The following is a 52,541-nucleotide window of genomic DNA, read 5'->3' as shown; positions in this document are numbered from 1 at the left end:
GGCAGGCCGCAGGCATCCGTGGCGAGGCGGTAGGCGTCCCGGCCGGTGATCTGGATCAGGCCCCTGCCGCGATAGGACCATCCATCGCCGCTGCCCTCCACGCCGTTCCCCATCCGGCCGCCATAGGCGCGCTCGGCGATCGCGCGCTGGTCGGCCGAATGGTCCGACCCGCGTCCCATCCGCTCCGCATCAGCCGCGGAGAACCGCGCCGGCCAGGTCTGGCGCAGCCCGGCCGCGGAATAGTTCAAGTTCTCCACCAACCGCGCTCCGCCATCCGATTCATGCCCGATCGTCGCCGCGAAGGCAGCGGCGCGCCGGCCGGCCGTGATCTCCCACCGCCTGGCCGGGCCGGCGATGTGCTGCGCCCACATATCGGGCTGCGTAAAGCCGGCGGCGCGCAGGATGGCCAGCCAGTTCGGTTCGCCAGCCGCGAGCACGGGGATGTCCTGTCTTGCTGCATCCATGGATGCAGGGACTTGCGACATCGGCCCCTCCGCCACCACCGCACCAGGCGGCCGGGCGAACAGTTTGGCAAACCAGCTCGCGATGGCACTCATGGCGTCACGATCTCCCTGACGTGCGAAAGCCGCGACCGGCAGTCCTCGCCGGCCTCGACCGAATCCAGAATCCACCCCGCCAGCGTCGGATCATCGGTGGCCTCGGGCACCGGTGGCTGAGGCCGACAGACCAGCAGCGTCGGCGGCACCACCACCGGCGGCGCCCTGGACGCGCAGCCCGTCCAGAGCGGCGCGAATGGCAGGAGCATCAGCACAGGCGCGGCTCGACGGCGCGGCATCGACGGCCCTCCGAATGGGTTGGAATCGGGCGACGCGGGCGGCGGTCTCGGCGGCCGAGGCCTCGAGCGCCTGGATGGCCCTGTCGCGGCCGACGACGGCGGCTTCGGCCGCGACGGCGCGCAGCTCGGCCGCCTCGCGCCGCGCGGCCTCGACCCGCCAGGCGGCGCCCAGCACCAGCAGGGCGCCGCCGAGGGCGAGCCAGCGGGCGACGGGGGAGAGGAGGAAGGCGGGCATCAGCACTGCGTCGCCACGCCATCGCGCAGCCATCCATGCCAGATACCCACCGCGTTGACGGACGGGCTCAGCGTTGGCGCCGCATCCGTCCCGGAGAACGCCCACGTCGCGCCATTGGCCGGCCGCTGCGGCGCGATAGGTATGGAGATCGGGCAGCCGCAATCGAGCGGCCAAAACACCACCCACTTGATGCTGCCGTCGTCACGCCGGCGGTAGGCGAACTCACCGCGCTCAATTTCGTCAGGGTTGCCAGCGTGAAAGACTAGAGGGGACATCACCCCCTCCCCGCCATCACCCGCGCCAGGTGGCCGCCGCACATGGCTTCCAGCGTCGCCTCGGGGACATCGAGGCGCGCCAGCGCCTTCGGCAGGTTCCGACGGCAATAGTCGACCATGTCGGCGATCGCCTGGTCCTGCTGCGTGCCCGCCTCGATCGCCACCATCGCGGCCTCGGCGGCATTGCCGATGGCAAAGCGCAGGCGCGTGGCGTCGCTGCCGTCGATGTAGACGCGCGCCCAGGTCACCAGCAGCGGCAACCGGGCAATGAGCAGGCCGACCAGCGCGGTGAACACGCCAGCAGCCGCCGTCACCGCCGCATTGGCGATGGGCGAGATGTCCATGATGGATCTCCGGTGTTGAATGCCGACGCCGCCGGCGGGGTTCAGCGGGCCGTTACGGCCCCTTGCGTAGATGCCAGAGCACCCCGAAGCCGATCAGGGCCATCAGGCCGAGCACCATGGTGTTGGCGATGGAGGTGAACATCGTGCGCTTCACGGCGCGCCAATCAGCCATCACCTGACGCAGGTCGCGCACGTCATTCGCGGCTTCGGAATCATGCAGCCCGATTGCGGCAAGCGCGCGCTTTGCGCCGTCCTCCGCCGCCTGGTCCAGCATGGCGCGCAACTCCTGCGCCTCCATGACCAACTGCTTGCGATCATGCATTGCCCGCCCATCCTGCGCTGGCACTGCTACGACGCATGCCGCAGATCGAGACGCAGCGCCGCCGCCAAATGCTCGCAATCGTCCATCTCGCCCCCTCCGGCGCGCATGCGCGCGATTCTTGCGTGGTCATCAGGAAGTTCCAGCGGCAGCAGCAGCCCGGGCAGGTGGTCGTCACCGCTTCCGCTTCGGCGTTCGCGGATGACGGGCCCCACGCCTAGATCGAGATGGAATGCCGGCGAGCCATGTACGCCTTCACGGCGTCATAGACGGACGTCTGCTCTTCCCCGGACAGCGCGCGGCTGTAGATGGCCGCGAACGACAGATCGAGCGGGACGGCCGTGCCCAGGTAGCCGGCGCCGATGCGGAAGGTGCGCGACGGGTTCGGGTACACGGCTTCGGTCTGCGCCGTGGTGCCGGACGTGCCGTTGGTGATGTTGGAAACGGTCAGCCCAACGCCGCCCTTGTGCGTTGCCGTGAAGAAGCGCCACGTCGTGCCATCGGCGACACCTGGCGACAGGGCCTGCTTGAAAGTGGACACCCCCGCCACCGAATAGGCGCCGATCGCACCCATGCGCGCACCTGGCGACGCACCCGAAGCGCCGTAGAACAGCGCCGGTCCCGTCAGGCCACCGCCATACCCGCTGATGCACCAGGCGGAGGCACTGCCGAACGAAAAGTCCGCAGGCATTTTCACCGCCGCCAACAGCGTGCAGTCGCCATTGTCCGGCACGGAGGTCTGCAGGTAGCCCGAGAGATCGCAGGTGAGGAATGCCGCATTGACGACAGGAGCCCCGGAAACCAGCGCGTCGGCGCCGCCCGGCGCCAGGTTGCGCGCGCTCTGCGCAAGGCTTCCGCCCAGGTAGTGCCACGACTGCAAGGCATCGGAGACGGGCGGCATGAACCCCACCGGATTGGCAGCAAAGTCGGCACCGGAGACACGAATGATGGTGGCCATGTACGGCTCCTCAGCTGTCGATAACGGGGAGGTCGAAGGCGAGGCACCAGTTGGCGAGCGGGTATGGCTGGCCAACAAGCGCCGGAATGTCCGCGGCGGCGTACTGCCCGGTGCCCGCCGAATATTCGTAGGTGAAGAAGGATCGCGCCGGGTTGGAGTCGCGCAGACAGCCGTTACCGTTGAAGGTCGCCTTGCCCGCATAGCGAAGATGCGCCGTCCCGACCGGATCACGCGCGAGGGTGATCCTGACCATGGTGTCAGCGACGATTTCGACCGCCGTGATCGCGTTGTCGCCGCTGTTGTCACGAACAACAAAACCCTTGGTGGGATAGTCAGTCGCCGTCGTCGTCACGAACGGCATGCCCCACACCAGCGGCGGTTCGGGCACATGGAAGTCGATCAGCACTTCGCGGCCGCGCTTCGTCAGGCTGGTAGGGTGCAATGGACGCCAGCCTTGGCCCTGCACCAAGATCTTCCCAAGCGCCTGGCCGAAATACTCGCCGTCCCAGCGGTAACCGTTCGGGTCCAGGTGGCCGCCCTTGTCCGTGACCGCATAGACGGGCGCGGCGAGGAAGAAGTCAGGCTCCTCCAGCATCAGTTCGAATTGCGCCATGCCCACCGCCAGGTTGAGCGCATCGTTCGAATAGGACCCGCCGGTCTGATAGGTCATGAAGATGAAGGGCTTGTCCTGCCCGGCCACCCCCACCTGCATGTCGGCCCGCAGATCGGCGATGATCTGCTTGAGCCCAGCCTTGTACCCTTCCTTCGTGGTGCCGTCGGCATAGTCCTGCTCGCCTTGCAGCCAGATTACTGCCGGAATGCAATAGGTGCCGCCCAGCGCCAGAGCCTTGGCCCGGACCTTCGCCGCGCAGTCGACGATGCGGGAATGCCAGGCCGAAGGCTTGCTCAGCTCGGCGAGGGACTTGCCGCCGCTGCCGGTCGCTGAGGCGACGAACAGCCGGTCCGGGTCATCCTCGACCGCGCGGGCATTGTTCCAGGCTCGGCGCAGCGAGATCAGCGCTGCTTCCAGCGGTGTCTCGCCTGCCTCACCGGAACCCGGCGTCAACGCCGCCTGCTCGACAGGCGTCAATATCGCGCTGTTCAGCAGGTTGGTGACCGTTGCGACCAGCGGAGAGAAGGCATCCGATCCGTATGGGGTCCAGACAGAGGTCCCGGCCGAGCCGTTGGAGCGGATGCTGAGGCCATGTGAGAGCACGCCGGCAAAGGGTGCCGTGACGGTCAACGCAGGCCATCCCTCCTGGCCGATGCTGAGGCTTTGGCCATAGGAGATGAAATGGTTGTAGGTGGCGGTCGGGCGCTGGCCGGTGAAGTTCGTGTTGCGCGCCACCTGTGCGGCGCGAGCAAGGTTCGCGGCATTGCGGGCCTGAATTTCCGTGTCGCTGTACGCGCCGCCGGCCCCTGGGTCAGTACTGCCGCCACCCAAGCCCGTGCCGATCGCGGTGCCATCGGGCCGCAGAGCGAAGCCGATAAAGCCTTCGGCATCCACCCACGCCACAGCAACATCGTCGCGCGCCATGGTCGAGAAGGTCAGACCGCCGATACCGTCGCCGGCGTTGTAGAACAGGTCGCCCGCAGGCGTGCGCAGCTCGACGCCGCCGGCATCTGTCGGGCCAATCCGCAGTCCGGCGATCTGTGCTGTTCCGTCCGTCAGCAGCGCCATGCCTGCAAAGCCGTCGCCATCGGCAACGGCCCATTGGATACCCGGTGGTGCCGCGACGTGCTCCTGGTCAGCAACCTGCACGCCATCGCCCGTCAGCTTGACCGAGAAGCCCACGCCATCATGGCGGAGCAATTCGACGGAGGCGTCGTCATTCCTGCGCAGCGCCGCGCCGGCGACCCGAAATTCCTTCGCGTCGCCAGTGAGTTCCAGGGCCGTATTGCCCGTGTCATCGACGACGGCCAGCGCAATGGTCTGTTCGGTAGGGTCACCCCGGATGCTGTCCGCCGTGGCGATCGCGCGATCGGCGGCGGCGTTGGCATCCTGCGCCGCGGTCAGCGCCGTCGAAGCAGCCGGCACCGCCGCGGCTTCCGCCGCAGCAGCCGCCACCTCTGACGCCTGCGCCGCGCTCGCCGCCGCCTCAGCCGCGTCCTTGCCCTCGGTGATCTTCGCCGCCGGCAGCACGATAGTGACCCATTTGACGCCAGCCCCGAAGGAGATGCGGCCGCCCGTGCTGCTATCCTGCAGGTCGCCGCGGGCGACCTGGTCAACGCCGACACGCGTCGCCCGGGTCACCTCCCAGGCGCCGGTGAGCGGGTCCTCAATACTGATGTCCGTCGTGTCGCCTATGGCGATGCCGGCATCATCAAGGGTCTGATAGCCAGCCGGAGACTGGCCAAGCACAAGCTGCCCGGTGCCGACACTGAGCGTGGCGTGCCTCACCCGGTCCGCATAGCGAAGAACCATGATGCGATCCTTGGAACGGTATTGATGCGGATGGACGAGGCGCACAGGCACAGCGCAGCGCAGCCGCCTCACATAAGGCGGCCACGCGGCCAGAGCGGCGCGTCGCGAAGGAAGGAGAGAGGTTCGGCGGGCGGTCAGCCCGGGGCGTTTGGCCAGGTCACCTCGGCCGGGAAGCCAGGCTGTTCAGGCACGTCACGCAAGGCGGCGCGATAGGCGGCCCAGGCCGCGCGCGCCTCGGTCGTCAGCGGCGCATCGGCCCCCTGCGTCCAGTCACAGGCGGCGAGCCTGGCATTGCGGCGCGCCCGCTGCTGGTCGGCGGTCAGCGGCGGTGCGGCCGGCGGGTCGCACGCCACTAGCGCCGTCCCGTCCCAGCGCTGCCGCTCGGTGTCGGCGATCCAGGCGGACCAGGTCTCGACGGAGATCTCGATCGCCTCGGCAGGGATGGTGGCGTGCAGCTGCGGATCGTAGAAGCCGGTCGCCCGGCCTGCCGCATTGATCGTCGCGTACATGGTGGGTTCCTGCTGCTCAGACACCGAGGGCAATCCAGCGCCAGCCAAAGGTCCGGACCTCACTGCCCTCGGTGAGGGTCGATCCCGCGTAAAGATCGACGCCGCCCGCGCTCAGCGGCCCGGTCCCCGCCGCCATATCCAGCAGTCCCGCGCTGTCAAATCCTTCGATAGTCGGGATCACGGCGAAGCAGGCGGCCGGGAAGGTCAGGGGAAATACGACGCTGGCCGAGGCTGAGATTGACCGCGTGGCAGCCCCGACGAAGCCCCATTGAATGATCAGCCCGCCCGGGAAGATCTTGTAACCTACGCCCGTCAGGGCATTCGTACCGTCGACATAGGCCCAGGTGGCGCGCGTCGCGACCTGACCGTCGACATAGGTATAAGTGGCGCGCGTCGCGACCTGACCGTCGACATAGGACTTCTGTGCAGCATGGCCGAGGGCGGTCGGGTCGCCCACCAGCGTCAGCTGCCCGGTCATGGTGTCGCCGGCCTTGGCAACGCGGGCGTCGACATAACCCTTGCGCGCGGCGTGGTTTGCGGCGGTCGGGTCGCCCACCAGCGTCAGCTGCCCGGTCATGGTGTCGCCGGCGGCGGCGATGAACAGGGCGTTCAGCGCCTGCAGCATTTGGGTCAGGTCGGAAGCGCTCGGCGTGATGCCGGCCGCGGTCAGGATCGCCTTGATCTCCGCCCAGAGCCCGTTGAAGAACTCGTACCCCGGAATCGTCGGGAGGGTGCCCGTTTGCGGATCTCCGCCCGTGCACCAGCCAGCCGGCCCCGGCGTGGCCGGCGGCGCCGGCATGACCGCGACTGCGCTGGCGCGCGTGAATCCCTGCATCATGCCACCTTTGTCAGCCTGAAGGTTTGGACGTGCCGTTCCCCCGCCGTGACCGCAGCCGCGGGCCACACGAAGGTCAATCCGAAGCCACCGGCTGCGTAGGCAGTGGCTTCGTAGAACGTGCCGGCGACGTTGACGGTCCCGGCCCTGACGAGCATGTCGTAGGTGCCGTCAGGCATGGCGAAGGTCAGCTGTTCGGATTCGCCCGGCTCGACCAGCAGCCCGATCAGGCCATGTTGCGGAATGTTGTTGATCCGCTCGACCAGGTCGGCGATCGGCACCGTGGTCGTCAGCGGCGTCAGTGACCCGACGCGGAGCGTCGGGAAGCCGATGTCGATGTCGATGTCGAATACCCGTCCCGCGGCGTTCCCCGACATGATGCCGGCACGCGCAAAGACGATGTCAGCGGCGGCCATATTGCGGGCTTGCACGAACGGACCGCTCCCGAAGGTCCGCACCGCCGCGTCCGCGATGGTGGTGGAATAGTTGCCGGTGACTGTCCCGCCCGCATTGACCCCGGTGCAGCGATGCCGGAAATCGACCACGCTGTGGGTGCCGCCGAGGCGCGCGATCTCGAAGTGGATGGTGCCGCAAACGTCGGTACCGGTTGGTGCCGATGCGCTGTCGAATGGCTGGAAATGGATGATGGGGAAGCCACCGCCGCTCGACGTCCCCTGCAGGCGCCAACGCGTGTACGGGATACCGTCCCGCACCCCGCTGGACAGGTAAACCGGCGTGATGCCCGAACCAGCGGCGACCGACCAACCGTCAGGCGGCGTCGGCGCTCCGGTGCCATCCGCCCACGGATTCGGAATTATGTTGTAGGGCAGCGCCGGGTTGTAATCGAAGCGCGCGACATCGGCCGCGGCGGACTGCAACTGGCCCCGATAGTCGTGGTACGGCGCGCTGCCCGGCCGCCGCAGCGTGGCGCCAACCTGCAGGCCGTTGAAGAGGCTCCACAGCCACCGATACGGCGCGAAGATCGGCACCGTATGCGCCGGCGCGATGCGCTGCACCGCGCAGGCATAGGAAAGCCCCTGGCCGATGGGCGAGTAGATCGACCACGCGAAGGCCCACGGCTGGTCGTAGAGCGGGTATTCGCAATGGTCCTCGCAGGTGTGCGGGCGGTGCTCGGTGATCGAGGCCGTCACGCCATAGCCGGCGATGATCTGGGCGATGGTGGGCAGGGTTGGCGTACGGCCCTCGATGATCTTCGCCAGCAGTACGCTGCGGCGCGCGGCCTTGTCCGTGACCGCCGGGTTGCACAGGTCCGGCAGGCCGTAGGCGCGCTCCCAATCCTCGAGCATTTCATCGGTCAGCGCCGGGTCGCTCTCGACCTCGGAAAGATCGGCGGTGCGTTCGTGTTGGCGCGCCTGCCCGGCGGCGATGGCAGACAGCAGCTTCGTCAGCAGCGCTTCCGGGTCTCGCGGCCAGGCCGCGCCGCGCGGCAACAGCGCCTGCAACCCCGCCAGGAAGTCGTCCTCGCCCAGCCCCGCGATCGTCATGCGAAGGTCACCGTGCCGAGTGTGGCCAGCGCGCCGGCCGACTGCGTCACGTCAGCCGATGGCACGGTCATGGTGTGCCAGCTCTCCCCGGCGGCGCGGGCGATGGCCTCGATCAGGCGCGAGCGATGGATGATGCCGGCCGGCGCCGCATCCCGGCGGATCTGCGCGGCGAGTTCTGTGGCGATGGCGGCGCGCACCGCGGCGCTGTCGGGGTTCAGGCCGGTGATGGTGACGTTGATCGGCGCCGGTGTCGGCGAGAAGACCACGCAATTGGCGGTGACGGGCCGCACCGCGTCGATATGCGCCTGGACGATCGCGACGTCGCCGGGTTCCGGGAAGATGTCCTCACGGTCATCCATCACGAAAGCGACGTCCACCGTGCCGGGGCCGCGATTGAGCGGCAGGCACCAGGCGCGCGTGACGCCGGTGATCTCCAGCGCCCAGGCGACATAGTCGGTGGCCGACCCACCCGTCGGCGGCGCCGACAGCCGCGCGCGCAGGCGGTCTCGCAACGCCGTGTCCGATTCCTCCGGCCCGCCGCCGGTCAGGCCAGCCAAGCCGACCGTCGCGGTGCCGGTGACGCCCGGGATGGCGGTGACGAAGGTCAGGCTGGCGCCGGCCTCCAGGCCGCCATCGGCGCCCGGCGTGGCGGCCAGCACCGAAAGCTCCGCCGTGCCGCTGGCGATGGTCGCCAGGGCCGCGACGGCATAAACCACGCCATCGCTGCGCGTGAGCGTGACGCCAGCGGCGATGTCCGTGCCGTTGGTGCCGGTTGCCGTCACCAGCCCGCCGGCGGCCGTGGCCGGCTTGCGCGCCAGGCCGACGATGCGGCACCAGCGGTCGAGATACACGCCCTCGGCGGTGTCCGGAATGACCTGGCGGGCGATGTGGTCGAGGTAGCCATACTGGTGATGCGCCAGGGCCGCGAAGGCTTCAGCCAGCACCATGGCGAGCGCCCGCCGCAGTGCCGCGTCCGTGCCCGTCAGGCGCGCGGCCATGTCCGCACGCGCCTGCACGCGCAGGGCCGAAAGGGTCGGGCGTTCGAAGCTCACCGGGCGGCCTCCGCGTTCCACTGCACTGAAAATTCCTCGCGCGCCGTGCGGCCCCCGCTGCGACGATCGATGCCGACGAGCAGGTGCAGCTGGTCGTCCCGGTCCCCGGCCCAGCTGGCGGTGACGTCAACCGCCGCGGCGACGCCATCCGTCAGCATCCAGGCCAGTGCATCGCGGGCGTAGATCTCGGCGCGGCGACGCGTCTCCTCGGTGCGCTTCGCCCGAGCGAGCAGCCACAGGCGGGAGCCGACCGGGTCGGCCGCGACGCCTTCCACCGGCATGTCGCCCCACCAGCCGCGGCGGTCGTCGGTACCATCCGGGATCTCGTCATCCGCGCGGGCCAGCGCGTCGGAGAACAGGCTGATCAGCACGGCGGTGCGCAGCCCGGCATCGGCCACCAGGTCGCCCTTGGCGACGGCGACGTCGGCGCGCGCCAGCAGCGGGTTCCAGATGAGGGCGATGTCGGTCATGACGGGCCCGCCGTGTTGCTGCCGCCGGGATCGACGCCGCCATGGACGTGGGTGTTGAGGTTCACGCCCGGCCCGGTCAGGGTCAACGTGCCCGACACATCCATGTCGCCGGTCACGATGACCTTCGGCGCGGTGACCTCGACATCCCCGGCGCTGACGATGGTGACCTTCAGCGCGCCGGAGATGGTCACTCCCTCCCCGTTCATCACCACCATCTGGCCGCGCTTGTCGCGCTGGACGATGTCGCCGGGGACAAGGCCTTCGGCGCGCAGCCCAGCCGTGTCGCCCTGCAGGGCCACCAAATGGTCGGGCCCGCCGACCTGCAGCACCAGCACATCCGCCCCGGCTTCCGGCACCGCCGTCATGCCCATGGGCAGTAGCAGTTCGACCCGCGTGCGCGTCTCGCCATCGGCCATCTCGACCTCAGCGAGCACGCGCCCGCCCCGGACGCGTGCGGAGCGCACCCGGCCGCGCGAGATCATCTGCGTCATGAGGGCAGCCTTCCGGAATTGGCGATGATGTCGTTGTAGGAACCACGAGCGCCTCCGCGACCCGTGCGGGCCGGCTTCAGCGGTTCGGGCAGCAGCGCTTCCTTGGGCGTCAGCACCAGCTTCGTGCGGCGGCCGCCCTGCCCCAGGGTGAATTCCGTGCCGATCACCAGCAGGTCGTGATCCAGCCGCAGCCAATCCGCCTGGATTTTCACCAGTTCATTCAGCCGCCACAGCGCACCATCGGCCTTGCGCCAGCCCTGCACGGTCGCGTCCACCTGCAGGGACTTCGCCCGTGCCGTCGCCGCCGCCCACACCGCGCGCTGCTGCGCGAAGGCGGTGTCCCCGGCCCCTTCGGCGCGAAAGATCTTCGGGCGGTAGCGCGGCACGTCCGGGTCGGTCGCGACGCCGGTGACGGATACCTGCACGCCGGCGTTCGGCTGTTCGGCTTCCTCCGAATCCTCCGCGTCGCCGTCGCCATCACGGGAGACGGCGGCGCCGGTCTGCCGCTGCGTCATCGAGACATAGCGGCTGAAGCGCTTCGAGACATCGATGCGGGCCGAAGCGGCGAGCAGGTTGCGCCCGAGCTCGAGGCTGCCGGCCGCGCGCCGCTCCCCCGCGCGCGTCAGCACGAGGCGACCCTGTTCATCATCATGGCAGATCACGCCGCGCAGCCGGCCTAGCCGCTCGATGGTGGCCCAGGCGGTGTCGGTCTTTTCCTTCGCCTCCACGCCGAAGGGCGCGCCGTCCGGCGCTTCGGTCACCACATCGATGCCGAAGGGCTGCGCGAGGGCGCGGGCGATGGCGGGCAGCGTGCTGCCGCGAAATTCGGTGCCGCGCAGTTCGGGCGTGCAGTCCACCAGGTCACAGGTCCTGCTGCGGCCACGGATGCGCACGCGGTGCGTCTTGGCATCGGTCTCGGGCTCGACGACATCGACATAGCCCTTCAGCACCGGGTCCCCGCCGAGGCGGATTTCGGTCTCGGCGAAGGGCAGGATGCGCCATGCCTCGGTGCGGCCGGGCCAGCGTTCCGAGACGGTGAGGTCGAAGTCGCCCGCCGCGCGGTCCATGGAACGGGTGACGCGGAATTCGGTCCAGCCGGCATAGATGCTGCCGCCGATGAGGAGTTCGACGGCGTCGGTCACGGCCGCAACATCCTCCCCTGCCCCGGCATGAACAGCGGGTGCGGCACCGCATTCAGCGTCACCAGTGCATCGGCCTGCCCGGCCTCCGCATACAGCCGCTGCGAAAGCGCCAGTGCCGGCAGCACGCCCGGCAGGGCATACGCGGCGATGCGCGGCAGTTGCGCGGCGCGGTCGGTCAGGTCCGCATGGACCGCCGCGGCCAGCGCCCGCCAGCCGACATACAGCGCGTCCTGCCCCGCATCGGCCGCCGCATCCCCGCGCGCCTGGATCAGATCGAGCAGGTCATCCCGCGCGGTCAGCGCCGCATCGGCGCTCGGCCAGGCCGAGAGCGAGGCCGCCTGCGCCGCCGCCAGCGTCGCCGCGTCCATCGCCACGCCATGGGCCGAGGCCAGCGCCGCCTGTTCCGTCGCATCGGCGCTGGCGGGCTGCGCCAGGCCGGCGGCGGTCACCAACACGCGGAAGGGTTCGGCGGCCGGTTCGGCGTCGCTGCGGCTGGCGATGGCCACGCCATCATCCAGCACCGCGACCGGCAGCAGGTCCGCATCGACCACGGCGAGATAGGGCGCGGTCAGCGCATCGGCCGCGCTCACCGGGTCGGTGAAGGGGTCGGCGGCGAGGTCGCCGATGGCATCGATGATGCCGGTCACCTCGTACAGCGGCAGGGCCAGCAGCCCGTCCGTCAGGTCCGAGACCAGATCCCCGGCGAAGCCCAGCACCACGCCCTGCGCGAAGCCCAGCAGGTCCCCGCGCGCGGCGGTGACGATGGCATAGGCGGTCTTGGCCAGGGTCAGCACGCGCTTGGCGGTTGAAACCACCTGGCCCAGCGTGTCGTTGCGCTCGGTCGGGCTCGCTTCCTCGCCGGCGTCGACGAAGACGAGGTCGAAGGTGCAGACGCGGCCTTCCTTCATGCTCTCGCGGTACGAGATGGTTAGGCACCGCGCCTGTTTCTCCCCGAGGTAGGGATGGACCAGCGTGCCCTTGTCGCCGCTGTCCTGGCAGGCAGCGACCAGCGCGTCCCGCGCCGTGAAGTAATCATCGCCGATGACGAATCCGGTGATGCGCCAGCGCGCCGTGGCCCGGCCGAGATCCTCGGTGAAGCCGGTGTCGCGCAGCGGGAATTCATGTTCCGCGACGCGCCGACCGCCATCGGCGTTGTGGTCGGCCACCAGGAAGCCGGCGCCACGGAAGGAGGCCGGGCGCAGGCCGGCGCGCCAGCCGCCGCCGGAGGTGCCGGCGGCCAGCACGCCGCTGGCGAGGCTCTGGGCGCGGCCGAGCAGGTCCGACATCAGATGGCGCCCATGGTGGCATAGCCGACGTCGAGTTCCGGCGACTGCACGCCGGTGCCGCGCGTTTCAGCCTGGACGCGCGCACCCTGCGGCACGTTGTCGAAGGTCATGTGCAGCCGCACCTCGCCTTGTGGCGGGGATGCCGCGGCGCCGCCACTCGATTGCTGGCGATACAGCGGCTGGAGCGGCGCCCGGCTGCCCTGGCGCTGGAAGGCCGGCTCGCCGGTGTCGGGGTCGAGCGCCGGACCGTCATAGAAGCCGCCGAGGGCGCCCCGCCCGCCGAAGTTCTGCGCGCGTTCCGCCTGCGCCTCCGGGCTGAAGGCCGGGTTGGTGCCGCCGCCCGGCAGGAGGGAGGCCAGCGCCTCCGCCCCCGCGATCACCGCCCGCACGATGGGGCCGATCAGCGCCCAGCCGGCGGTGAACGCCGAGGCGATGCCCGACCATAGGCCGCTGAAGAAGCCCTCGAGCGGTTCCCACACCGCCATGATGCCGCGGGCGATGGCCGCGAAGACGCGCTGCGTTTCCTGCATCTGCTCGGAATTGACGAAGCGGTCCCAGCCGGCGGTGATTCCCTCCCAGATGCCCTGGAAGAAGCCGACGATGCCGTCCCAGTGCAGGTAGATCAGCGCCGCCGCGGCGGCGATGGCGGCGACCGCCGCGCCGATGGGGTTGGTCAGCAGTGCCGCGGTCAGGGTGGTGATGGCGAGCAGCAGCGGGCCGGTGATGACGGCGACGACGCCAATGATCACCCCGCGCCAGCCGTCGATGGCGTTGAAGACGCGCTCGGCGACGGTGAGGAACTGCGCCAGGCCCTCGCGCACCTGGCCGAAGTCGATCTGCCGGAGCCAGCCGACGACGCCCTCGATCCAGCCCGTCACGTTGGTGGCAATCAGGTCGCGGTTGGAGGCGACCCAGGTGGCAAGCTGCGAGAATAGCGGCGCCAGCACGGGGGCGAGTTGCACGGCGATGGCGTCGCGCACGCCGAGCAGGCTGTGATGCACCTCATTCATGCCATCCCCGACGGCGTCGAGCGCCTCGACGCTACTGCCAGTGATCTGCCCGTTGAGTTCCCGCCAGCGCTGCTGCTGCTCGCCCAGTGCCGCCGTGCCTTGCGCCAGCACCGCGATCAACGGGCCGCCGGCGCGACCGAAGGCGGTCATGGCGATGCGGGTGCGCACCGCGCCGTTCTCGTTGCGCTGCATCGCCTGCGCGAGCTGCGGCAGGATGGCCGCCGCCGAGCGGACATGCCCGTTGCTGTCCCGCACGCTGATCCCGAGGCGGCTGAACAGTCCGGCGAGTTCCCGGTTCTTGCCGGCCGCGACATCGGCGATGCCGCGGTTGAGCCGTTCCATGGCGCCGGTGAACTGCTCGCCGCTCACCCCGCCCTGCTCGAAGGCGAATCCGAGGGACTGGATATCCTCGACCGACATGCCGAGCCGGCCCGACAGGTCCGCCAGGGCACCGCCGGCCTCGACCGCCGCATTCATGCTGGAGACGAGGCCAATGCCGACCGCCGTTGCCGCGCCGGCCGTGATCGCCCCCCAGCGCGCCGCCGAACCGGCCAGCGCCGCGAAACTGCGCTGCACGCCGAGCGCCGAAGCGCTGATCCGCTGCATGCCGGACATGCCGGCGATAGCACGCAGGCGCGTGGCGATGACGGCGAGCGGGCCGCCGGTGCGGTCGAGCACCGAGATGACCGCTTCGAACCGCCGGCTGGTGGTGCCGCTCATGCGTGGGTTCCTTGCGGTTGGGCGCGCGGGTGCGGCTCACGCCTGGCGGAAGGCCAGGGAGTGCCATGCGGGCTGTGGTGTCGGTGAAGGAGCGCCGCTACGGGCGACAGCAGCAGGCCAACGGCGAGGCGCCTACGGCTTCCGCGCCTTCATGATCCGCCGTGCATGTTCGTGGTGCCGCCGCATGTCTTCGAGGTCGAGCGCCATCACATAGGCGATGTCGCCCCAGAAATGGGCGAGGTCGAAATAGGCGTCGATCACGCCGTCGGGGTCGCCGAATCCCCCGCCTGCACCCCGAAAAAACCCAGAACGACACCCATCGCGGCGAAGAAGTCGACCGGCGAAAGCTTGTCCACCGCCGAGGGCGGGATGCCGGCGAGGTTCGCGATGTAGCGATGCACCACCGCCGCGTCGGTGATGATGCTTTCGTCGCTGGAGCTCATGCGGAACGGCATGCCGGTGACCCGGATGTCCTTGCCGTTCGGCGCGCGCAGCGACAATTCGGTCAGGGTGTCGCCATGTGCCTCGATCGGCGTCGTCAGATGAACCGTCCCGGTCATCGGTCAAAGCTCCCTGCACGTCAGGCCGAAGAAGGTGATGGAGACATCGCCCTCATCCCCATTCAGCTTCAGGTCGCCGGCCTGGAAGGCGTCGGCCAGCACATAGACTGTCCCGCTGGCGAGTTCCGCCGTCACGGTCTTGCCGGTCCAGCCCGCGATCCTCTTCAGGCTCAGGCCCTTCGTCTTCGTCACCTTCACGGTGATGGAGGGCGCCTTCGGCGTTTCCTTCCAGCCGTGAACGCCGTCGAGCCCGACGATCGGCTCGCGCGTCGACTCCGTGGGGTCGATCTCAATCTCCCCCTTGAGCGCGAGTTGCTCGTCATCCACCTTGATGTAGGCCGCCCCGGCCTGCCGTTCCAACGCCATGGTTCAGGCCCTTCTCAGCTGCGGAATTGTGCGAGAACGGCCAGCACGCGCAGGCCGTTGACCAGGTTCGGCGCGTAGAGCACGTCGAGCCGGCTGACATCGTTGATGTTGCGCTGGACGATGGTCGCCGCGGCGAAGCCGTCGACATCCTCGACCAGCCCTTCGCGCTCCATGATCGCGTAATGCGCGACCAGTTCGGCCTTGAAGCTGGACGGCGTGACGATCGACTGCCCAGGCCCGAAGCGCGTGCCGTCATTCGCCAGCTTCGATCGCCCGAATTTCTGCGTCACCGTCGCCTTCAGGCGTCGGATGACTGCCATCAGGGTGAACAGCGTCTCGACATCCAGATACGACTGGTCCGCCGCGCCCCATGCGTTGGTGCGATAGGTGGTGACCATGCGCAGGATGGAGGCCGACCCATCCGACCCGAAGGTGGCGAGCGCGATGCCGGACGACAGCAGGGATTGCTGTTCCGTCAAGGTGAAGCGCTTGCCCGTGGGCGGCGCCTTCACGCCATAGATGGACAGCGTCTGCAACGGCCGCGCCGGGTCCGCCTTCAGCGCCACGGCCGAGGCCGCCGCTGCCGCCGCCGCCCACACCGCCGGGCAGGACGGGCTTTCGTTGGTGCCGAGCACGGACACATGCTGCCCGTTGCGCGTGCCGCCCAGCGTCAGCAGCGTGGCGGAGGTACCGCGCGCCGAGGTCCACACATGCCCGTAGATCTGCTTGGCATAGGACCAGCGGCCGGAGGTGTCGTTCATCACTGTGTCGAAGGCGGTCAGCGCCGTGGCAGTCGCCCAGGGCATCACGATGAAGTCGAAAGGCTCGTCGGCGAGCAGGGTGGCCAGCGTCGTCAGGTCCGGGTCACCGCTGCCGGTCACGCCTGTCGCGAAGGTCAGGCCGACGCCGGCGGGCAGCGCCTCCCCGCTCGCGCGGCCGTAGTAGGAATGCCGCACGTCGATATCGTTGCCGCAGGTGCCGGCGTTCTTCGCGGTCAGGGTGACGACCGCCGAGGCCGCCGCCGCCGTGACCGGCAGGGAGGTATCGGCGGTGACCGCCGCGGCGATGGCCGTGGCAATGGCTGTGGCGGCATCGGCCGAGGCCACGCCCACCTGCACCAGCTTGCCGGCGACATACAGCGCAATGGTGCCCGCCGCGGTCGCCGGGCCGGTGACGGTGACAGTCTTCGTCGCCTTCACCCCCGCGCCGGCGTCGGCGAGCGGCAGGATCCACACCTCGCCCACCGTGTCATTGGCGCGCCAGCCCGCCATCATGCGCGCGATCTGCGACCCGGCGCCGCACAGGTCGGCCACCTGGTCGGCCGAGGGCAGGTAGGTGAGTTCGACCGGCGTGCCCGCGACGGTCTTCTGCCCGATCAGCAGCGCGCGCTGCGTGACGGTGCTCGGCCCGGCGCGGGAATTGTCGAATTCCGCCCAGAACAGTGGCACCCGCAGATCCTGCGGGATCGTGCTGAAGCCAATGGAGCCGGTGTTCCCGCTCATGCGTGGGTCCCTTTCTCAGGATTCGGGGAAGGTGATGGTCAGCGGGGCGGCCTCGGGCCGGCCGTCCGGGCCTTGCTGGCGCGGCGGCGCGGCGGGCGCTGGGAATGGGTCGATGGCCGGATAGGCGCCGGCCTGGTCGGCCGGGTCGATCGCGTCGATCACGACGTTCGCCGTGGTCAGCGGCGGCAGGCCCTTCGGTTCGAAGGTCTCGGTGAACTGCATGTCGATCGACAGCGCTTCCTCACCGATGGTGCGCTCGCTGTCCTTGGTCGTGCGCCGCTCGCTGTCCAGTCCGGCGATCTCCTCGGCCAGCGCGACGAAGGATGGGTCGGTCATCAGCACGTCCTCAGCCGCCTCGCCCAAGTCATCGAGCAAGAGATCGACTGCGACGTCGTTGGTGCCCTCGGCGCGCAGCATGACGACGAAGGTCACGATGGCGCGGAAAGTCGGCGCTGCAGTGCCAATGCTGAGCGAGGTGCGCCGTGTGCGGAGCGCGTAGACCAGCGCCGCCGGCATGGCGCCGGCATCAACCAGCCCCGCGGCCGGCAGCGGCCAGACGCGGGATGTGTAGACACGACCGCCGAGCCTCGGGAGGCCGGCCACCAGGCGGGCCGCGATCGCGTCACGGATCTCCGCACGCGTGGTGGTCATGACCCCAGCACCTGGCCGCTCGGCGTGAAGGGCAGGCCGCCTATGGCCGCGCCTTCCGTCGAGAGGGCGCGGGCGCCGAGGATCAGCAGGGCGCCGCCGGCACCGTCATGCTCCACGTCCTGGATCAGGTAGTGCAGCACGACATCGCCGACCGCCACCGCCTCATCCACATGCACCGCGCGGCCCCGCCGGATGCGGACATCGATGGCGTCGCCCTGCTTCGGGTCGCCCCATTCGCCGATGCTGACGCCGATCTGCGACCGGCTCGCCGAGATCGGTGCGCCATCGGCCCCGAACCCAACCTCGATGTGCAGCCGGTCGAACACGCCGCGCCGGATGGCGGACGTGCCACCAACCGGCGCGACGGCGACCCGTACGGCGAACATCTCCATTGCCGGGGCAAGGAGGTCGTCGCCGAACGGGTCTTCGAACGGCTCGGTGAGGTCTGACATGCCGCGCCGTCAGCCGGTCAGGTGCGCTTGCCGCGCAGCAGCACGTCCGGCCGCGAGCACAGCATCAGCGGATAGGAATAGACCTCCTGCCGCCACCAGGCGTTACGGTCCCTGTCGCGGATCGGGATGACGTAGATCGGCTTGCCCGGCGTATTCACCCAGTCGAAGGTCTCCGCCGGCGCCAGCACGCGCTGGAACACGCCAGGCGCACCAGCGGGGAAGAAGGCGACCTTGTCGGTGCCGACCTTGATCGTGGTGTTGTCGTCGGACCCGCGATAGTTGAACCATTCGATGTCGCCGAAGCGCATCGCCCGGAAGGCCGTACCCTTGCGCAGATCCTCCGCCGCCGCCCAGTTCAGGAAGGTCTGCGTGACCTCGGGGTGAGCGACCAGATTGTCCCAGAACGCATCGCCGCACATCGCCATGACGCGCGTCTGGGTGGTGAAGGCGCCCTTGGCGGCCCGCGCCATGGTGCGCACCACGCCAGCGCACGCCGTGCGCAGCGCACCGGCGGCCGGGGTAGCGTTGTCGAGGTCGAAGTCGATCTCGGCGGGCTGCGAGATACCGAATTCGGTGAACCAGTTGTAGATGGTGCTGCCATCCGCATCGAGCACGATGCCTTGCACCGCACCCAGGCGCATGCGCTCCCAGGTATATTCGACGCTGGAGGTCAGCCCGGTCGGGCCGTTCAGGCGCCGCGCCACCTCCGCCTGCACCTGCATCAGCTCGCTTTCCTGGCCGAAGGCGCGCACCGACTGGATTTCATCGGCCTGCAGCGTGTCGGCCATCGAGATGCGTGGGACCTCGAAATAGCGCATGCGGCGCTTTTCGCCCTGGCGCTCCGTCGGCGGCGCGCCGCGCGGCGAGGTCGGGATGACGACCAGCGTGCCGTCCCGCTCCTCGACCGCCGCCGCCTTGTCGCGGATCGGCACATCGGTGAACAGGTTGAGCTCACCGAGCCCGGTCGGATTGAAGGGGTTGCGCTCGACGGCCGACGTCAGGGACATCGTCGTGAACGGATCCTGGTTGAAGACGTCGAGCGTCGCCATGGTTGATAGTCTCCGTGATGGTGGGGTGCGGCCCGGGTCCGGCGCCGCTCGGGGGCGCGCCGGGTGCGGCGCGCGGATCAGCGGCCGATGATGCCGACCGCGGCGAGGTCCACGAGGCCGGCGGTCTTGTCCGCATCCGCCGCGGCAGCGAACCAGGACAGCTCGGCCTTGTTGACCTCGGCATCGCGGGCAATGACGACGGCCTTGAGGTCTCCGGTCGCGGGCACGGTGACGTTGTCGTACAGGATCACCTTCGCGGCCTCGGTCCCGTCCGTCCCGACATTGTCGTATTCGACATACTTGCTGGTGGCGGTGACCAGGGCGAGCACATGACCCGCAGGATAGGTCAGAGCGGTCGAGCCGTTGGACGCGAGGGTGACGACCTCGCGCGAGCGGAAGCCGTTGGCCTCCGACACGATGAATTCGCCGGCGCGCCGGCCTTCCGTCAGGACAGGCATGGTGGATTCTCCTTGGAGGTTCGGGTCAGCGAGCCGCGCGCTTCATCGCCGCGTCCCAGGAAGCGGCGACCTGCGCCGCCGCCGGCTTCTCCCCGCCGCCCGGCGGCAGGCGCGGGTTGTCCGCCCCTTCCATCCGTTCATCGAGGCTGCGACCCCGCCCGCGCCCGGCGCCCGCCCCGGTGCCCGCCAGGGCTGCGAGGGAGGCGACGGCCGCGCTGCGCGGCATGGTGGTGTGGAAGGCGAGCTGCGCGGCGACATCCGCCCGGCCTGCGGCGTGCGGGGAGGCGAAGATGGCGGCGCAGCGGGCGCGTTCCCGCCGGCGGGCCTGCGCGGCGGCGGAATTGCCGCGCATTTCCTCATCCGGGTCCTCTTCCTCGGGGTCGCCCTCATCTTCCGCCGCACCCTCGCCCGCCTTGTCGTCCTCGCCGTTGGGCTCGGGCGGCGGGTCCTTCGGGTCGGTCGCCTTGTCCTCAGCTTCCTCTTCCTCGCCTTCGGCGTCGGGCGCGTCCTTCGGCGGCTCGCCCTCAGCCTTGGGGGCACGGCGCGGGCCGAAGCCTGCGAGATGGGCGAACGGCGACAGCGCCGCCGCCGCCCGGGTGCGGAGGGTCATGGTCGGTTCCTTTCGGGGCAGATGAGCCGGGGTCAGCCCAGCGTGGTCAGCAGCGCGGCGAAGGCTGCATCGGGCGCCAGCACCGCATCGGCGAGGCCGGCCTTCACCGCCTCCCCGGTCAGGGCTGGCAGGCAGGCGGCTTCAAGGGCGCGGATTGCCTTGGGCGAGACGCCGCGGTTGCGCGCCACCGTCTCGATGAACAGCTCGCCCACCGCGTCGATTTCCACCTGCAGGCGCGCCAGAAGGTCGGGCTTCACGCCCTGCATCTCCGCCCGGCCGACTTCGGCCTTGCGCTTGCCGTGATGGATGAAGTGAACGGCGATGCCGCCCTCGGCGAGGGCCTGCGAGAAGTCCACCACCATCGAGATGACGCCGATCGACCCGACGCCGCCGGTGCGCGGCACGGTGATGTGGTCGCAGGCGGAAGCGATGGCGTAGGCGGCGGAATAGGCTTCCTCGGCACAGATGGCCCAGATCGGCTTTTCGCCGCGCGCGGCGAAGATGGTGTCGGCCAGGTCGAAGCAGGCAGCGACTTCCCCACCTGGCGAGGAGATGATGAAGGCGACGGCCTTCACCGCCGGGTCGGCGACCGCGCTCAGCAGGTTGGTGCGCAGCCCGTCATAGCCGGTCATACCGCAATAGGGGCGCAGCGTGCCGAGCCGCTGCACCAGCATGCCCTCGACCTCGATCACAGCGACGCCGCCGATGATGTCGTAGCCCTCGCGCCAGCCGGCGCCGCCCTCTTCCTCGAAGCCGGCGGCCGAGGCGTGGATCTCGACCACGCTGCCATCGGCGCGGAACAGATGCGCGATGCCGAGCCGGTCGGCGAGCACCGCCATCGCCAGTTCCGCCTTGCCCGGCAGAATGGCGAGCGGCCGGTTGAACAGGCGCTGCGACAGGTGGGCGAAGCGCTCGTTCATGCATCGCTCCTCATGGCGTCGAGACGGGCTGCCGCCGCTGCGCCGTAAACATGTTCATTCCGCTTGCCTCACAAGGAGAACTCACCGCATGGTGTTCTACTGTCGAGAGAAGCTGACCGATGCAAAGACAAGCCTTTTGTTCAGCATTACTATTGCTTTCGGCGTGCGGCACCGAAATCGAAGCAATTGCCCCAAGCTCCATCGGTCGCGTCCAAACAGAAATACGTCGGCAGATTGATACGTACACAATTCTCGCTCAGTACCGACCGTTCTTTGTGAAGAACACGGAGCTGGTGCGTTTGATCGACCACAGTTCGACATTTCAATGTGGCCGCGGAAATCTCGCTTACCGAATCTCTAAAGTGCGTGCGGAATTGACCGTCGACACAACAGTCAGCGGATCCGCAGCTGTAAGCGCCGGCATACCTATTCCACCTGTGAGCAGCGTTGCACTTTCGGGTGGCTTCGGCGGATCGCAATCGACGGTGCAGACCCTGCGCTACCATGTCTGGCCGATCCACTCACCGAATGGACCACCATCCGCCGCACCAGGTGAGCCCGTCGACGAACGGCTCGCGCCCTTGCCCACAGATCCAGTGATCGTCCGCCAAATCATCGAGGCACTCGACGGCGCCCCGATAGCCGCAAATCTGCTCAATCTGCGGAATCAGCAGATTGTTAGTGGCATGTATCGAAACCCCATCACCGGCCAAGACAATCCGATCGTTCGCACCTGCTTCACCAACTTCGATCCGGGCAACCCTTCCGAGGCGCCCGGGAACTACGTTGATATCGGCTTGACCATCACCGATGACAGGCAGGGGGGCATCACTCTCGGTATCGGCCCCGCATCAGTCGGCTTGGCAGGCAAATGGAGCCGCACGGTCGGCAATTCGCTAGTGGTCTACTTTGCACAACCTGGTCTCGATACGGTGCAAGCGGCGTCCGACCATGCTCGAGCGGCATGCCGGGATGGTCAACAAACTTCCACGGCATGCGACCGTGCACGCTGGTCGCTCTTTCAGATCGTCAACGGATCCATCCCCTCGGTCGGCAACGGCACAGGCGTCATGAGGGGCAGGTTTCGCACCACCACACCCGCCAGTGCCCCAGTGCCTCCGCAAAACACGCCTCCGGCTGGCCGACCCCCGACCCCTGGCGCGTCAAACGGATGCGATGACGGAGAGGGGGACAACCGTGCAGTTGGAGTTCACCGCCGGAACCTACCGCGGTGTTAGGTCGCATCGCCCGCCTGCGGTGAGTCGTTCGCCGGCGCCTGCACCGCCGCCGCCGCCACGGCCCCCGCCCATGACGGCAGCGGCAGGCCGCGGCTCTTGAACGCCGCGACTTCGATGGCCCGCTGGTCCAGCACGTCCTCGTAATCCATGCCGGCATTCTCCGAGGCTTCGTGCTCCAGCGTCGACACGCCCATTTCCATGCGCAGCTGGCTGCCGGTCGGTTCCTTCACCGGGTCCACCCAACCACGGCCAGGCCCGCGCCAGTCGCAGCGAGCATAAGCGCCGCGCATCTCCGCGAAGTCCGGCGCGCCATTCGGCATCGGCGGGCCGTCGCGCTCCATCGCCTCCTCGAGGAAGGCGACCCACACCGGCTGCGCGAAGCCGCGGGCGAACCCGCTGCGGCGCCGCGTGATGGTCTTCCACGTCTCCAGCAGGGCCGCGCGGGCGCTGCTGTAATTCGTCCGCGACCAATCCTGCGAGACCTGCATCTCCGACTGCCCGGTCGCCGCCGCGATGTTGCGCAGAATGGCAGCCTGGAAGGCCGGATAATTGCCCGAAGGCCGGTTCGCCGCGACGGTGTTGATCTTCTCGCCGGGGAACAGCGTCGGTAGGCGCACACCGTTGAAGGACAGGCGCCGGTCCTCATGGAACTTGGACCGTTCCGCCTGATAGCCGGAGAGCTCGGCCTCGGTGCTCAGGCTGTCGCGCACCAGATCCGAATCAAAGGGGCTTTCGATGTAGGCGGCGAGGATGGCGTTGACCACCGCAGCCTGCAGCTCGACCGAATCATAGCGCGACAGCATGCGCATGCGCGACAGCACCGGCGCCAGCACGCCGACGCCGCGATGCTGCCCGATGCGGTCCTGTTCGAAGTAATGCACCACGACCGGGCGGCCCCAGGCGGTCTCGCGCGCATAGCTTGACCAAGTGAAGCCGCTGGCGCCGGCATACCAGTCGCCGGGGTGACCATCGCGGAAGTGGTACCGCACCGCGGCGCCGTCCGCATCGATCTCGACGCCACCACGATGCGTCGCATCGTCTTCCATGTCGTTCGGGTTGCACAGCCGGTCGGGCTCCACCAGCGCCACCGTTGTCGCATAGTGCCCGCGGCCATAGGCCATGCGCTCCGGGCGCCAGGGCAGCGTCGCCACCGCGTCGCCTTCCGTCAGCATCGTGCGGAAGGACAGCTGGAACTGCTCGCCCGTGGTCGATTGCCGCGCCGCGTCACACCAGCAGGCCGGGTCCTGCGCCCAATCGCGCCAGCACCCCTTGGCCCAGGAGGTGAATTCCGCCGCCCAGGTCGCGTCGAATGCCGGCGAATACCAGGCGAGCGAGCGGAAATCCGGCTTCGGCGCCGGGCGAAGGTCCGCGCCCACCGCGCTGTCGACGATGCGGGTGATGGAACCCGAGGCCCAGCCGTCATTGCGCGCAAGGTCCCGGATGCGCGAGACCATGTCGCGGCGAGACGGATTCACGTCCGCATCCGCGCTGCGGTAGGACGGCATCCAGCCCGTCATTTCCTGGCTGGTCTGGGATGCCGCGTCATAGCTGCCGCCATTGCCGATGCTCGCCATGGAGCGGCGACGCGCCGGCAGCGGCAGGCCGTTGGGCCCGAGCAGGACGGGGGCGTTCATCAGAATCGCACCCCAATCGCGCGGCGGCGCGACGGCAGGCACAGTTCCCGCCGCAGATCCGCGATGTAGCCGCGCAGAGCATCGATATTGGCCTGCGTGTACTTCATCGACCGGCTGACCTGCCCGGCCGCATAGGTCACCTGTTCGGCCTTCGACCCGGTCAGCAGGCGATGATACGCAGTCTCCGCCTCCGACAGGCGGGCCTGCAGCGTCGCGGCGTCGGCCATGGATGCTCCGTTCAGGCCAGCATGCTGGCGATGCTGCGCGCCCCGCCCGTCGCGGAACGCCGCGCGGCGGCGGCGATGGCGGTGAGCGACGGCGTGGTCTCGGCTTCCGGCTCGCGCGGCATTTCCACCACCATGCTGTTGCTGTCCCACTCCGCCTGCCATGCCCGCGGGCGCGCCCAGTCGATCAGGTGAAGACCATGCAGGCGGGCCACCACTTCGCAGCCCACCATCATGTCCAACACCTCATTGCGCAGATGCGGTTCGCGCTTCGTCCACACGCCGGTGACCGAGTGCCGAACCTCCGCCGCGATCTGCTCGAAGAAGTCGTGCGGCGCCGCCTCGCTCAGCAGCGCCGCCGGAAAATTCACCGAGGCCCCGGCCGGCGGTATCACCGAGAGCTGCGCGGAAAGCGCATCCTTCGCGTAGCTCGGGTTGAACCGCAGCACCGGCACCTGACCGCGTGCCGCTGCCTTGCGGTCCTTCCGCTGGCTGTTCGGATACACAATCTGGATGCGCGGCGCTTCGCGGGTCGAGGCACCGCGCGTCGGCACCAGCGTCCACACATCGCGGAATTCGATCAGGCCCAGCTTCCGCGCCCGCCCCGCCTTCTTGCGGCGCAGCCATGCGGCATAGGCCTGTTCCGTCACACCAGGCTGGCCCTGCGAATCAAATCCGACAGCCCAAACACGCATGCCGCGCCCCGACCCATCCGCCAGCGGGTAGATGGCGTCCTGCATCCGGTCGAGCAGGTCGTCCCAGTCTTCCGGGTTGCTACCCGGTTCGGCCGGCATCACCTGCCGATCGATCACCCAGGACTGCCCGCCCTCGCCCCAGCCGCGCACCAGCCATTCGAAGCGGCTGCCCTGCGCGTCGGCCCAGGCCGTCAGGAAGCGGACGCCTTCCGGCACTACGCCCAGCGCCAGCCCCTTGTCGGCCCGCTTCGCCAGCACCGCAGCATCGATGCTGCCCATCTGCGCCGACACCGCGAAGGGCTCGCCGAAGGTCTTCACCACCACCTGGCGCAGGCCCTCGATATCGCCGAGCTCGGCGGCGCGTTCCGCCTGCGCCCTCACCCGCGCCAGCCCGCCGATGCCGTCCTTCGTGAAGGGCGACATCACGCCGAGGATCCACGCGCCGGCGGTCTTCACCTGCCGGCGCTGCCCGGTCACGCGGCCCTCATCGTCGATCGTCTCGCCGTCACCGACCCATCGGCCGGCAAGGTTCATCGCGTACCGCTCGCCATCCTCGATCAGGCAGCCATTCACGGGGCAGACGAGCCGCGCCCGTTCCTGGATCTCATCGAGCGACGCATCCTTCGGCCAGTCCAACACCATGCGCCGCGACGCGTTCGGGTGCGGCGACGAATACGCCCCGCAATGCGGGCACGGCCACCACCAGGTGCAGCGCGTGCTGTCGGCGTACACGGCCATGATGCCGCGCTGCTTGGATCGCGGCGCATCGAGCGGCGCCCCGCGATCGGGATGGCTCATCAACAGCATCTTCGAATCGGCACCGGCCGCCTGGCGCCGAGGGTTCAGCAGCGCCAGCGGGTCGCCGAGCGAGATGTCGTAATTGTCGAACTCATCACCGACGATGCGGGCGACATGCTTGTTCACCAGCGAATTCGCGGTGAATGTCAGGAACTCCGCCCGCCCGCCACGGAACCGCTTGAAGGCGACCGAATCCCGCCCGTGCCGCAGATGCCCTATCAACGGATCGTGCTGGTCCAGCATCGTGTCGATGCGCGCCTTCACATAGGCGTCGAGCGCGGCATCGGTGTTCAGATACCAGAGCAGTTCGGCCGGATCGCTCTCGATCGTATAGAGCAGCCAGTTCTCCGCGATCATGGTCTTGCCGCAGGCGCCGGGCCCGACGATGACTTCGGTGTCGTACTGGTCGTCACTGAGCCAATGCATCGGCTCGGTCAGGTACGGCGCCGTGTCATGCGACCAGCGCTCGAGGTGCGAACCGACCGGCGACTTCACCCACCGACGCTGCGCGGCATGGTCGGCCACCGACATGCGGTTCGGCGGCAGGAAGGCGTCGAATGTCTCGCGCAGCACGCGCGCGGCATCGGCATAGGCGAAGCGCGCTGCGTCAGGCTGCGGGGGCATGCTCCTCTTCCTCGGGTGGCGGCTCCGCGTCTTCGCTCAGCAATGTCTTGAGCTTGCGGTGCAGTTCCCGCTGCTGCGCCTCGATCGCGCGGCGCATGTCGCGCACCACGGCATCGGGCAGGTTGTGTCGGCGGCCAATCTGGCCCGGCAGGCTGGACAGGAACTGCGACAGCGGCGTCCACGCAGCCGTCAGGCGCATGCGCATGTCGCTGGTCAGCACCAGGAAGCCGCGTTGCTTGGCGACGTCATCCTCGACGCGCATCGCCTGCGCGACCTTGAGGCGCTCCGTCGCTGACAGGACGCGCTCGCCCTCTGGCTGCAGTTCCTCGATCGGCAGGCTGACCTGGGCGAGCAAGTCGTCGCGCTGGTCCCTCGCCGCCGCTTCCTCATCCCGCTTGGCCTGGACGAAGGCGATGACCGCCTCAGGGTCCAACTGCCACGGAACACCGTTGCGGCCCTCGGCGACCACCGGAAAGTCAGGATGCTTGCGCATCATCGCGCGCAAGGTCGGCAGGGAGATGCGGAGTTTATCCGCCATCTCTTCCAGGTTCACGGTGACCATGGGACCCCGCTGCCGCGCCGCGCGCGGACAGAAACAGGAAAAACAACAGAACCCGTTGTTTTGGTTGGAAAATTCAGCGACCAACCGCGGCGCGAAATACCCGCGGTAGCCAACGGGCTGGGAAGGACCCGCATACTACATCTAGGGCGACTACACCGAGCACCCTACATCTAGGGGCGTGCCGTCCGCATGGCCCACGCGATCGCCTCGCCCATCAGGCGGTCGAAGTCGCGGCGCATCACCGCCTCGACGCGCGGGAAGAAGAACGGATGCGGCGTGACCCGCTTCGGCCCGTCAAAGCGGGCGAGAAGCTTCACCGTCCCCGCCTCTTCATCGCGCTCCCAGAAGCCACCGATGCCCTTCACCGTGCCGACGAAGGTGGACTTCTTCCGCTTCGCACTGGCCAGGCCGCGCCGCGTGATGTTGCCGTACTGATTCAGCGCAATGGCCGCTGGCGTGATCAGGGCGCGCTTCTTTGGTTGGCGCATCCCGCTGAGTTCCTGCAAGCGCAGGTACTCCGCCTGGACATCCTTCACGAATATCCGCGCCTCCAGGCGCGTCTTGCGCGCCGGGACAATGCTGATGCCATTCACGCTGAATGGTGTCGGTCGGTCGAATGTATGCGGCATGCCGCTCTTGACGTGATCTCGGCCAAGTTCAGCCGTGCGGGTCAGCGCCGTCGCGGCGGCGATGGGAAGCTGGGTGCGGCCGAAGTTGCCGAGCGTCATCTCAAGACGACGGAACTCCGCTGCGAAGGACATGGTCAGCACATTGCCACCTCCGCCGAAACGCAAAGCGCCCGGCGGAGGGCTCCGGCCGGGCGCGATTCTCAATGCTAGGGAGAGATGGCCACGAAACGTGGCAATCGGTCAAGGCGTTTCGATCGTTGGTGGATTGGCCCCGTCCTGCCAACCCGCATGAACGCAATACCGATGCAGCGACCGACGCAGCAGCGCCAGTACACGGCGCTGATCCATGCGCAGTTCATCCGCAGCCTGGCGCAGCCCTCGTCCCATGACCGCAATCAGTATCGTCAGGTGCTCGAGCGTGCATTCCGGCTTCACAGCGAAGGCACGCGCCCAATCCTTCCACGGCGCAAAGCGCGTGTGCTCCGCCTCGACCAACGACAGCCACAGCGTGCCATCGCCGGAATAGGCACTGTCGGCCAAGCGCTCGCGGAACTGCGTGCGCGTCACGGGCTCATGCTCACCAGACTGCCAACCGAGAACGGCTTCGATCTCATGCCCGGCCCGCAGCTCGGCAGCGGTGATACGGCGACGCTCGCGCAGCGCGGCGAGGCTGTCACGCGTCAGGTTGCGGCGCTTCTCCCATGCCTCGAAGGCAGCAAGCTGCTTCTCCGGTTCCGGCGCTGCTTCGCCAAAGACCTGCACCACCATCGACTGCGTCGTGACGAATGGCCGTGGCCCGACATCAGTTCGCACATGCCCCACGATCTTCGTCAGCATCCCGTCCATCGCCTTGCCCTTCCCTGCCATTTGTCCCGCCTGTCCCGCCAACTGTCCCTCTACCAACCCTCTAACCCTTTGAAATTATTAGAAGCGGGACAGAGGGACATGCGGGACAGTCGTATTCCCCATGCACCTGCGCCCGCTGGCGCACACACACATGAGACCCCCTGTGTCCCGCTTGTCCCGGTGTCCCGCATCCAACGATCTCAACGACTTAGGCCGTGAAATGCGGGACACTCAGCGGGACAGAGCGGGACAGTTCGACCCCTAGAACGCGTCTCCCTCCCCGCCATGGCCATGGCCAGGCAGCAGCTCCGGCGCCAGCCAGACGGCCTGCGCCCTGTCGTTCTCGCCAGAGAAGCGGATGCGCGTTCGCACCACGGCCGCCCGGAATTCCGCACCGTCGGGCAATCGTCGTCGCAGCTGCGCCAACACGGTGCCCCATCGCCCCGACTGCCATTCCGTACCGGCGAACAGCTTGCCCAGCGCGGGCCGGCGACCTGTCGCCACGTACAACCCTCGACTCAGCCCGCTATCGACGGGGTACGGGGCCAGCCGCAGGCCGAGCTCGTGCAGGTGCCGCTCCGCCGGCGAACCCGCCTCCCGCAGCGCCCTGGCAACCAGCGTCGCCACCGTCTCGCTATGGGCCGTCGCAATCAGCACCGGGGACGCCATCAGGTGCTGGAGGCAGCGGGCGGCGGTGCTGTCCTCGGCCTGCTCATCCTCCGTCACCAACCATGGCGTGACCCAGACCAGCGCTTCCTCCGCGCCATCCGCCGTCAATGGTTCGTCGGAGACCATCGCCTCGCGCGCCGCGATCAGCCAACCGAGCCGGTCCATGTGGCGGGGCGAGCAGCCTGCCCTGTCGAGCGCCTGGCGGGCGACGACGGCATTGGCCTTGATGCGGGGCCAGGCGGCGATCGCCCTGCCCCACAGCGCCGGCGCCATGGCCCTGCAGCGCGCGAGCAGCGTCGCTTCCTCGAGCGGCGGCGCGCCCTGCGGCCGCGGCCACAGCATGACGTTGAGGATGCGCGTCGCCTCCGCCGCATTCGCCACCGGCGCGCCGATCGCACCCACCATGGCGGTGCCGACAACCTCGGTGACCAGCCCCTGCTGCGAGGCCTGGCCGCGGAAGCTGCGCGAGCCCTCATTGGTCACGATCCGGCGCAACAGGCCGAGCACGCGCACCTGTTCCTCGCCCTCGAATTCATCGAGCACGACGGGGGCCGCGCGCCCGTTCATGCGCTGCCGCAGGCCGCTTTCCGTCGTGTCGTCGGTCCATTCACCGGCAGGGCACAGCGCGGCGACACATTTGAGCAGCGTCGTCTTGCCTCCGCCTTCCTGGCCATCGACGATGGTGAGCGGGCGCATGGGCGGCGCGGCACCGAGATTGGCCAGCGCAACCCAGCCGAGCAGCACCTTCTCCGTCGAATGCGCGTTCCAGTTCCACTTGCCGAACAGCGCTTCGGCTTCCAGCGCCAGCGCGGGGGCTGGGGGTGGAAACCTGCCTTGCCGCCCATCATGCGGCAGGGGCATCGGCGGGCCGCCGATATAGGCCACGCCATCGCGCAGGAAGGAGGGCCGGCGCGCGTCCTGCCCAGGGAACAGCACCGCATTCCCGCAATGCACGACGAGTTCGCCATTGTGCAGCCAGACGCCAGGCCCGCGGCGCGGCATGGTCGGGTCGAACAGCCCGACATCAAGCATGCGCGCTGCGATCGCCTTGTGGACCTTGCGCGGCGCATAGTCGTTCGTGCGCAGCCCCTCCCGGTCGTATTCGGGCCAATGGCGTGCCGCCCAGCCATCGGCGTCGCCGGCGAGCAGCACCGTGAGCGGCCCGCGCTGCGACAGGCGTGAGGCGTTCATGCCGATGACCTGGTGGTAGCTGTCACGGAACCACCAGGTCTCGCCCTGCACACCGAGACATTCGAAGGGCGCATCGGCCCAGTCGAGATCCTCGGGTGGCGATTCCGGCGGCGCGCCACCACCCCCACCGCGCTTCTTGCCCTTGCCGCCTTCGACCACGCGGAGATGGCGGTCGGCATCGGCTAGGGCTTCGTCAAAACCATCATCGCTACCGAAGATCGCCGACACGCGGGACGCTCCTATACCCACAGATGCGGACGATGCGGCGCGCCGCCTCGCCGCGTCCGACTTCCCAGATGAAGGCGCCGAGTTCCGTCAGGCTGAGGCCGCGCGCGCCACGCGACACCGTCATCCAGTGGCCCGTTGCCGAGGCAACCCAGGCGACGTGTGCGCCATCCTTCCCGGCCATCAGGAAGACCGGCTCGTCGCCGCATGCGTCGCGCAGCGCAGGGGACCGCAGACGGTTCTCGTACCAGAGCGGCGTGCCGAAGCGCGGCGCGTGGAATATGCGCGACACCAACCCCATGCCGGCGAGGACACGCGCCAGATTGCCGACGCCATGCGTCGCGACGATGTCGGCGAAGATCCACGCCGGAGCCTCGCCCTCTTTCGATCCCCGGCGCGGCGGATCGAGACGCGACATGAAGACGGATGCCGCCTCGTGCCAGAAATCGACGAAGGGCGCTGCCGACACCTCACTCACCGCAGCGCGTCCCTGAGCACCGCGATCGCTTCCTCGGCGAGCGGCTTGCCGTCGAAGACTTGGCCGGCGAGGTCGATCGCGGTGCGGATCGCCGCCTCGAGCCGTTCGGCGCGCGGCAGCACGACCACGCAATCCGGCACCGGGATCGCGTCGATCTTCTGAATGGCTGCGGCGATCACCGCGCGCCCGGCGGGCTTGTCGTATTCGCCCTCAAGCGAACGCACCGCGAAGCGCGCGGCGAGGCGGGCAAGGCGCCAACCTTCGGCCTGCCGGTCGGCCTCGGTCGCCGTTCGCGGCGGTGCGAGGGCGGCGCTCATAGCTGTCGAGCCCCATCGATGGGGACGGGCCAGGCCGCGACCTGCTGTTCCGCCAGGCGCTTTGCCTCATCAAGGCTGGCATGGGCGCGGCCTGCGGTGATCACCGCCTCATCCGTCCCCGGCAGCATGTCGACGATCCAGGCCCAGCCGTTGCTGTACCCCAAGACGCGAGCCTCGCCCTGGCCTTCCTCGCCACAAGGGGCGATCCAGCCATGGGCATCACGGGTCCAGTACAGCGGAGGCGAGGCGGATCCATCCGGCATGCCTATTCCTCCGCGTCGTTCAACAGCACCGCAGTGGCTTGTTCGCAGGCAGCCAGCAGCTCCAGAACTTCGGTCGCGATGCGCTGACGCTCTGCGCGGCTCAGCTTCCCGTCGGCCGTGGCGGTGACATAGGCGGCGCCGACCTCGCTACTGCTGGTCAGGACCTCGGCGATCGACCGGCCGACGCGACCCCGCGCAGGGACGATTGGCACCAGGCGGCGACCAGCCATGCTCGCAAGGATGGCGGTGACGCGCGGCGTGCCACCCACGGCTTCCAGATCCGCGACGACATCGACCGCAGGCATGCGGTTCGCCCGATGCGGATCATAGCTCTCGGCAATCGAGGAGGCGGCGAGGCGCGACACGCTGGCGGCCGCGTCGATCCCGCCGACATCCTCGACCAGCAGCCGCATGGCGGTTTTCAGCGCGGCGACGTCGACGGGGGAAAGGCGCGTGGTCATAACGCCACCACGGCGGAACGGTTCCGGATGCGGGGGCGTCTGGCGAGCGGCACGGTGCGGGCCATGCCGAGACCTGAGCCAGCAAGGACCGTCATGCCGCTTCCCCGGTCATGCGCGCATGCGCGATGCTGCTTGCCCAGGAAGGGAGAACGGCATGCGCAACACGGTGTTCGCCGGCCAGCTTGTCGGTTGGCTGGCGATTGTCGGCGGCGCGATCGTCGTGTTGATCGGCCTGACGGCGGACCAGACGGATATCGACTGGCGAATGCGGGCGGCGATGCGGGCTGGCCTTGTCGCGCAGGGCCTGTCCGGCGCGGCAGCTGGTGTGGTGTTCTTGCTGCTGGCCGGCATCTTGGGGACACTGCTGGACCTGCGCGACGATGCACGAGCCGCACAAGCGCGGAGGGAGGCCGGCGCGCGAGCCACTGCCCGAGACGTCCGCCAGGCCGTGACCGCTCCCACCGCAAGACAGCAGCCCATCACCCGGTCGCCGGCATCGTGGCCCGCCAGCGCTCCATCCAACACCGGCGGCCATATTGGCGACCCACCGAAGGTCGCAGTACCCTCGCGCTACGACATGATGACCAGGCACGGGGAAGCGCTCGGCGCGGCAGCGTGGGAATTGCTGAGCACGGCCGCGAAGGCCGGAATTGCCCTGCCCGAGGCGGACGCCGTCCGAAAGGTTCGCGAGGGGCCGCGGCACGACTAGGCGACCTTCGCCGTCGAGGCGACACTTTCCGCTACGGGCAGATCGTAGAAGTCGGCCGGCCCAACCGCGCCCTTCGTCACCTCGACGATGCGCCGCATGACTTCAGGCCGCGGGATTCGCTCGCCACGAACGTACCGATTGACCGTGGCCTGACCGATGCCGAGCAAGCGGCCCAACTGGGCCTCCGACAATTCGCGTGCCAACATGAAATCGCGCAGCTTCATGCCCCAAACATGCCAATATGGGGTTATTTGTCAAGCCATATTGGTGTTATTCTATTCAACGCCAATTCGGCATGATCACGGCATGGCTAACATGCTGAAAGTGCTACGAGAGGCGGCCGGGCTCACCCAGGCCGCGCTGGCGGCACGGATCAACACGACCCAGTCGCAGATTGATCGGCTCGAGAAGGGGGAGCGCCGCCTCACGGTCGATTGGATGACGCGGCTTGGCGGCGCCCTGGGCGTGGAGCCAGCGGCGCTCATGGCGCCAGTCGAGGGTGGGGTTGCAATTCCCCTTCCTCCGCCACTTCCGCAGCGGCATGAGATGCCGCGCGACGTGCCGGTGTTCGGCACTGCGATGGGCGCAAATGGCGACGGCGCCTTCACCATCAATCTCGGCGGCCAGGTGGACATGGTCCGCCGAGGTCCCGGTATCGCTAACAGCCGCGGCGTTTTTGCCATCTACGTCGAGGGCGAAAGCATGGCGCCTCGGTTTCAGCCTGGCGAGCTGGTCTATCTCGACAAGAACAGGCCGATCCGCATGGGCGATGACGTGGTATTGGTCGTCGAAATGCCGGGCAAAGGCGACGAACCGCGCGCCTACCTGAAGCGACTAATGCGACGCACAGCCGATCGATGGATTTGCGAGCAGTTCAATCCGCCCAAGACGGTCGAGTTTGACGTTGCTTCCCTGAAGGACAAGTTTCGGGTCCTTACGCTGAACGAGGTGATGGGCGTCTAGCGCCGCATCACCTGCCCTCCCAGCACCACCCACAGGGCGCCTTAAAATGCTGGAACAGCAGAGGACGGATTGCGAAGGCGCAGGTCAGCGTACAAAGCTAGACGCTCGACATTGCGCCGAGCTTCAATTGCCTCGATCTCAGTCACACAACTCTCATCCCTCCGGCGAGCACAATTCCGTTGAGCTGTAGCAATTGCGGTGGCGGCCCGCCGCTCCACGGCGTTGATCCTCGAAGCGAAATCGACACTGCCGGTACCTGCCATCGCCCCGACCCCAAGCTGCGGCGTCATGCGAATCCGAACCGCGCGCGGATACTGATTCCAGGCCCCGGTGGACGCATCGACAATTAGGCCGATGCCGCCACCGATGATCAGGTTTCCGTAGGTCCTATTGTCCATCTCGCTGTTCACAACGGCCGCGCCCGGAAAGTAGCCAGGCCGGGTGCAATCGACCGTAATGTCATACGGTGATTTATGAACGACGACCGTCGCCGGTGTCTGCTCAATCGTTGCGATGGTCTCCCCTCGATGCCTGACCTCGCAACGCGCCCCTGGCGGATCGGTTGCCACAAGAAGGCCCTGGCTCGCCCCCTCCGTAATGGTCGAGCAGGCTGGGAGGACAAGGGCCGCCAAAAGCGCAAGGACTGCTCGATTCATCTTCTGGGCACGCTCCGGATTGCGAGGAATGTCTTGACGCAATTGAAACATTATGAGGCTCCGGCATCAAGGACGCGTGATCAATTCGGGGGTGATTTTCAGGTCGATCATTAGCACCCTGTCGGCGAAGATCTGGCCATCTCAGATAACCCCATTTTGGCGTTGACGATTCAACACCATTTTGGCATTTTTCCCTCGCAACCTAGCGAGGCACCCATGCCCGACACCCCTAGCGTCCCCAGCGGCTTCGACACGCTGATGGACGCCCTCGCCGCCGAGGCGCTGACCGACAAGGCCAAGTTCCAGCGCGCCGCGGCGTTCCGCATGGCGGTTGAACGCCTGGCCGAGCGCTGGACCTTCGGCGCCCCACCGCACACCCCGAAGAAGGCGAAGGCCGGCGCGCCGGCTGCCGGTCCCGAATACCCGGCCGCGTCGGAGGTCTGACCATGTCCGACGAGCTCCTTGTCGCCGCCATGATCGTGAGCGGCTTCGGCTGGCCCGCCATCACCGCCGCCGTCGCGCGACGGCTGGGGGTGCTGTGATGCGCCTCACCCTCCTCCGTGACCAACCCGCCGAACCAGCGACCATCGCCGAGCTGCAGCGTCGCATCGAAGACCTGCCGCTCGGTCTGTCCGCAATCGGCCGCTTCCTGCTCTCCATGCCCGGCCTGACGGCCGACCATTTGTTGACCTGGGCCGAGGCCTGCGACGAGGCGGCGGGCGAACTGACCGGCCTGTTCCGTCCGTCCATGGACGACGGCTACGGCGCGCTCGCCGCCATCCTGCGCGACGCCGCGCCGCGCTTCCCGCACCCGCCGCGCATGCCGCTCTCCGCCGAGGAAGCCGACGCCTCCATCCTCGCCCGCCGCATCTTCGCGGCCGGCCTCTCAACCGCAGGGGGTTCATGATGGCCACGCTCGACCGCCGCCCGCCGCACTTCCCGCTGCTGCCGCGCATCACCCATTCGGCGCAGACGGGCTGGACCTATCTGCGCTGGGGCCGGCGCCTGACGCGCATCGACCCGGGCGTCACCGCCGCCGAGCGCCTGCTGTGGGGCGAGGACCAGGCCGGCCTGATCTTCACGCCGCCGCCGATCACCCGCCGCCATCCCCTGGTGCAGGCCATCGCCCTGGTGGTGTTCGTCCCGTTGGCCGCCGTGCTGGTGGTGAACGTCGTGGCGGGGCTGCTGTCATGACGACGTTTCACCATGTGATGGACACACCCCTCACCGTCCTGATGCGCGTCGCCGTGCGCATCGGCGCCCATCCGGACTTACGCGCCGAACAGGAACAGATCGTCGCCGCGGTGCAGGCGCTCGAGGCCGTGCGCATCGGTGTCGCTCACATGGAAGGCGCGCCGAGCCGCCCCGAACCGGCCACCATCTCGCCCTGCGCGATCGTGGATCTCGGAGCCATCCGCGCCGCGCGTGCTGACGGGGCGGTGCGGCTGTGAACGCCATCACCATCACCGCAGCCTCGCTGCATCGCGCGCTGACCGAGGTCGAGGCCACGGGCCGCATCCAAGGCACCGCCGCCTATGCCGGTGGAATCGCCGCCCTGCGCGCGTTGTTCGGCCCGAACAGCGCTGAACCGGAACCGCCGATCCGGCAGATGCCCATCGAATGGTCGGCCTTGCTTCAGCCGACGCTGCCGCCTTTCGTTCCCGTGCAGCCGCAGGGTCACATGTCGCGCGGCCCCGCCCCGACCCTCGCACAGGAAGAAGCCCAGCCCGCGCACGCGGACTCGCTGCCCAGCGCCGACCCGCCCATCGACATTCCCCCCCTGCCCGCCGGCCCAGGAAACGCGAGTGACTTCGCGCTGGCCTCCCCGGCAGCAGAGGCAGCGGCGCAGCCCTTGGCGCCCGCACCTGCCCCTCCGCCGGTCCTGGCGACGGAGGGGATTTCTCCCTCACCCGAGGCCGACCATGCCCCCCCCGGTAAGGTCCGCGAGCCGGCACTGCTGCATCCGATGCGCGAGGCCGCCTTCCGCGCGGCATGGTCTGATCCGACTGTCACCAATGCCGTCATCCGCGCGCGGCTGAACGCCACGCCAGGCCGGGAGATCAAGAACGATCCGGCGCTGTATCGCATCGCTGCCTCCCTCAACCTGCCGAAGCGCAGCGACCTGTTCACTCGCGCGCCTGGCACAGCCGAAGCCCCAGCCAACAACCCCGAGATCACCTCGCCTTCCGAGTCCGCCGAGGCGGAGCCTGAGGCCGCATCGTTGCCGCCGATGGCGGAAGCGACGCCCGACCCGATCCGGCGCCCGTCCGGCCTCAGCGCGGATGACCTGGCCGAGGGCGACCGGAACATTCGCGCCGGGTGGACCGTGGCCCAGATGGTCGACTGGTTCGGCATCACGTCCCCGGAAGCCGCAGCATGGCATGCCGGGCTCCGCGCGATGGACGAACTTTTGAAGCCTGCGGCGGAGAGCGTCGTCGCCGACGATGAACCCGACGACGCGCCGGACACCGCGTCCGAGGTCGACGAAGGCGCCGCCGTTGAGGCCTCCGGGATGGCAGCACCAGCGACGGCAGAGACGATCGCCGCCCCCATTGCTCTGTCCTTCCCCGAGGACGCGCAAGGCCGCGAGATCTGGGAAGCCTTCGACAGCGGCATGAGCGTGCGCGACGTCGGCGCCGACTTCGGCATCCGGCTCTCCACCCTCACCAACACGCACGCGCTCTGGCAGCTCACGCGGCGGAAGGAGTTGGCATCATGAACGACACACCGGTCTACCCCGCCGGCGACTTCGCCATCGTGGAACTGTTCGGTCACACAACGCTGATCGGGCGCATCGCGGAGGTCGAAAGGTTCGGCGCCAAGATGATGGCGCTGGAACCCCTCTTCGCCAATGAACTGCTCCCAGCGGTGTTCCACGGCGGCGCGTCCATCTATCGCCTGACGCCGTGCACCGCCGAGGTCGCGTTCGCACGGCAGCCGCGCGAGGCATGGCAACTGCCGGCGCCGATCCGCTGCATCGTACCGGCGGGGCTTCTGCCAGCGCCGGAGCCGCGTGGCGATATCGGCGCCGACGAGGATGAGGAAGACGTCATCGGCCCGGATGGGTTCCCGCTGTGAACGCCCCCCTCCCCGCCGCGACGCTTCTCATGCTCGCGCTCGACAGCCTCGGCACCAACGGCCCCTACCAGCAGCGCCGCACCCCCGCCTCCGCCGAGGCCGATGCCGGGCTGGTCGAGAGCATCCGCATCATGGGCGTGCTGCAGCCCATCCTGGTCCGCTGGGATGACGAGGCGCGGCAGCACCAGGTGGTGGACGGGCACCGCCGCGTCACCGCCGCGCGCGCGGCCGGCTTCGAGACCATTCGCGCCCTGCCGGTCGAAACCGATGAACGCACGAGCCTCGCCGCCGGCGTCGCCGCCAACCTGCAGCGCGCGGCGCTGGCGCCGGTCGACCAGTGGCGTGCGCTGGTGCACCTGCAGGAAATGGGCTGGACGCTGGACGGCGCGGCCGGCGCGCTGGGCATCGCGAAGCGCACCGCCAAGCAGCTCGACAAGCTCGGTCGGCTGCACCCTTCCATGCTGTCGGCGATCGAGCAGCACGACATGCCGGAGGAGGAGGAAATCGCCATCATCGCCGGCGCGCCGATCGAGGTGCAGGAAGCGGCGCTGAAGAACCCCAACGCCTGGGATGATGACTACAGCGAGGACGGCACCGGCACAGTGATGAAGGTGCCGAACTGGTATGACATCGCGGGCCTGTGCCGCGTGCGGCGCATCCCGCAATCGCGCGCGATCTTCGACGTCGAGAAGGCCGACGAGATCCGCTGGGACGAAGACATGTTCGCCCAGCCCGACGACGCCGACCGGTTCACCACCACTGACATCGAGGGCTTCATTGCCGCGCAGAATGCGGCGCTGGTGTCGCGCGCGAAGCGCGGCAAGCTGCGCGCGGTGGAATGGGACGCGAAGGAGAACGCGCCCCGACTGCCGGCGGGCTGGAAGCGGTGCTTCGATATCAAGACACCGGGCGCGATGCGCTTCGCCGCGGTGAACCCGGGCGGCTACAGCCTCGGCGTCATCGTTGAACTCTACGCGGTGCCGCCGCCCGAGCCGGCCGGCGGCGCGAAAGCTGCGGCGGGATCGTCCACCACGGCGCCCAAGAAAATCACCGCCCGCAGCCAGGCCGTTGACGACACCGCGCCGGACGATGCGGAACTAGTCCACCCCGATGGCGGCGACGATGCCGAGGACGAGGGCGACGATTTCGAGGCCGCCCCCGCGCCGGCAGCGAAGCCAGGTCGCGGCCCGCTGACGGAGAAGGGCCGCATCCTGGTCGCCCAGGCGAAGACCACGGCCATCCGCTGCGCGCTGCGCGACCGGCGCGACCACACGCCCGGCGACCTGCTGATGGTGCTGGTGCTCGCCCTGTGCGGCGACAATGTCGACGTGCGCGGCGACCCGGCCAGCAAATACACCCGCACCAGCTTCGTCGACCTGGCCGCGCGCATGGTTGCGAAAGACGGCACCGTGGATCCTGACCTTGGCCTTGGCGCCGTCATGGCGATCGCCGCCGAGGCCGCCGCGCGCATGATCGTCTGCGCCCCGACTGGCGCCTTCGGCAACACAAGCGGCGCGGCCGCGGAGTGGATCGGCGCGGCGCTGCGCGCCGATCGCGACATGCCGCGGCTCGACACGCCGGAGATCCTCGCGACCGCGACCGGCGACACGCTGCGCGCCGTCGCGCGCGAGGCGGGCTTGCCGGTTGGTGGCAGCAGCAAGGCGCTGCGCGACCGCCTGGCCGGGCACGCGGAGACGATGGAACTGCCCGGCAGCACCCTCACCGCACCAGGCCCACCGCGCGCGAAGGCGGTGCCGAAAGGGCATGTCGGGCCGTTCCCCTGCGCGGGGTGCAGCGACGCGGAGGCCTGCATCCGGGACGTGGTTTGCATCAGGACGGAGGACGGCAACGGTGAATGACCAGGAACAGCTGTCGATGGCGGAACAGGGACCGCCGGTCATCATGGTCGAGCGCGGCGCTATGATCCGCCTGCTGTCGCGGTCCCTGACGCTCGCGAAGCTTGAGGGGGCAACCGGGCTGGATCCGGCCGGAGGCGCACCGTCGCTCGAGTGCATGCTTGCCGAGATCGGCATCGAGGTCGCGCGTGCCGAAACGCTCTGGCCGCCGATCCATTCGGCGCATGAGGGCTACGCCGTCATCCTCGAGGAGTTCGACGAGCTCAAGGAACACGTCTGGGCCAACCAGAAGCGGCGCGACGTGGTCGCGATGCGGAAGGAGGCGGTGCAGCTCGCCGCGATGGCGGTGCGCTTCCTGCGGGATGTGTGCGATGGCGGGAGGGAGCGGGCGTGACCGTCATCGACGAGATCGCGGCCGAGCGCCGCCGGCAGATCGAGGGCGAAGGATGGTCGCCAGAGCGAGACGATTCCGTGCAGTCGGATGGTCAACTCGCCGCGGCGGCCGGGTGTTACGCGCTGCACGCGGCCGGCATCAGGCTTATGGCACATGCGCCACGCGCGCCGAGGAATTGGCCATGGCACCCGTCTTGGTGGAAACCCAAAGACCGGCGTCACGACCTGATCCGCGCCGCCGCGTTGATCGTCGCCGAGATCGAGCGTCTCGATCGCGCGATGGCGAAGTGCGATTCCGATGCTCGCTGACCGGGAAGACGACCTCACCCCGCGCGAACTCGCCATGATCGCGGCCGGCAAGCAGAAGGCCGAGAACACGCTGACCGGGCGAAGCCTGCTCTACGCGACGGCCGGCGGGGCGCTGGTCGGCGCGCTGCTGTCGCGGTTGCTGGCGACCTGGGGCATCGTGTGATGGGCGCCGACAGCAAGATCGAATGGGCCGCCCCCGCCCTACAGCAGCCGCGCAGCCGCCACGTCGTGCGCCAGATCGTCCCAGACCAGGTGCGGCGGATGCGGACTGCCCACCAGCACCCCGTGCTGGCTCAGCCATCGGATCATGTAGTCGCAGATGTCGGGATGCAGCGTCGCCCTATCGATCAGATCATCCCAGGGCATCCCCATGCCCTCCGTCTCGAGCAGGGCATAGAGCTCGCCGTCACTGATCTGGAACAGCTCGCCCTCGGGCCCGATGGGGAGGATTTCGATCTTGTCGATTTGCATGTTTCGCCTCCACGCACGTCAGGGTGTGATTTTACCCTTTCGCTGCGCGGCATGGATGCACGAATGGGCGAGTGCGCGGCCGGTTTGATCCAGGTTAATGACGATGCCTGACGCCCCGCGCCGCATCCAACTCCGCCGCACCAAAGGCTGGCGCATGCCCGAAGGCGCGGTCTCCGTCGCCCGCCCCACGAAATGGGGCAACCGCTGCCGCGTGGAGCACGTCCAGGGCATCGGCTGGTGCTGCACCGACGTCAGCACCGGCACATCCACCACCGCAGCCGGCCCGAGGGAGGCGCACGCCATGGCCGTCGAGCGGCACCGCGCCGACGTGATGGCGCAGCCGGACCTGGTCGTCGCCGCCAAGCGCGAGCTGCGCGGCAAAGACCTCGGGTGCTGGTGCCCCGAAAGCATGCCGTGCCACGCGGATGTGTGGCTGGAGGTGGCGAATGGGTGATGACCTCCCCACGATGGCCCTCTCGATCAAGCAGCCCTGGGCATGGTTGATCGTCGCTGGCCACAAGGACGTCGAGAACCGCACCTGGTTCACGAATTATCGCGGCCCGGTGCTGATCCATGCCGGCAAGCGCTTCGACTTCGACCCATACCAGCAATGGGCCTGGCCGGAGATCGAGCGGCCGGCGGCCTTCGATCTCGGCGGCATCGTCGGGCGAGCTGACATCATCGATTGCTGCCGCGACTGTCTGTCGCCTTGGTTCGACGGGCCCTACGGCTTCAGGCTCGACAACATGCGCCCGCTGCCATTCCGGCCTTGCCCCGGGAAGCTGGGGTTCTTCCGACCTGACTTCAGCCCGCCCTCCACTAGCCCAAAGCCGCGCCCGGCACCGGCGCGCGCGGACAAGCCTCAAGGGAAGCTGTTCTGATGGCTGAACCCGCCCGTCACTTCACCGTTGCCACCCTGGCTGATCACTGGCAGGTCAGCACAACCCACATCTACGCCCTGATCCAGGCGGGGCGGCTGGGGCATATCCGCCTCGGCTCGGCCATCCGCATCCGTCAGCAGGACGTTGAAGCATTCGAGGCCCAGGCATGGCGCGCCCCAAGCTCGACCGCCCCCGATTCCGCCTCGCCCGCCGCAGCGGTCGTTATTCCATCGAGTTTTGGTGGGAAGGGCGCGCGCACCGCGTTTCAACGGGCGCAGAGGATGAGCGCGAGGCGCGCGTAGCGCTCGCGGCCTTCGAGGCAGGATGGGGAAAAGTCCCGCCTCCGGAGGCCCCATCGATCGGGGCCATTCTCGATGCATACGAAGCCGACCGCATCGCCAACACCGAGCGCCCGCTGCATGCGCCGGGCACCATGAAGGCGTGCATCGCCGCGCTCCGCCGCCATATGGGCGATCTGCCACCAGATCTGCTGACCAAGCCGCGCTGCCGCGCCTACGCGCAGCAGCGCCGGCAGGAAGGCTATGAGGTTGGCCCAAGGGCAGCGCGCCGCACCAAGCCCGTCGCCGCCGGCACCATCATCCGTGAGTTGGTGACCCTGCGTGCAGCGTTCAAATGGGCGGCCGATGAGAAGTGGCTGGCGGTCGCGCCCTTTGTCGAGATCCCGCAGGCTCCGCAATCGCGTGACCGATGGCTGACGCGTGAGGAAGCCGTGCGCCTGGTCGAGGCGTGCGGTGACTTCCATGTCCGGCTGTTCGTGCTGCTCGGACTGCACACCGCCGCCCGGTCGGCCGCCATCCTGGGGCTGAGCTGGGCCGATGTGGATCTGGACGCCGGCCGGCTCTCCTACGGGACCGGGCGCGGCAACAAGGGCCGGGCCCGCGACGTGCCGATCAATCCCGAATTGATGGCGCACCTGCAGGCGGCGAACCAGCTGGCGCAGTCCGACTATGTCGTGGAGTTCGCCGGACACCAGGTGAAGTCGGTGAAGACTGGTTTCCGTGCTGCCTGCAAACGAGCCGGCCTGGTCGGCGTCACGCCGCACACGCTACGCCACACCGCCGCGACATGGGCGGCGCAGGCACGAGTGCCAATGTGGGAGATCGCGGGCCTGTTGGGGCATAGCGACGTGCGCATGGTGGAATCGGTCTACGGCCATCACTCGCCGGACCATTTGCGCGAAGCGGCGGGCGCAGTTGGGCGGGTTTCCGCTCCGATTGGAGAGGTAACTATTAGGGTGAAGAAGCAGAAAATCGTTTGAAATCATGGTGCTGTTGGAGAGGATTGAACTCTCGACCTCTCCCTTACCAAGGGAGTGCTCTACCACTGAGCTACAACAGCGCCGTGCCGTCAGGCGGCGCTCTCTCTAGGCGGATGGGCCAGCCCGCGCAACCCCGTTCCGTCGTGGCGCCACCAACAACGCGCGCCCCGCACCGGCGCCCGGCCTATGGCAGCAGCCCCGAAGCCTCCAGGGCGGGGATCCGGTCGACGATCCGCATGCGCAGGCGATCAAGCTCGGCGCGGTTGGTCAATTCGGGCCGACACAGCGCCGTGCCCCGGGACAGGCTCGCGATGCGCAACCCGTCGACCACAAACATGTCGTGCTGGCCCATCTCGAGCTGCAGGTAGCGGACATAACCCGCGGCCGGCAGTTGCCGGATGCTGCGGCCATTCACCAGCGCCGCGGCCGGCACCAGCCAATCCTCGAAACCAATGAGGCATTGCGGGGCCAGAATGGTGGTTCGGCTGGGCGCGAAACGGTCGAAGGCGCCCTCGATGACCAGCACCGGCGCCGCATCGGGCCGCCGGCCAAGGTCAACCATGGTCTCGATCACGCGCTGGACAGGGCCATAGCCGGCACGTGCCAGGACGATGATGATATCGCCCGCCTCCACCTCATCCGCCGGTACCTCGCCCCGAATCGTCACCACCTTCCCAACCGGCAACACGCCGGTCAGCGCGAGGTCCTCGACGGGCAATCCAGCAGGGTCGGGTTGTCGGGCGCAGGGAGGCGGGCTGCCTCCTTCGGTCATGGCACGTTCCTCCGCGCCCCGATCCGCGGGCCACGCCCACTGGCATCCAGGAAAAGTAATGTTCTCATGGGTTGCCGCCAGACATAAAATCACAACGCCGGCACTCGCTGTCTTGCTTGGCTTGAGGCGGCAGGGCCATCTTCTCGCCATGACAAAAAAGGGAACCACACCGCCCAAGGCAGATGACCGGGCCGCGCGTCTGGCCGCAGCCTTGCGCGAGAATCTGAGGCGCCGAAAGGCCCAGGCCCGCGCACGCGACGCCGCCGCGGACGAGCCCGCGACCCCCGCCAAGGTTGCCGGCGAAAAGCCCATGGGCTAATCGGACGCCCCCGGGGTGACCGGGGGCCGCGCCGCCCCCGGCCCCGCCCCTTCACGGCGCGTTAAGCCGCAGCCCAGGCGACACTCCATGCCCATCATGCCCGACAGCTGGATTCGCCGCATGGCGGCCGAACACGGCATGATCGAGCCCTTCGTCGAGGCCCAACGCCGCGAGGGGGTCATCTCCTACGGTCTCTCCTCCTACGGCTACGACGCCCGCGCGGCCGAGGAATTCAAGATCTTCACCAACGTTGACAATGCGTTGGTGGACCCGAAATCCTTCAACGAGGACGGCTTCGTGACCCGCCGTGGGCCGGTCTGCATTATCCCGCCCAATTCCTTCGTGCTGACCCATACGGTCGAGTATTTCCGCATCCCGCGCGACGTGCTGGTCATCTGTCTTGGCAAATCGACCTATGCCCGCTGCGGCCTGATCGTGAACGTCACCCCGCTCGAGCCCGAATGGGAAGGCCAGGTGACGATCGAGATCAGCAACACCACGCCACTACCCGCCAAGGTCTACGCCAATGAGGGCGTTTGCCAGTTCCTGTTCCTGCAGGGTGCCTCGCCGCCCGAGGTCAGCTATGCCGACCGTCGCGGCAAATACATGGGCCAGCGCGGCGTCGCGCTGCCACGGCTTTAAAAGGTTGAATTGCTGAAATGGACCGCATCCGTATCCGCGGCGGCCGCGCGCTCTCCGGCACCATCCCGATTTCCGGCGCCAAGAATGCCGCGCTGCCGTTGATGGCGACCGCGTTGCTGACCGACGGGCCACTGACGCTGACGAATGCGCCCGACCTCGCCGATGTCGTCACCATGGCCGGGCTGCTTGCGCAGCACGGGCTGACGGTGGAACGCGACATGACCGCGCGCACCATCACAATGTCAGGGGCGGCTACCAACCTCGAAGCGCCCTATGACCTCGTGCGCAAGATGCGCGCCTCGGTGCTGGTGCTCGGGCCGCTGGTCGCCCGTTTCGGTCAGGCTCGGGTCTCCCTGCCCGGCGGTTGCGCCATCGGCACCCGCCCGGTCGACCTGCACCTCAAGGCGCTCGAACAGATGGGTGCCGAGATCGAGATCACCGCCGGCTATATCGAGGCCCGCGCACCCGGCGGCCTCAAGGGTGCGCGCATCATCTTTCCGCAGGTCTCGGTGGGCGCGACCGAGAACATCCTGATGGCCGCCACCCTGGCGAAGGGCACCTCCGAGATCGTCAACGCGGCGCGCGAGCCGGAAATCTCCGACCTCGCCGCCTGCCTGATGCGCCTGGGCGCGCGGATCGAGGGCCTCGGCACCGATCGCCTGATCGTCGAAGGCGTTGGTGCGCTGGGTTCGGCCGTGCATCCCATCATCCCCGACCGCATCGAGGCCGGCACCTATGCCTGCGCCGCGGCCATCACCGGTGGCCAGGTGCTGCTGGGCGGTGCGCGACTGGAACACCTCGGCGCGGTGGTACGCACCCTGCGCGACGCCGGCGTGGATGTCGCCGAGGCCGAGGGCGGGCTGAAGGTCTCGCGCCTGAACGGTCTGCGCGGCACCGATGTGATGACGGAACCCTTCCCGGGCTTTGCCACCGACATGCAGGCGCAGTTCATGGCGCTGATGTGCGTGGCGGAAGGTGCCGCGATGATCACCGAGACGATCTTCGAGAACCGCTTCATGCATGTGCCGGAACTGACGCGCATGGGCGCGCGCATCAACTTCCACGGCTCCTCGGCCATCGTGCGCGGCGTGCAGAAGCTGTCCGGCGCGCCGGTCATGGCGACCGACCTGCGCGCCTCGGTCTCGCTCATCCTCGCGGGCCTGGCGGCACAGGGCGAGACCATCGTCAACCGCGTCTATCACCTCGACCGCGGCTATGAGCATGTCGAGGCGAAGCTCGCCGCCGTCGGTGCCGACATCGAACGGTTGCCGGGCTGAAGCCGAATCGCGATGACAGCCCCCCTGCCCGGCCGGTGATAGGCTCCACCATGGACCACGCGATTCATTCCCCGCTCACCCCGGCGACGCCCGAGGATGCCAGCCCAATCGTGCTGGCCCTGCCAAAGGGCCGCATCCTGTCCGAGATCGGGCCGCTGCTGACGCGCGCCGGCATCGTCCCGGCACCGGATTTCGTGGATGAGAGCAGCCGCCGCCTGCGCTTCCCGACCAACGACCCGGCGCTGGATGTGATCCGCGTCAGGTCCTTCGATGTCGCGACCTTCGTCGCCCATGGCGCGGCGCAGATCGGCATCTGCGGCGCCGATGTGCTGATGGAATTCGACTATCCCGAGATCTACGCGCCGCTCGACCTCGGCGTCGGCCGCTGCCGCGTGTCCATCGCCGAGCCGGTCGTCACGCAGGCCGATGACCCGTCGCGTTGGTCACGCATCACGGTGGCAACGAAATACCCGAACATCGCGCAGCGTCACTTCGCCGCGCGCGGCGTGCAGGCCGAGATCGTCCATCTGAACGGCGCGATGGAGCTGGCACCCTCGATGGGACTGTCGCGCCTGATCGTGGACCTGGTGCAGACCGGATCGACGTTGAAGGCGAATGGACTGCACGAGACGGAGGTGATTGCCACCATCACCTCCCGCCTGATCGTCAACCGCACGGCGCTGAAGACGCGGCCGGAGGCTATCGGCGCCTGGATTGCGCGGTTCCGTGCCGCCTTGGCGGAGCGCGACGCGCGGTGAGTAACAAAGGAAGGTTGGGGGAGGAGAACCTCCCCCAAACCCCTACCCCTTTACTGTCTTTTGGCGCCGCCCGTCGCTGTCAGTCTCCAACCGATAGAAACAGGAGGGGGACCGGGGGAGTTCTCTCCCCCGACCTTTACCCATGAAGCGCCTCAACACCGCCACACCGGATTTCGAACCCGCCTTCGCCGCCCTGCTGGATGAGGCGCGCGAGACCACCAACCGCGTCGATGGCGTCGTGGCTGAGATCATCGCCACCATCCGCGCCCATGGCGATGCCGCGCTGATCGACTACACGACGCGCTTCGACCGCTGGGCGCCGACCGCTCCCGCCGCGCTGCGCGTTACCTCGGCCGAGATCGAGGCCGCCGACGCCTCCATCCGCCCGGAACTGCGCGCGGCGCTCAACCTCGCCGCCGAGCGGATCGAGGCCTTCCACCGCGCCCAGTTGCCGCGCGACCTTGAAATGCAGGATAGCGCCGGGCTGACGCTCGGGATGCGCTGGGGCGCCATCGATGCGGTTGGCATCTATGTCCCGGGCGGCAAGGCCGCCTACCCTTCCTCGGTGCTGATGAACGCGCTGCCAGCCCGCGCGGCGGGGGTGCCGCGCATCGCGATGTGCGTGCCGACGCCTGATGGCGCGTTGAATCCGCTGGTGCTCGCCGCGGCGAAGCGCGCCGGAGTGACCGAGATCTTCCGCATCGGCGGCGCCCAGGCGGTAGCGGCGATGGCCTGGGGCACGGCGTCGATCGGCGCGGTGGACCGCATCGTCGGCCCTGGGAATGCCTATGTCGCGGAGGCCAAGCGCCAGGTTTTCGGGCGCGTCGGCATCGATTCGATCGCCGGCCCGTCCGAGGTCGTGGTGATAGCGGATGCCGACAACGACCCCCGCCACATCGCAGTCGACCTGCTCGCCCAGGCCGAACATGACGAAAGCGCGCAATCCATCCTGATCACCCCTGACGCGACGCTGGCCGATGCGGTCGCCGTGGCGGTCGAAGCCGAGCTCCGCCACCTGCCGCGTGCGGCCATCGCCAGCGAATCCTGGGCACGGCATGGCGCCGTGATCGTGGTGCGGGACCTGGCCGAGGCGGCGACACTGACCAACCGGCTGGCGCCGGAACATCTCCAATTAATGGTAGCGGAACCACGCACGCTCCTGGCGCAGATCCGCCATGCCGGGGCCGCCTTCCTGGGCCGCTTCTGCCCGGAGGCGGTGGGGGACTATGTCGCCGGCCCGAACCATGTGCTGCCCACCGGGCGTACCGCCCGTTTCGCCTCGGGTCTGTCGGTATTCGACTTCCTGAAACGGACCACCTGGGTTGAGGCGGACGAGGCTGCGCTGGTCGCAGTCGGCCCCGCGGCGGTGGCGCTGGCGGAGGCGGAAGGCCTCACCGCACACGCCCGCAGCGTCGCTTTGCGCCTCGGTGGGTGACGCCACGCTTGACCCGGCGGGGGTTGCGGACCATTTTCCCGACGATTTCCGGCGGCGCGACGATGCGCTGCGCTCCCCCATGCGCGCTTGGCGCGCCAGTTACGAGGCCCGATGTCGAAGGAAGATATGATTGAGTTCAGCGGCCATGTCGTTGAACTTCTCCCCAATGCGATGTTCCGCGTGAAGCTGGACAATGAACACATGGTCCTCGCGCATACCTCCGGGAAGATGCGCAAGAACCGCATCCGCGTGCTCGCCGGCGACCGCGTGAATGTCGAAATGACACCCTACGACCTGACCAAGGGCCGTATCACATTCCGATTCAAGTGACCGGCATGCGCCGGGGCCGCTTCAAGTAGCCAGATCATGCCCGATACGCGCCCGCCACTGGTGCTGGCGAGCGCCAGCCCGCGGCGCCTGGACCTTCTGGCCCGGCTGGGCGTGATCCCAGCTCAGGTGGTCGCCACCGACATCAATGAATCGCCGCTGAAGCGCGAAACCCCGCGCCCCTATGCCGAGCGCCTGGCACTCGGCAAGGCGGAGGCGGCGGCCGCGCGCGCGCCGGATGCGCTGGTGCTCGCCGCCGACACCGTGGTCGGCGTCGGTCGCCGCATCCTACCCAAGGCCGAAACGGCGGAGCAGGCGCAGGCATGCCTGACCCTGATCTCCGGCCGCCGGCACAAGGTGACGACCGCGGTCGTGCTGGCACTGCCGGACGGGCGGCGGCTGAAGCGCGTGGTGGAGAGTGCGGTGACCTTCCAGCGCCTCACCGAACAGCAGATCGCCGACTACCTGGCTGGCGGCGAATGGCGCGGCAAGGCGGGCGGCTATGCCATACAGGGCCGCGCCGAGGCCTTCATCCGCTTCCTCTCGGGCAGCCATTCCAACGTGGTCGGCCTGCCGCTGTTCGAGACGGCGCAACTGTTGCGCGGCATCGGATGGCTGCGACCCTGACGCCGTCGTCCTCCGGCGCGACGACCATCCTAGTCAGCGCCTCGCCGGGCGAAGTGCGCACCGCACTGCTGCAAGGCGGCATGCTGACCGAGGCCTGGGTCGAGCGCCCGGCCCGCCCCGATGGTGTCGCGGACCTGCATCGCGGCCGCGTCTCGGCGGTCGCCCCAGCGATGGCCGGGGCCTTCATCGCCCTGGCCGGCGGCGAGACCGGCTTCCTGCCCGAACGCGAGGCGAGCGATCAGCGCCAGCCCATCGCGGCGGCGGTCAATGAAGGCATGATCCTACCGCTGCGCGTCATCCGCGCAGCGCAGGGCGGCAAGGGGCCGCGCGTATCCGCCCGCATCACCGCTGCGGAGGCCGCGCGGATCGCCGCCGCTCCACCCGGCGCCCCCATCCTCGTCGCGCGCGGGCCGCTGGCGGCGGAGCGGCTTGCCACCCGCTACCCGCGCGCTGAGTTGCTGGTTGACAGCACCGCCCTGCTCGCCCGCCTCCGCGGCGCGGTCGGTGATCGGGCTCGCCTGATCCCTGCCCCGGCATTCGACGATTCGATCGAAGCCGAATTCGATATGCTGGCCGGCACCGAGGCACCGCTGCCCGGCGGGGGCCGGCTGCTGATCCACCCGACGCCGGCACTGACCGCCATCGACGTGGATGCCGGCAGCGCAGCCGGAGCACGCGGCGCCCATGGCACGGCGACGCTGAACCGGGAGGCACTGCCCGAACTCGCGCGGCAGATCCGCGCGCGCAACCTCGGCGGCGCGATCATGGTGGATTTCGCCGGCCTATCGCCCAGGCGGCGCGAAGCGCTGGCCGACCCGCTGCGCGAGGCCCTGGCGGCCGATCGGCAGGCCAGGTTGCTCGGCTTCACCCATCTGGGCCTCGCGGAGATCGTGCGCGACCGTGTGCATCCGCCGCTGCATGAGGTGCTCGGCTCGCCGCCTTCGGCGCTGACGCGCGGGCTCGCCGCCCTGCGCCAGGGCGCGCGGGATGCGGCGGCCCGGCCGGGGGCGCGCTTCGCGTTGCTCGCCTCGCCAGCGGTGATCGCGGCGCTGGAGGGCCTGCCTGGCGCGCTGGAAGCCTTCGCCGCCGAGGCCGGCACGGCCCTGCTGCTGCACGCCGACCCGTCGGTTACCCACCCATCGATCCAGGAGGTTGGTCATGGCGGATGACCCGAAGCCCCGCCCCTTACCGCGCTGCCCGATCTGCCGGCGGCCGGCGCAGGCCGCGTCGCGCCCCTTCTGTTCACCACACTGCGCGCAGGTCGATCTCGGGCGCTGGCTGACCGGCAGCTACGCGATACCGGGCGAGCCCGACGCAATACAGGACAATGACGAGGATGACACCTGACCCGGCTGGACAGGCGCCGCTGGCTCGGCTATCCCCGCCGCCTCGCCGGGTTCCAACGGAACCTCATGGGCCCAGGTAGCTCAGTTGGTAGAGCATGCGACTGAAAATCGCAGTGTCGGTGGTTCGATTCCGCCCCTGGGCACCATTCTTCTTTGATTTTATTGGTTTTTTTGGCGAAATTCGGCGCATCCCCCACAAAATCCCCCACACGCGGCTTGCGCCTGCCTGATCCAGTGTGCGCGTGGTCGACTGGGTCCTGCCCTCCCGATAGAGGCCGCGCCGTGGTCGCCATTGAGCGAGCGGCACCCTATGCGGGCTGGGCGCCGCACCCCTCCCCGCCTTGATCTTGGATCGCGACATGCGACGGGGGCCTCAAAAACGGCCGCTATCAGCTTGACCGCGGGCTATCCATGAAATTTTTTTGGGCTCGGAAGGGTGCTTTGGCTGATCAGTAGGAGGCGCTGGCCGGCCCCTCATACAAGCTCTTCGCGTCGGTCGCAGCGCTGATCGCCTGCCTCACTAGCGGGTTGGTCAGGTCCAGCACGCCATAACGCCGCCCCAGCGAACCCATGGTTTCGCCAGCGCGCCAGCCGGCCTCGATGGCGGCCCAGTCCACCCCGACTTTGATCGGTCCCGCCATGGTCAAACGCCCCTCGCGTTGACGGAGCGTGACGGCGCAACCTCCGCGCTACCATCGGCGGCAGAATAGGTTGCCGGCGCGGCGGTGGTGGCCTGCCGCGGCCAGCGCGCGACGCATTCCGGGCGGAGGCGGATCACGCGCTTGAACTCCGGCGCCAAGCGGCGGCGCCCATCCGGGCAGCGCACAAAGAATCCGCGCGGCCCGAAGCCGGATGGCGACCACTCCTCTTCGGTCATGCCGCCCATGAACATGCAGGATACATCATCGCCGGGCAGCGATCCGAGAAGATCAAGCTGCGCGATGAGCCGCATGAGGCCGCCCACCCCCGCCGGCGCCATGCGATTGGTGAGGGAGAAGAAGTCGGCGGCGTTGATCTGGATCGGCTCCGGGGCAAAGTGAGTTGGACGGGGGTGCATGAGGTCAGTCCTTGTTCGGGGTTGAGGTGATGACCACACGCTTGCCGAACATGGAGCGGAGAGCGTGGCCGAAATTCTGTTGGACATGGGAGGCGTGGAAGCCGCCGGGCGCGGCAAGGAGCACCTCGTCGCCGGCTTCCTCGACCACGCCAAGGCGGGCGATCCACTGGCGGAAGTCGGTGGCGCTGATCTGGGCGGATAGGCGCGGCCACCAAGGATGGTCGGGCTCCGCGGCGGTGGCCGGCGCCGGCACGGTGGCCGGCGTATCGCGCCAATGCCCTTTGTTCAGCCAAGTCGCCGGGTAGGGAATGAACTGCGGATCGTCGGCGCGGAATGCAGCCCGCTGGAGGGCGGCCGTCAGGCCCTCGGCCGTTGCTCCCGTCTTGAGGGCGCGGGCGAACGCGCGAGCGGCATCGGTGCGCGCGGCCTTGCGCGGGTAGGCGCATACCACTCCGCGAAACCCTCCGGCTCGCTCTCACGCCGCGACCGCGGCGCGCGGGGGCGGGAAGTATTCTCTATTCCTTCTCCCTCTCCCTTTACTCTCTCTTGCATATGCAGTGGCAATGCCGTGGCATGTCCCGCGGCATCTGCACCGGCAAGTGCCGCGGCATCGTTGCCCGTGGTGGCGGGCGCAGAGCCGTCAACTCCCCACCGCTTCAGCGCCTTCGCGCGTTGCTGACGGCGCGCGCGCCAGGCGGCCAACGCCTTCTCCGCCACCACGGGATGGTAGAGCCGGCCGTCAGCGCAGAGCGTCCACCCGCGCAGACCGCCCGCCTCGCGGACCGTCGTCCATGCGCCCACGTCACGCCCGTAGCCCAGCAAGCGGGCCAGCGCCGCGTCGTCATTCGGAAGGCTCCCGGCCGGCACCTGATGCCAACTCGCAGCCCAGCTAATGACGTTCGCCCATCGTGCTTCCGCGTCAGGCAGCGCGGCCAAGTCGCTATCGCGAAGCCGCGCCACATCCAGCGGCATGTAGGGGAAGCCGCGAAGGTCGCAGTCCGGCGGGGTCAGCGGCTCCGGCGGAGTGTCGTTCGGCGGCAAGATGGGATAGCTCACCGGATGCCCCGGTCACGCCGGCTCGCCACGGGCGAGCGCGCGCACATCCTCCGCACGCATCATCGTGCGATAGCCCACCTTCACGAATTTGAAGCGCCCTTCCTTCTCCCGCCGTCGCAGCGTAGCGATGGAGAGGTCCAGTGCATCCTGTCCGTCGTCGAATGCTTTGAGACGGTGGAGGCGGTCTTCTAACGGAGGCTCTGGCCCATTTGGTTGTGAGGTTAGGCGGCGCGTTGTTGGTGGATCAAGCGTCGCTGTTGGATCGTCTGTCGCTTGATACGTTCACGCTCGAGCAGGATGGTCTGGCCGCGGCCGAGGTAGACGTCAGCCGGGGTAAGATTGCGCAGGCTCTCGTGGTAGCGCTGGTGGTTGTAGTGCGTGACGAAGGCCTCGACCTACGCCTCGAGGTCGCCGGGCAGGTAGTAGTTCTCGAGTAGAATGCGGTTCTTCAGGGTCTGGTGCCAGCGCTCGATCTTGCCCTGGGTTTGCGGATGGCAGGGGGCACCGCGGACATGGTCCATGGCGTTTTCGGCCAA

69 protein-coding genes, 2 tRNA genes and 2 pseudogenes (1 of these 73 running past the window's edge) are annotated in these 52,541 nt (G+C 68.6%); 27 read left to right on the top strand and 46 right to left on the bottom strand.

Annotated features, from left to right (window positions below; translation table 11 throughout):
- From IEY36_RS10925 to IEY36_RS10905, 5 genes are all read right to left on the bottom strand, one after another.
- Positions 1–557, bottom strand: partial view of a glycoside hydrolase family 19 protein gene (locus tag IEY36_RS10925; protein ID WP_229681248.1) — the 5' portion only. 202 nt of this gene lie to the left of the window's left edge; only the first 557 of its 759 coding nucleotides appear in the window; its start codon is at positions 555–557; the stop codon falls past the left edge of the window.
- Between the two features lie 90 nt (positions 558–647).
- A complete protein-coding gene (locus IEY36_RS10920) occupies positions 648–1,031 on the bottom strand; it encodes a hypothetical protein (RefSeq protein ID WP_188967106.1) in 384 nt (127 codons plus the stop codon).
- A complete protein-coding gene (locus IEY36_RS10915) occupies positions 1,031–1,306 on the bottom strand; it encodes a DUF6527 family protein (protein ID WP_188967105.1) in 276 nt (91 codons plus the stop codon). Before IEY36_RS10915 ends, IEY36_RS10920 begins: the two co-directional genes overlap by 1 nt.
- Positions 1,306–1,650 carry a hypothetical protein gene (locus tag IEY36_RS10910; RefSeq protein WP_188967104.1) on the bottom strand — a complete coding sequence of 115 codons (345 nt, stop codon included), beginning with the start codon at positions 1,648–1,650 and terminating at the stop codon, positions 1,306–1,308. The genes IEY36_RS10915 and IEY36_RS10910 overlap by 1 nt, the downstream gene beginning before the upstream one ends.
- A 52-nt stretch (positions 1,651–1,702) precedes the next feature.
- Positions 1,703–1,972, bottom strand: coding sequence for a DUF6127 family protein (locus IEY36_RS10905; protein WP_188967103.1), 270 nt, complete (start codon positions 1,970–1,972; stop codon positions 1,703–1,705).
- Between the two features lie 35 nt (positions 1,973–2,007).
- Here IEY36_RS10905 and IEY36_RS10900 point away from each other — a divergent pair, with 35 nt between their 5' ends.
- The gene (locus IEY36_RS10900; RefSeq protein ID WP_188967102.1) at positions 2,008–2,190 is read left to right on the top strand and encodes a hypothetical protein; all 183 of its coding nucleotides are present in this window, start codon (positions 2,008–2,010) and stop codon (positions 2,188–2,190) included.
- Here the strand turns inward: IEY36_RS10900 and IEY36_RS10895 are convergent.
- The 21 genes from IEY36_RS10895 to IEY36_RS10800 all read right to left on the bottom strand — a co-directional run bounded on the left by IEY36_RS10895 (position 2,187) and on the right by IEY36_RS10800 (position 20,940).
- Complete coding sequence (locus tag IEY36_RS10895; RefSeq protein WP_188967101.1) at positions 2,187–2,927, bottom strand: LamG domain-containing protein; 741 nt, start codon at positions 2,925–2,927, stop codon at positions 2,187–2,189. The two genes, IEY36_RS10900 and IEY36_RS10895, sit on opposite strands and share 4 nt — an antisense overlap.
- 10 nt (positions 2,928–2,937) lie before the next feature.
- A complete protein-coding gene (locus tag IEY36_RS10890; RefSeq protein WP_188967100.1) occupies positions 2,938–5,403 on the bottom strand; it encodes a sialate O-acetylesterase in 2,466 nt (821 codons plus the stop codon).
- 83 nt (positions 5,404–5,486) lie between these two features.
- The gene (locus tag IEY36_RS10885) at positions 5,487–5,861 is read right to left on the bottom strand and encodes a phage tail assembly chaperone (RefSeq protein ID WP_188967099.1); all 375 of its coding nucleotides are present in this window, start codon (positions 5,859–5,861) and stop codon (positions 5,487–5,489) included.
- Between the two features lie 16 nt (positions 5,862–5,877).
- Positions 5,878–6,660 (bottom strand): gp53-like domain-containing protein, encoded by a 783-nt coding sequence (locus IEY36_RS10880; protein WP_188967098.1) that lies wholly within the window; start codon positions 6,658–6,660, stop codon positions 5,878–5,880.
- Positions 6,661–6,695: 35 nt separating this feature from the next.
- Positions 6,696–8,201: a putative phage tail protein gene (locus IEY36_RS10875; RefSeq protein WP_188967097.1), complete on the bottom strand. Its 1,506-nt coding sequence runs from the start codon at positions 8,199–8,201 to the stop codon at positions 6,696–6,698.
- Complete coding sequence (locus tag IEY36_RS10870; protein WP_188967096.1) at positions 8,198–9,253, bottom strand: baseplate J/gp47 family protein; 1,056 nt, start codon at positions 9,251–9,253, stop codon at positions 8,198–8,200. The genes IEY36_RS10875 and IEY36_RS10870 overlap by 4 nt, the downstream gene beginning before the upstream one ends.
- Positions 9,250–9,723 carry a phage GP46 family protein gene (locus IEY36_RS10865; RefSeq protein WP_188967095.1) on the bottom strand — a complete coding sequence of 158 codons (474 nt, stop codon included), beginning with the start codon at positions 9,721–9,723 and terminating at the stop codon, positions 9,250–9,252. Before IEY36_RS10865 ends, IEY36_RS10870 begins: the two co-directional genes overlap by 4 nt.
- Entirely contained in the window at positions 9,720–10,214 is a 495-nt protein-coding gene (locus IEY36_RS10860; protein WP_188967094.1) for a phage baseplate assembly protein, read from the bottom strand. Before IEY36_RS10860 ends, IEY36_RS10865 begins: the two co-directional genes overlap by 4 nt.
- Positions 10,211–11,356 carry a phage baseplate assembly protein gene (locus IEY36_RS10855; protein WP_188967093.1) on the bottom strand — a complete coding sequence of 382 codons (1,146 nt, stop codon included), beginning with the start codon at positions 11,354–11,356 and terminating at the stop codon, positions 10,211–10,213. Before IEY36_RS10855 ends, IEY36_RS10860 begins: the two co-directional genes overlap by 4 nt.
- On the bottom strand, positions 11,353–12,642 hold the full coding sequence (locus IEY36_RS10850) for a DNA circularization protein (protein WP_188967092.1): 1,290 nt from the start codon (positions 12,640–12,642) through the stop codon (positions 11,353–11,355). The genes IEY36_RS10855 and IEY36_RS10850 overlap by 4 nt, the downstream gene beginning before the upstream one ends.
- Positions 12,642–14,372: a phage tail tape measure protein gene (locus IEY36_RS10845; protein WP_188967091.1), complete on the bottom strand. Its 1,731-nt coding sequence runs from the start codon at positions 14,370–14,372 to the stop codon at positions 12,642–12,644. The genes IEY36_RS10850 and IEY36_RS10845 overlap by 1 nt, the downstream gene beginning before the upstream one ends.
- Positions 14,373–14,504: 132 nt before the next feature.
- A complete protein-coding gene (locus IEY36_RS31095) occupies positions 14,505–14,633 on the bottom strand; it encodes a hypothetical protein (protein ID WP_268238121.1) in 129 nt (42 codons plus the stop codon).
- Positions 14,630–14,932: a phage tail assembly protein gene (locus IEY36_RS10840; RefSeq protein WP_188967090.1), complete on the bottom strand. Its 303-nt coding sequence runs from the start codon at positions 14,930–14,932 to the stop codon at positions 14,630–14,632. Before IEY36_RS10840 ends, IEY36_RS31095 begins: the two co-directional genes overlap by 4 nt.
- A gap of 3 nt (positions 14,933–14,935) precedes the next feature.
- Complete coding sequence (locus IEY36_RS10835; protein WP_188967089.1) at positions 14,936–15,298, bottom strand: phage tail tube protein; 363 nt, start codon at positions 15,296–15,298, stop codon at positions 14,936–14,938.
- 14 nt (positions 15,299–15,312) lie between these two features.
- Positions 15,313–16,800 (bottom strand): phage tail sheath subtilisin-like domain-containing protein, encoded by a 1,488-nt coding sequence (locus tag IEY36_RS10830; RefSeq protein ID WP_188967088.1) that lies wholly within the window; start codon positions 16,798–16,800, stop codon positions 15,313–15,315.
- Positions 16,801–16,815: 15 nt separating this feature from the next.
- The gene (locus tag IEY36_RS10825) at positions 16,816–17,451 is read right to left on the bottom strand and encodes a hypothetical protein (RefSeq protein ID WP_188967087.1); all 636 of its coding nucleotides are present in this window, start codon (positions 17,449–17,451) and stop codon (positions 16,816–16,818) included.
- Positions 17,448–17,903, bottom strand: coding sequence for a head-tail joining protein (locus IEY36_RS10820; protein WP_188967086.1), 456 nt, complete (start codon positions 17,901–17,903; stop codon positions 17,448–17,450). The genes IEY36_RS10825 and IEY36_RS10820 overlap by 4 nt, the downstream gene beginning before the upstream one ends.
- Before the next feature lie 17 nt (positions 17,904–17,920).
- Complete coding sequence (locus tag IEY36_RS10815; RefSeq protein ID WP_188967085.1) at positions 17,921–18,952, bottom strand: major capsid protein; 1,032 nt, start codon at positions 18,950–18,952, stop codon at positions 17,921–17,923.
- Between the two features lie 77 nt (positions 18,953–19,029).
- Entirely contained in the window at positions 19,030–19,410 is a 381-nt protein-coding gene (locus IEY36_RS10810) for a head decoration protein (RefSeq protein WP_188967084.1), read from the bottom strand.
- Between the two features lie 25 nt (positions 19,411–19,435).
- Positions 19,436–20,020 (bottom strand): hypothetical protein, encoded by a 585-nt coding sequence (locus tag IEY36_RS10805; RefSeq protein ID WP_188967083.1) that lies wholly within the window; start codon positions 20,018–20,020, stop codon positions 19,436–19,438.
- A gap of 32 nt (positions 20,021–20,052) precedes the next feature.
- Entirely contained in the window at positions 20,053–20,940 is an 888-nt protein-coding gene (locus tag IEY36_RS10800; protein WP_188967082.1) for a S49 family peptidase, read from the bottom strand.
- A 119-nt stretch (positions 20,941–21,059) separates the two neighbouring features.
- On the opposite strand from IEY36_RS10800, the gene IEY36_RS10795 reads away from it, so the two are divergent.
- The gene (locus IEY36_RS10795; protein ID WP_188967081.1) at positions 21,060–22,178 is read left to right on the top strand and encodes a hypothetical protein; all 1,119 of its coding nucleotides are present in this window, start codon (positions 21,060–21,062) and stop codon (positions 22,176–22,178) included.
- Here IEY36_RS10795 and IEY36_RS10790 read toward each other — a convergent pair.
- From IEY36_RS10790 to IEY36_RS10740, 11 genes are all read right to left on the bottom strand, one after another.
- Positions 22,175–23,812 (bottom strand): phage portal protein, encoded by a 1,638-nt coding sequence (locus IEY36_RS10790; RefSeq protein WP_188967080.1) that lies wholly within the window; start codon positions 23,810–23,812, stop codon positions 22,175–22,177. The genes IEY36_RS10795 and IEY36_RS10790 overlap by 4 nt on opposite strands.
- Entirely contained in the window at positions 23,812–24,039 is a 228-nt protein-coding gene (gene gpW, locus IEY36_RS10785; RefSeq protein ID WP_188967079.1) for a gpW family head-tail joining protein, read from the bottom strand. Before gpW ends, IEY36_RS10790 begins: the two co-directional genes overlap by 1 nt.
- 11 nt (positions 24,040–24,050) lie before the next feature.
- Positions 24,051–26,153 (bottom strand): terminase gpA endonuclease subunit, encoded by a 2,103-nt coding sequence (locus tag IEY36_RS10780; protein ID WP_188967078.1) that lies wholly within the window; start codon positions 26,151–26,153, stop codon positions 24,051–24,053.
- Positions 26,137–26,799 (bottom strand): hypothetical protein, encoded by a 663-nt coding sequence (locus tag IEY36_RS10775; protein ID WP_229681247.1) that lies wholly within the window; start codon positions 26,797–26,799, stop codon positions 26,137–26,139. The genes IEY36_RS10780 and IEY36_RS10775 overlap by 17 nt, the downstream gene beginning before the upstream one ends.
- Before the next feature lie 86 nt (positions 26,800–26,885).
- Positions 26,886–27,485 (bottom strand): hypothetical protein, encoded by a 600-nt coding sequence (locus tag IEY36_RS10770; RefSeq protein ID WP_188967076.1) that lies wholly within the window; start codon positions 27,483–27,485, stop codon positions 26,886–26,888.
- 99 nt (positions 27,486–27,584) lie between these two features.
- Positions 27,585–28,211: a hypothetical protein gene (locus IEY36_RS10765; RefSeq protein WP_188967075.1), complete on the bottom strand. Its 627-nt coding sequence runs from the start codon at positions 28,209–28,211 to the stop codon at positions 27,585–27,587.
- Positions 28,212–28,451: 240 nt separating this feature from the next.
- On the bottom strand, positions 28,452–30,278 hold the full coding sequence (locus IEY36_RS10760) for a hypothetical protein (RefSeq protein WP_188967074.1): 1,827 nt from the start codon (positions 30,276–30,278) through the stop codon (positions 28,452–28,454).
- Complete coding sequence (locus IEY36_RS10755) at positions 30,259–30,753, bottom strand: hypothetical protein (RefSeq protein WP_188967073.1); 495 nt, start codon at positions 30,751–30,753, stop codon at positions 30,259–30,261. Before IEY36_RS10755 ends, IEY36_RS10760 begins: the two co-directional genes overlap by 20 nt.
- On the bottom strand, positions 30,750–31,070 hold the full coding sequence (locus tag IEY36_RS10750) for a hypothetical protein (protein WP_188967072.1): 321 nt from the start codon (positions 31,068–31,070) through the stop codon (positions 30,750–30,752). The genes IEY36_RS10755 and IEY36_RS10750 overlap by 4 nt, the downstream gene beginning before the upstream one ends.
- Positions 31,067–31,333 carry a hypothetical protein gene (locus IEY36_RS10745; protein ID WP_188967071.1) on the bottom strand — a complete coding sequence of 89 codons (267 nt, stop codon included), beginning with the start codon at positions 31,331–31,333 and terminating at the stop codon, positions 31,067–31,069. The genes IEY36_RS10750 and IEY36_RS10745 overlap by 4 nt, the downstream gene beginning before the upstream one ends.
- 2 nt (positions 31,334–31,335) lie before the next feature.
- A complete protein-coding gene (locus IEY36_RS10740; RefSeq protein ID WP_188967070.1) occupies positions 31,336–31,794 on the bottom strand; it encodes a hypothetical protein in 459 nt (152 codons plus the stop codon).
- A gap of 154 nt (positions 31,795–31,948) precedes the next feature.
- On the opposite strand from IEY36_RS10740, the gene IEY36_RS10735 reads away from it, so the two are divergent.
- Complete coding sequence (locus IEY36_RS10735) at positions 31,949–32,503, top strand: hypothetical protein (RefSeq protein WP_188967069.1); 555 nt, start codon at positions 31,949–31,951, stop codon at positions 32,501–32,503.
- Here IEY36_RS10735 and IEY36_RS10730 read toward each other — a convergent pair.
- The gene (locus tag IEY36_RS10730; RefSeq protein ID WP_188967068.1) at positions 32,500–32,727 is read right to left on the bottom strand and encodes a helix-turn-helix domain-containing protein; all 228 of its coding nucleotides are present in this window, start codon (positions 32,725–32,727) and stop codon (positions 32,500–32,502) included. The two genes, IEY36_RS10735 and IEY36_RS10730, sit on opposite strands and share 4 nt — an antisense overlap.
- An 82-nt stretch (positions 32,728–32,809) precedes the next feature.
- Between IEY36_RS10730 and IEY36_RS10725 the strand changes: the two genes are divergently transcribed.
- On the top strand, positions 32,810–33,466 hold the full coding sequence (locus IEY36_RS10725) for an XRE family transcriptional regulator (RefSeq protein WP_188967067.1): 657 nt from the start codon (positions 32,810–32,812) through the stop codon (positions 33,464–33,466).
- A gap of 41 nt (positions 33,467–33,507) precedes the next feature.
- Here the strand turns inward: IEY36_RS10725 and IEY36_RS10720 are convergent, their stop codons facing one another.
- Positions 33,508–34,173, bottom strand: a complete 666-nt coding sequence (locus tag IEY36_RS10720) for a hypothetical protein (protein ID WP_188967066.1) — start codon at positions 34,171–34,173, stop codon at positions 33,508–33,510.
- A gap of 165 nt (positions 34,174–34,338) precedes the next feature.
- Here IEY36_RS10720 and IEY36_RS10715 point away from each other — a divergent pair, with 165 nt between their 5' ends.
- The 10 genes from IEY36_RS10715 to IEY36_RS10670 all read left to right on the top strand — a co-directional run bounded on the left by IEY36_RS10715 (position 34,339) and on the right by IEY36_RS10670 (position 39,921).
- Positions 34,339–34,566, top strand: coding sequence for a hypothetical protein (locus IEY36_RS10715; RefSeq protein ID WP_188967065.1), 228 nt, complete (start codon positions 34,339–34,341; stop codon positions 34,564–34,566).
- A 97-nt stretch (positions 34,567–34,663) separates the two neighbouring features.
- The gene (locus tag IEY36_RS10710) at positions 34,664–35,029 is read left to right on the top strand and encodes a hypothetical protein (RefSeq protein ID WP_188967064.1); all 366 of its coding nucleotides are present in this window, start codon (positions 34,664–34,666) and stop codon (positions 35,027–35,029) included.
- On the top strand, positions 35,026–35,316 hold the full coding sequence (locus IEY36_RS10705; protein WP_188967063.1) for a hypothetical protein: 291 nt from the start codon (positions 35,026–35,028) through the stop codon (positions 35,314–35,316). Before IEY36_RS10710 ends, IEY36_RS10705 begins: the two co-directional genes overlap by 4 nt.
- Positions 35,313–35,573, top strand: coding sequence for a hypothetical protein (locus tag IEY36_RS10700; RefSeq protein WP_188967062.1), 261 nt, complete (start codon positions 35,313–35,315; stop codon positions 35,571–35,573). Before IEY36_RS10705 ends, IEY36_RS10700 begins: the two co-directional genes overlap by 4 nt.
- Positions 35,570–36,841 carry a hypothetical protein gene (locus IEY36_RS10695; RefSeq protein WP_188967061.1) on the top strand — a complete coding sequence of 424 codons (1,272 nt, stop codon included), beginning with the start codon at positions 35,570–35,572 and terminating at the stop codon, positions 36,839–36,841. Before IEY36_RS10700 ends, IEY36_RS10695 begins: the two co-directional genes overlap by 4 nt.
- A complete protein-coding gene (locus IEY36_RS10690) occupies positions 36,838–37,200 on the top strand; it encodes a hypothetical protein (RefSeq protein WP_188967060.1) in 363 nt (120 codons plus the stop codon). The genes IEY36_RS10695 and IEY36_RS10690 overlap by 4 nt, the downstream gene beginning before the upstream one ends.
- Positions 37,197–39,059, top strand: coding sequence for a ParB/RepB/Spo0J family partition protein (locus tag IEY36_RS10685; RefSeq protein ID WP_188967059.1), 1,863 nt, complete (start codon positions 37,197–37,199; stop codon positions 39,057–39,059). The genes IEY36_RS10690 and IEY36_RS10685 overlap by 4 nt, the downstream gene beginning before the upstream one ends.
- Positions 39,052–39,450, top strand: coding sequence for a hypothetical protein (locus IEY36_RS10680; RefSeq protein WP_188967058.1), 399 nt, complete (start codon positions 39,052–39,054; stop codon positions 39,448–39,450). Before IEY36_RS10685 ends, IEY36_RS10680 begins: the two co-directional genes overlap by 8 nt.
- Positions 39,447–39,758, top strand: a complete 312-nt coding sequence (locus IEY36_RS10675) for a hypothetical protein (protein WP_188967057.1) — start codon at positions 39,447–39,449, stop codon at positions 39,756–39,758. Before IEY36_RS10680 ends, IEY36_RS10675 begins: the two co-directional genes overlap by 4 nt.
- The gene (locus IEY36_RS10670; RefSeq protein ID WP_188967056.1) at positions 39,748–39,921 is read left to right on the top strand and encodes a hypothetical protein; all 174 of its coding nucleotides are present in this window, start codon (positions 39,748–39,750) and stop codon (positions 39,919–39,921) included. Before IEY36_RS10675 ends, IEY36_RS10670 begins: the two co-directional genes overlap by 11 nt.
- A gap of 38 nt (positions 39,922–39,959) precedes the next feature.
- Here IEY36_RS10670 and IEY36_RS10665 read toward each other — a convergent pair whose 3' ends face one another.
- Positions 39,960–40,229: a hypothetical protein gene (locus IEY36_RS10665; RefSeq protein ID WP_188967055.1), complete on the bottom strand. Its 270-nt coding sequence runs from the start codon at positions 40,227–40,229 to the stop codon at positions 39,960–39,962.
- A 103-nt stretch (positions 40,230–40,332) separates the two neighbouring features.
- Here IEY36_RS10665 and IEY36_RS10660 point away from each other — a divergent pair, with 103 nt between their 5' ends.
- The 4 genes and pseudogenes from IEY36_RS10660 (at position 40,333) to IEY36_RS10650 (ending at position 42,389) form a co-directional block, all read left to right on the top strand.
- Complete coding sequence (locus tag IEY36_RS10660; protein ID WP_229681246.1) at positions 40,333–40,683, top strand: DUF4326 domain-containing protein; 351 nt, start codon at positions 40,333–40,335, stop codon at positions 40,681–40,683.
- Positions 40,676–41,110: an ASCH domain-containing protein gene (locus IEY36_RS10655; protein WP_188967053.1), complete on the top strand. Its 435-nt coding sequence runs from the start codon at positions 40,676–40,678 to the stop codon at positions 41,108–41,110. The genes IEY36_RS10660 and IEY36_RS10655 overlap by 8 nt, the downstream gene beginning before the upstream one ends.
- Positions 41,110–41,259, top strand: a pseudogene (locus tag IEY36_RS31325) (helix-turn-helix domain-containing protein); the annotation flags it as partial. The gene IEY36_RS10655 and the pseudogene IEY36_RS31325, both read left to right, overlap by 1 nt.
- Positions 41,260–41,276: 17 nt before the next feature.
- Positions 41,277–42,389, top strand: coding sequence for a tyrosine-type recombinase/integrase (locus tag IEY36_RS10650; RefSeq protein WP_188967052.1), 1,113 nt, complete (start codon positions 41,277–41,279; stop codon positions 42,387–42,389).
- A 5-nt stretch (positions 42,390–42,394) separates the two neighbouring features.
- Here IEY36_RS10650 and IEY36_RS10645 read toward each other — a convergent pair.
- Positions 42,395–42,469, bottom strand: a tRNA-Thr gene (locus tag IEY36_RS10645).
- 104 nt (positions 42,470–42,573) lie between these two features.
- The gene (locus IEY36_RS10640) at positions 42,574–43,161 is read right to left on the bottom strand and encodes a Hint domain-containing protein (protein WP_188967051.1); all 588 of its coding nucleotides are present in this window, start codon (positions 43,159–43,161) and stop codon (positions 42,574–42,576) included.
- A 406-nt stretch (positions 43,162–43,567) separates the two neighbouring features.
- Between IEY36_RS10640 and dcd the strand changes: the two genes are divergently transcribed.
- The 9 genes from dcd (at position 43,568) to IEY36_RS10595 (ending at position 50,038) form a co-directional block, all read left to right on the top strand.
- Positions 43,568–44,122 carry a dCTP deaminase gene (gene dcd / locus IEY36_RS10635; protein WP_188967050.1) on the top strand — a complete coding sequence of 185 codons (555 nt, stop codon included), beginning with the start codon at positions 43,568–43,570 and terminating at the stop codon, positions 44,120–44,122.
- Positions 44,123–44,139: 17 nt separating this feature from the next.
- Positions 44,140–45,399: a UDP-N-acetylglucosamine 1-carboxyvinyltransferase gene (murA, locus tag IEY36_RS10630; RefSeq protein WP_188967049.1), complete on the top strand. Its 1,260-nt coding sequence runs from the start codon at positions 44,140–44,142 to the stop codon at positions 45,397–45,399.
- A 50-nt stretch (positions 45,400–45,449) separates the two neighbouring features.
- Positions 45,450–46,157, top strand: coding sequence for an ATP phosphoribosyltransferase (gene hisG, locus IEY36_RS10625; RefSeq protein WP_188967048.1), 708 nt, complete (start codon positions 45,450–45,452; stop codon positions 46,155–46,157).
- Between the two features lie 142 nt (positions 46,158–46,299).
- Positions 46,300–47,592 carry a histidinol dehydrogenase gene (hisD, locus tag IEY36_RS10620; RefSeq protein ID WP_188967047.1) on the top strand — a complete coding sequence of 431 codons (1,293 nt, stop codon included), beginning with the start codon at positions 46,300–46,302 and terminating at the stop codon, positions 47,590–47,592.
- A 111-nt stretch (positions 47,593–47,703) separates the two neighbouring features.
- On the top strand, positions 47,704–47,922 hold the full coding sequence (gene infA, locus IEY36_RS10615; RefSeq protein WP_188967046.1) for a translation initiation factor IF-1: 219 nt from the start codon (positions 47,704–47,706) through the stop codon (positions 47,920–47,922).
- Positions 47,923–47,958: 36 nt separating this feature from the next.
- Entirely contained in the window at positions 47,959–48,546 is a 588-nt protein-coding gene (locus tag IEY36_RS10610; protein WP_188967045.1) for a Maf family protein, read from the top strand.
- A complete protein-coding gene (locus IEY36_RS10605) occupies positions 48,531–49,715 on the top strand; it encodes a ribonuclease E/G (protein ID WP_188967044.1) in 1,185 nt (394 codons plus the stop codon). The genes IEY36_RS10610 and IEY36_RS10605 overlap by 16 nt, the downstream gene beginning before the upstream one ends.
- Positions 49,705–49,893, top strand: coding sequence for a DNA gyrase inhibitor YacG (gene yacG, locus IEY36_RS10600; protein ID WP_188967043.1), 189 nt, complete (start codon positions 49,705–49,707; stop codon positions 49,891–49,893). The genes IEY36_RS10605 and yacG overlap by 11 nt, the downstream gene beginning before the upstream one ends.
- A gap of 69 nt (positions 49,894–49,962) precedes the next feature.
- Positions 49,963–50,038, top strand: a tRNA-Phe gene (locus tag IEY36_RS10595).
- A 303-nt stretch (positions 50,039–50,341) separates the two neighbouring features.
- Here the strand turns inward: IEY36_RS10595 and IEY36_RS10590 are convergent.
- The 4 genes and pseudogenes from IEY36_RS10590 to IEY36_RS30595 form a co-directional block, all read right to left on the bottom strand.
- A complete protein-coding gene (locus IEY36_RS10590) occupies positions 50,342–50,533 on the bottom strand; it encodes a hypothetical protein (protein WP_188967042.1) in 192 nt (63 codons plus the stop codon).
- Between the two features lie 2 nt (positions 50,534–50,535).
- On the bottom strand, positions 50,536–50,949 hold the full coding sequence (locus IEY36_RS10585) for a hypothetical protein (protein WP_188967041.1): 414 nt from the start codon (positions 50,947–50,949) through the stop codon (positions 50,536–50,538).
- A gap of 4 nt (positions 50,950–50,953) precedes the next feature.
- Positions 50,954–51,400 carry a DnaA N-terminal domain-containing protein gene (locus tag IEY36_RS10580; RefSeq protein WP_188967040.1) on the bottom strand — a complete coding sequence of 149 codons (447 nt, stop codon included), beginning with the start codon at positions 51,398–51,400 and terminating at the stop codon, positions 50,954–50,956.
- Between the two features lie 826 nt (positions 51,401–52,226).
- Positions 52,227–52,541, bottom strand: a pseudogene (locus tag IEY36_RS30595) (integrase core domain-containing protein); the annotation flags it as partial.

This window comes from Neoroseomonas lacus (genome assembly GCF_014644535.1).
GTDB classification, from domain to species: domain Bacteria; phylum Pseudomonadota; class Alphaproteobacteria; order Acetobacterales; family Acetobacteraceae; genus Neoroseomonas; species Neoroseomonas lacus.
This window is presented reverse-complemented; position numbering and strand designations above follow the sequence as displayed.

Bases quoted from the DNA above. Each gene is read 5' to 3' on its own strand.
- IEY36_RS10835 (WP_188967089.1), bottom strand. From the start codon at position 15,298: ATGGCGTTGGAACGGCAGGCCGGGGCGGCCTACATCAAGGTGGATGAC.
- IEY36_RS10850 (WP_188967092.1), bottom strand. From the start codon at position 12,642: ATGTCGGACCTGCTCGGCCGCGCCCAGAGCCTCGCCAGCGGCGTGCTG.
- IEY36_RS10700 (WP_188967062.1), top strand. From the start codon at position 35,313: ATGACGACGTTTCACCATGTGATGGACACACCCCTCACCGTCCTGATG.
- IEY36_RS10810 (WP_188967084.1), bottom strand. From the start codon at position 19,410: ATGCCTGTCCTGACGGAAGGCCGGCGCGCCGGCGAATTCATCGTGTCG.
- IEY36_RS10670 (WP_188967056.1), top strand. From the start codon at position 39,748: ATGCTCGCTGACCGGGAAGACGACCTCACCCCGCGCGAACTCGCCATG.
- dcd (WP_188967050.1), top strand. From the start codon at position 43,568: ATGCCCATCATGCCCGACAGCTGGATTCGCCGCATGGCGGCCGAACAC.
- IEY36_RS10715 (WP_188967065.1), top strand. From the start codon at position 34,339: ATGCCCGACACCCCTAGCGTCCCCAGCGGCTTCGACACGCTGATGGAC.
- IEY36_RS10705 (WP_188967063.1), top strand. From the start codon at position 35,026: ATGATGGCCACGCTCGACCGCCGCCCGCCGCACTTCCCGCTGCTGCCG.
- IEY36_RS10875 (WP_188967097.1), bottom strand. From the start codon at position 8,201: ATGACGATCGCGGGGCTGGGCGAGGACGACTTCCTGGCGGGGTTGCAG.
- IEY36_RS10805 (WP_188967083.1), bottom strand. From the start codon at position 20,020: ATGACCCTCCGCACCCGGGCGGCGGCGGCGCTGTCGCCGTTCGCCCAT.
- hisD (WP_188967047.1), top strand. From the start codon at position 46,300: ATGAAGCGCCTCAACACCGCCACACCGGATTTCGAACCCGCCTTCGCC.
- infA (WP_188967046.1), top strand. From the start codon at position 47,704: ATGTCGAAGGAAGATATGATTGAGTTCAGCGGCCATGTCGTTGAACTT.
- IEY36_RS10920 (WP_188967106.1), bottom strand. From the start codon at position 1,031: ATGCCCGCCTTCCTCCTCTCCCCCGTCGCCCGCTGGCTCGCCCTCGGC.
- IEY36_RS10725 (WP_188967067.1), top strand. From the start codon at position 32,810: ATGGCTAACATGCTGAAAGTGCTACGAGAGGCGGCCGGGCTCACCCAG.
- IEY36_RS10880 (WP_188967098.1), bottom strand. From the start codon at position 6,660: ATGCCGGCGCCGCCGGCCACGCCGGGGCCGGCTGGCTGGTGCACGGGC.
- IEY36_RS10605 (WP_188967044.1), top strand. From the start codon at position 48,531: ATGGCTGCGACCCTGACGCCGTCGTCCTCCGGCGCGACGACCATCCTA.
- IEY36_RS10905 (WP_188967103.1), bottom strand. From the start codon at position 1,972: ATGCATGATCGCAAGCAGTTGGTCATGGAGGCGCAGGAGTTGCGCGCC.
- IEY36_RS10610 (WP_188967045.1), top strand. From the start codon at position 47,959: ATGCCCGATACGCGCCCGCCACTGGTGCTGGCGAGCGCCAGCCCGCGG.
- IEY36_RS10745 (WP_188967071.1), bottom strand. From the start codon at position 31,333: ATGCCGGATGGATCCGCCTCGCCTCCGCTGTACTGGACCCGTGATGCC.
- IEY36_RS10735 (WP_188967069.1), top strand. From the start codon at position 31,949: ATGCGCAACACGGTGTTCGCCGGCCAGCTTGTCGGTTGGCTGGCGATT.
- IEY36_RS10790 (WP_188967080.1), bottom strand. From the start codon at position 23,812: ATGAACGCCCCCGTCCTGCTCGGGCCCAACGGCCTGCCGCTGCCGGCG.
- IEY36_RS10840 (WP_188967090.1), bottom strand. From the start codon at position 14,932: ATGACCGGGACGGTTCATCTGACGACGCCGATCGAGGCACATGGCGAC.
- yacG (WP_188967043.1), top strand. From the start codon at position 49,705: ATGGCGGATGACCCGAAGCCCCGCCCCTTACCGCGCTGCCCGATCTGC.
- IEY36_RS10720 (WP_188967066.1), bottom strand. From the start codon at position 34,173: ATGTTTCAATTGCGTCAAGACATTCCTCGCAATCCGGAGCGTGCCCAG.
- IEY36_RS10795 (WP_188967081.1), top strand. From the start codon at position 21,060: ATGCAAAGACAAGCCTTTTGTTCAGCATTACTATTGCTTTCGGCGTGC.
- IEY36_RS10860 (WP_188967094.1), bottom strand. From the start codon at position 10,214: ATGACGCAGATGATCTCGCGCGGCCGGGTGCGCTCCGCACGCGTCCGG.
- IEY36_RS10910 (WP_188967104.1), bottom strand. From the start codon at position 1,650: ATGGACATCTCGCCCATCGCCAATGCGGCGGTGACGGCGGCTGCTGGC.
- IEY36_RS10740 (WP_188967070.1), bottom strand. From the start codon at position 31,794: ATGACCACGCGCCTTTCCCCCGTCGACGTCGCCGCGCTGAAAACCGCC.
- IEY36_RS10865 (WP_188967095.1), bottom strand. From the start codon at position 9,723: ATGACCGACATCGCCCTCATCTGGAACCCGCTGCTGGCGCGCGCCGAC.
- IEY36_RS10885 (WP_188967099.1), bottom strand. From the start codon at position 5,861: ATGTACGCGACGATCAATGCGGCAGGCCGGGCGACCGGCTTCTACGAT.
- IEY36_RS10765 (WP_188967075.1), bottom strand. From the start codon at position 28,211: ATGGCAGGGAAGGGCAAGGCGATGGACGGGATGCTGACGAAGATCGTG.
- IEY36_RS10895 (WP_188967101.1), bottom strand. From the start codon at position 2,927: ATGGCCACCATCATTCGTGTCTCCGGTGCCGACTTTGCTGCCAATCCG.
- IEY36_RS10750 (WP_188967072.1), bottom strand. From the start codon at position 31,070: ATGAGCGCCGCCCTCGCACCGCCGCGAACGGCGACCGAGGCCGACCGG.
- IEY36_RS10820 (WP_188967086.1), bottom strand. From the start codon at position 17,903: ATGTCAGACCTCACCGAGCCGTTCGAAGACCCGTTCGGCGACGACCTC.
- IEY36_RS10845 (WP_188967091.1), bottom strand. From the start codon at position 14,372: ATGAGCGGCACCACCAGCCGGCGGTTCGAAGCGGTCATCTCGGTGCTC.
- IEY36_RS10710 (WP_188967064.1), top strand. From the start codon at position 34,664: ATGCGCCTCACCCTCCTCCGTGACCAACCCGCCGAACCAGCGACCATC.
- IEY36_RS10665 (WP_188967055.1), bottom strand. From the start codon at position 40,229: ATGCAAATCGACAAGATCGAAATCCTCCCCATCGGGCCCGAGGGCGAG.
- IEY36_RS10590 (WP_188967042.1), bottom strand. From the start codon at position 50,533: ATGGCGGGACCGATCAAAGTCGGGGTGGACTGGGCCGCCATCGAGGCC.
- IEY36_RS10800 (WP_188967082.1), bottom strand. From the start codon at position 20,940: ATGAACGAGCGCTTCGCCCACCTGTCGCAGCGCCTGTTCAACCGGCCG.
- hisG (WP_188967048.1), top strand. From the start codon at position 45,450: ATGGACCACGCGATTCATTCCCCGCTCACCCCGGCGACGCCCGAGGAT.
- murA (WP_188967049.1), top strand. From the start codon at position 44,140: ATGGACCGCATCCGTATCCGCGGCGGCCGCGCGCTCTCCGGCACCATC.
- IEY36_RS10655 (WP_188967053.1), top strand. From the start codon at position 40,676: ATGGGTGATGACCTCCCCACGATGGCCCTCTCGATCAAGCAGCCCTGG.
- IEY36_RS10585 (WP_188967041.1), bottom strand. From the start codon at position 50,949: ATGCACCCCCGTCCAACTCACTTTGCCCCGGAGCCGATCCAGATCAAC.
- IEY36_RS10660 (WP_229681246.1), top strand. From the start codon at position 40,333: ATGCCTGACGCCCCGCGCCGCATCCAACTCCGCCGCACCAAAGGCTGG.
- IEY36_RS10900 (WP_188967102.1), top strand. From the start codon at position 2,008: ATGCCGCAGATCGAGACGCAGCGCCGCCGCCAAATGCTCGCAATCGTC.
- IEY36_RS10915 (WP_188967105.1), bottom strand. From the start codon at position 1,306: ATGTCCCCTCTAGTCTTTCACGCTGGCAACCCTGACGAAATTGAGCGC.
- gpW (WP_188967079.1), bottom strand. From the start codon at position 24,039: ATGGCCGACGCCGCGACGCTGCAGGCCCGCCTGTCGGAGGCGGAGACT.
- IEY36_RS10830 (WP_188967088.1), bottom strand. From the start codon at position 16,800: ATGAGCGGGAACACCGGCTCCATTGGCTTCAGCACGATCCCGCAGGAT.
- IEY36_RS10640 (WP_188967051.1), bottom strand. From the start codon at position 43,161: ATGACCGAAGGAGGCAGCCCGCCTCCCTGCGCCCGACAACCCGACCCT.
- IEY36_RS10730 (WP_188967068.1), bottom strand. From the start codon at position 32,727: ATGAAGCTGCGCGATTTCATGTTGGCACGCGAATTGTCGGAGGCCCAG.
- IEY36_RS10825 (WP_188967087.1), bottom strand. From the start codon at position 17,451: ATGACCACCACGCGTGCGGAGATCCGTGACGCGATCGCGGCCCGCCTG.
- IEY36_RS10650 (WP_188967052.1), top strand. From the start codon at position 41,277: ATGGCGCGCCCCAAGCTCGACCGCCCCCGATTCCGCCTCGCCCGCCGC.
- IEY36_RS10780 (WP_188967078.1), bottom strand. From the start codon at position 26,153: ATGCCCCCGCAGCCTGACGCAGCGCGCTTCGCCTATGCCGATGCCGCG.
- IEY36_RS10690 (WP_188967060.1), top strand. From the start codon at position 36,838: ATGAACGACACACCGGTCTACCCCGCCGGCGACTTCGCCATCGTGGAA.
- IEY36_RS10815 (WP_188967085.1), bottom strand. From the start codon at position 18,952: ATGGCGACGCTCGACGTCTTCAACCAGGATCCGTTCACGACGATGTCC.